At 71.8% G+C, this 57671-nt stretch carries 45 protein-coding genes and 1 tRNA gene (2 of these 46 cut by a window edge); 19 read left to right on the top strand and 27 right to left on the bottom strand.

Annotation, left to right across the window (positions count from 1 at the left end; all coding sequences use genetic code 11):
• Positions 1-2220, bottom strand: the 5' portion of a protein-coding gene (locus RAH40_RS20775) for a S41 family peptidase (protein WP_306599546.1). It extends 33 nt beyond the left edge of the window; 2220 of the gene's 2253 nt are visible here — the first part of the coding sequence; its start codon is at positions 2218-2220; the stop codon falls past the left edge of the window.
• A gap of 91 nt (positions 2221-2311) precedes the next feature.
• On the bottom strand, positions 2312-3943 hold the full coding sequence (locus RAH40_RS20770; protein ID WP_306599545.1) for a dipeptidase: 1632 nt from the start codon (positions 3941-3943) through the stop codon (positions 2312-2314).
• A gap of 122 nt (positions 3944-4065) precedes the next feature.
• Here RAH40_RS20770 and RAH40_RS20765 point away from each other — a divergent pair, with 122 nt between their 5' ends.
• Positions 4066-5001, top strand: coding sequence for a hypothetical protein (locus RAH40_RS20765; protein ID WP_306599544.1), 936 nt, complete (start codon positions 4066-4068; stop codon positions 4999-5001).
• Here RAH40_RS20765 and RAH40_RS20760 read toward each other — a convergent pair.
• Both RAH40_RS20760 and RAH40_RS20755 read right to left on the bottom strand, forming a co-directional pair.
• Positions 4985-5530 (bottom strand): DUF4136 domain-containing protein, encoded by a 546-nt coding sequence (locus RAH40_RS20760; RefSeq protein ID WP_306599543.1) that lies wholly within the window; start codon positions 5528-5530, stop codon positions 4985-4987. The two genes, RAH40_RS20765 and RAH40_RS20760, sit on opposite strands and share 17 nt — an antisense overlap.
• 57 nt (positions 5531-5587) lie before the next feature.
• Entirely contained in the window at positions 5588-6919 is a 1332-nt protein-coding gene (locus RAH40_RS20755; RefSeq protein WP_306599542.1) for a M28 family peptidase, read from the bottom strand.
• Positions 6920-7010: 91 nt separating this feature from the next.
• Here RAH40_RS20755 and fabG point away from each other — a divergent pair, with 91 nt between their 5' ends.
• The 3 genes from fabG to RAH40_RS20740 all read left to right on the top strand — a co-directional run bounded on the left by fabG (position 7011) and on the right by RAH40_RS20740 (position 12283).
• Positions 7011-7763 carry a 3-oxoacyl-[acyl-carrier-protein] reductase gene (gene fabG / locus RAH40_RS20750; RefSeq protein ID WP_306599541.1) on the top strand — a complete coding sequence of 251 codons (753 nt, stop codon included), beginning with the start codon at positions 7011-7013 and terminating at the stop codon, positions 7761-7763.
• Positions 7764-7826: 63 nt separating this feature from the next.
• Complete coding sequence (locus tag RAH40_RS20745) at positions 7827-11738, top strand: Pls/PosA family non-ribosomal peptide synthetase (RefSeq protein ID WP_306599540.1); 3912 nt, start codon at positions 7827-7829, stop codon at positions 11736-11738.
• Positions 11735-12283 (top strand): 4'-phosphopantetheinyl transferase superfamily protein, encoded by a 549-nt coding sequence (locus RAH40_RS20740; protein ID WP_306599539.1) that lies wholly within the window; start codon positions 11735-11737, stop codon positions 12281-12283. The genes RAH40_RS20745 and RAH40_RS20740 overlap by 4 nt, the downstream gene beginning before the upstream one ends.
• 44 nt (positions 12284-12327) lie before the next feature.
• Here the strand turns inward: RAH40_RS20740 and RAH40_RS20735 are convergent, their stop codons facing one another.
• The 7 genes from RAH40_RS20735 to RAH40_RS20705 form a co-directional block, all read right to left on the bottom strand.
• Positions 12328-13104 (bottom strand): GDSL-type esterase/lipase family protein, encoded by a 777-nt coding sequence (locus RAH40_RS20735; protein ID WP_306599538.1) that lies wholly within the window; start codon positions 13102-13104, stop codon positions 12328-12330.
• Positions 13105-13182: 78 nt separating this feature from the next.
• Positions 13183-14295, bottom strand: coding sequence for an ABC transporter permease (locus RAH40_RS20730; protein WP_306599537.1), 1113 nt, complete (start codon positions 14293-14295; stop codon positions 13183-13185).
• The gene (locus RAH40_RS20725; RefSeq protein WP_306599536.1) at positions 14292-15317 is read right to left on the bottom strand and encodes an ABC transporter ATP-binding protein; all 1026 of its coding nucleotides are present in this window, start codon (positions 15315-15317) and stop codon (positions 14292-14294) included. Before RAH40_RS20725 ends, RAH40_RS20730 begins: the two co-directional genes overlap by 4 nt.
• Positions 15314-16336, bottom strand: coding sequence for an HlyD family secretion protein (locus RAH40_RS20720; RefSeq protein WP_306599535.1), 1023 nt, complete (start codon positions 16334-16336; stop codon positions 15314-15316). Before RAH40_RS20720 ends, RAH40_RS20725 begins: the two co-directional genes overlap by 4 nt.
• A complete protein-coding gene (locus tag RAH40_RS20715; RefSeq protein WP_306599534.1) occupies positions 16333-17016 on the bottom strand; it encodes a TetR/AcrR family transcriptional regulator in 684 nt (227 codons plus the stop codon). Before RAH40_RS20715 ends, RAH40_RS20720 begins: the two co-directional genes overlap by 4 nt.
• A gap of 49 nt (positions 17017-17065) precedes the next feature.
• A complete protein-coding gene (gene xseA, locus RAH40_RS20710) occupies positions 17066-18376 on the bottom strand; it encodes an exodeoxyribonuclease VII large subunit (RefSeq protein ID WP_306599533.1) in 1311 nt (436 codons plus the stop codon).
• Between the two features lie 3 nt (positions 18377-18379).
• The gene (locus tag RAH40_RS20705) at positions 18380-19804 is read right to left on the bottom strand and encodes an aspartate aminotransferase family protein (protein ID WP_373432536.1); all 1425 of its coding nucleotides are present in this window, start codon (positions 19802-19804) and stop codon (positions 18380-18382) included.
• A gap of 93 nt (positions 19805-19897) precedes the next feature.
• Here RAH40_RS20705 and RAH40_RS20700 point away from each other — a divergent pair.
• Together RAH40_RS20700 and RAH40_RS20695 are read left to right on the top strand one after the other, a co-directional pair.
• A tRNA-Arg gene (locus RAH40_RS20700) sits at positions 19898-19974 on the top strand.
• An 86-nt stretch (positions 19975-20060) separates the two neighbouring features.
• Positions 20061-20468: a hypothetical protein gene (locus RAH40_RS20695; protein WP_306599531.1), complete on the top strand. Its 408-nt coding sequence runs from the start codon at positions 20061-20063 to the stop codon at positions 20466-20468.
• Here the strand turns inward: RAH40_RS20695 and RAH40_RS20690 are convergent.
• The gene (locus RAH40_RS20690; protein ID WP_306599530.1) at positions 20443-21696 is read right to left on the bottom strand and encodes a deoxyribodipyrimidine photo-lyase; all 1254 of its coding nucleotides are present in this window, start codon (positions 21694-21696) and stop codon (positions 20443-20445) included. The genes RAH40_RS20695 and RAH40_RS20690 overlap by 26 nt on opposite strands.
• Before the next feature lie 86 nt (positions 21697-21782).
• Here RAH40_RS20690 and RAH40_RS20685 point away from each other — a divergent pair, with 86 nt between their 5' ends.
• The 3 genes from RAH40_RS20685 to RAH40_RS20675 all read left to right on the top strand — a co-directional run bounded on the left by RAH40_RS20685 (position 21783) and on the right by RAH40_RS20675 (position 23935).
• On the top strand, positions 21783-22796 hold the full coding sequence (locus RAH40_RS20685; RefSeq protein ID WP_306599529.1) for a guanosine monophosphate reductase: 1014 nt from the start codon (positions 21783-21785) through the stop codon (positions 22794-22796).
• Between the two features lie 9 nt (positions 22797-22805).
• Complete coding sequence (locus RAH40_RS20680) at positions 22806-23321, top strand: phosphoribosyltransferase (RefSeq protein ID WP_306599528.1); 516 nt, start codon at positions 22806-22808, stop codon at positions 23319-23321.
• Positions 23322-23524: 203 nt separating this feature from the next.
• On the top strand, positions 23525-23935 hold the full coding sequence (locus tag RAH40_RS20675; protein ID WP_306599527.1) for a hypothetical protein: 411 nt from the start codon (positions 23525-23527) through the stop codon (positions 23933-23935).
• Here RAH40_RS20675 and RAH40_RS20670 read toward each other — a convergent pair.
• Entirely contained in the window at positions 23916-24413 is a 498-nt protein-coding gene (locus RAH40_RS20670) for a ferritin-like domain-containing protein (RefSeq protein WP_306599526.1), read from the bottom strand. The genes RAH40_RS20675 and RAH40_RS20670 overlap by 20 nt on opposite strands.
• 103 nt (positions 24414-24516) lie before the next feature.
• Here RAH40_RS20670 and buk point away from each other — a divergent pair, with 103 nt between their 5' ends.
• Both buk and RAH40_RS20660 read left to right on the top strand, forming a co-directional pair.
• The gene (gene buk, locus RAH40_RS20665) at positions 24517-26730 is read left to right on the top strand and encodes a butyrate kinase (RefSeq protein WP_306599525.1); all 2214 of its coding nucleotides are present in this window, start codon (positions 24517-24519) and stop codon (positions 26728-26730) included.
• Between the two features lie 203 nt (positions 26731-26933).
• Positions 26934-27215 (top strand): hypothetical protein, encoded by a 282-nt coding sequence (locus tag RAH40_RS20660; protein WP_306599524.1) that lies wholly within the window; start codon positions 26934-26936, stop codon positions 27213-27215.
• Positions 27216-27250: 35 nt separating this feature from the next.
• Here RAH40_RS20660 and RAH40_RS20655 read toward each other — a convergent pair whose 3' ends face one another.
• Entirely contained in the window at positions 27251-28156 is a 906-nt protein-coding gene (locus RAH40_RS20655; RefSeq protein ID WP_306599523.1) for a phosphate acyltransferase, read from the bottom strand.
• A gap of 104 nt (positions 28157-28260) precedes the next feature.
• Here RAH40_RS20655 and RAH40_RS20650 point away from each other — a divergent pair, with 104 nt between their 5' ends.
• From RAH40_RS20650 to ptsG, 6 genes are all read left to right on the top strand, one after another.
• Positions 28261-28896: an SDR family NAD(P)-dependent oxidoreductase gene (locus tag RAH40_RS20650; protein WP_306599522.1), complete on the top strand. Its 636-nt coding sequence runs from the start codon at positions 28261-28263 to the stop codon at positions 28894-28896.
• Positions 28897-28921: 25 nt separating this feature from the next.
• Positions 28922-29263 carry an ATP-dependent Clp protease adaptor ClpS gene (locus tag RAH40_RS20645; RefSeq protein WP_306599521.1) on the top strand — a complete coding sequence of 114 codons (342 nt, stop codon included), beginning with the start codon at positions 28922-28924 and terminating at the stop codon, positions 29261-29263.
• Position 29264: 1 nt separating this feature from the next.
• On the top strand, positions 29265-31517 hold the full coding sequence (gene clpA / locus RAH40_RS20640; RefSeq protein ID WP_306599520.1) for an ATP-dependent Clp protease ATP-binding subunit ClpA: 2253 nt from the start codon (positions 29265-29267) through the stop codon (positions 31515-31517).
• Between the two features lie 203 nt (positions 31518-31720).
• On the top strand, positions 31721-32656 hold the full coding sequence (locus RAH40_RS20635; protein WP_306599519.1) for a PaaI family thioesterase: 936 nt from the start codon (positions 31721-31723) through the stop codon (positions 32654-32656).
• Between the two features lie 87 nt (positions 32657-32743).
• Positions 32744-35248, top strand: coding sequence for a phosphoenolpyruvate--protein phosphotransferase (ptsP, locus tag RAH40_RS20630; RefSeq protein ID WP_306599518.1), 2505 nt, complete (start codon positions 32744-32746; stop codon positions 35246-35248).
• A gap of 12 nt (positions 35249-35260) precedes the next feature.
• Positions 35261-36934, top strand: a complete 1674-nt coding sequence (ptsG, locus tag RAH40_RS20625) for a PTS glucose transporter subunit IIBC (protein WP_306599517.1) — start codon at positions 35261-35263, stop codon at positions 36932-36934.
• Between the two features lie 43 nt (positions 36935-36977).
• Here the strand turns inward: ptsG and RAH40_RS20620 are convergent, their stop codons facing one another.
• From RAH40_RS20620 to RAH40_RS20590, 7 genes are all read right to left on the bottom strand, one after another.
• Entirely contained in the window at positions 36978-37508 is a 531-nt protein-coding gene (locus RAH40_RS20620) for an outer membrane protein (RefSeq protein WP_306599516.1), read from the bottom strand.
• 11 nt (positions 37509-37519) lie between these two features.
• On the bottom strand, positions 37520-41755 hold the full coding sequence (locus RAH40_RS20615) for an Ig-like domain repeat protein (protein WP_306599515.1): 4236 nt from the start codon (positions 41753-41755) through the stop codon (positions 37520-37522).
• A gap of 253 nt (positions 41756-42008) precedes the next feature.
• Positions 42009-43943: a hypothetical protein gene (locus RAH40_RS20610; RefSeq protein WP_306599514.1), complete on the bottom strand. Its 1935-nt coding sequence runs from the start codon at positions 43941-43943 to the stop codon at positions 42009-42011.
• Positions 43943-44938 (bottom strand): MoxR family ATPase, encoded by a 996-nt coding sequence (locus tag RAH40_RS20605; RefSeq protein ID WP_306599513.1) that lies wholly within the window; start codon positions 44936-44938, stop codon positions 43943-43945. Before RAH40_RS20605 ends, RAH40_RS20610 begins: the two co-directional genes overlap by 1 nt.
• 14 nt (positions 44939-44952) lie before the next feature.
• Positions 44953-47055, bottom strand: coding sequence for a transglutaminase-like domain-containing protein (locus RAH40_RS20600; RefSeq protein WP_306599512.1), 2103 nt, complete (start codon positions 47053-47055; stop codon positions 44953-44955).
• A complete protein-coding gene (locus RAH40_RS20595; protein ID WP_306599511.1) occupies positions 47052-48296 on the bottom strand; it encodes a DUF58 domain-containing protein in 1245 nt (414 codons plus the stop codon). The genes RAH40_RS20600 and RAH40_RS20595 overlap by 4 nt, the downstream gene beginning before the upstream one ends.
• Positions 48297-48315: 19 nt before the next feature.
• The gene (locus RAH40_RS20590) at positions 48316-48831 is read right to left on the bottom strand and encodes a rhodanese-like domain-containing protein (protein ID WP_306599510.1); all 516 of its coding nucleotides are present in this window, start codon (positions 48829-48831) and stop codon (positions 48316-48318) included.
• A 141-nt stretch (positions 48832-48972) separates the two neighbouring features.
• Here RAH40_RS20590 and RAH40_RS20585 point away from each other — a divergent pair, with 141 nt between their 5' ends.
• Positions 48973-49518, top strand: a complete 546-nt coding sequence (locus RAH40_RS20585) for a hypothetical protein (RefSeq protein WP_306599509.1) — start codon at positions 48973-48975, stop codon at positions 49516-49518.
• Positions 49519-49526: 8 nt separating this feature from the next.
• Positions 49527-50774 carry a YhjD/YihY/BrkB family envelope integrity protein gene (locus RAH40_RS20580; protein ID WP_306599508.1) on the top strand — a complete coding sequence of 416 codons (1248 nt, stop codon included), beginning with the start codon at positions 49527-49529 and terminating at the stop codon, positions 50772-50774.
• Here the strand turns inward: RAH40_RS20580 and RAH40_RS20575 are convergent.
• The 6 genes from RAH40_RS20575 to RAH40_RS20550 all read right to left on the bottom strand — a co-directional run.
• Positions 50758-52455: a cholesterol oxidase substrate-binding domain-containing protein gene (locus RAH40_RS20575; protein WP_306599507.1), complete on the bottom strand. Its 1698-nt coding sequence runs from the start codon at positions 52453-52455 to the stop codon at positions 50758-50760. The genes RAH40_RS20580 and RAH40_RS20575 overlap by 17 nt on opposite strands.
• A gap of 73 nt (positions 52456-52528) precedes the next feature.
• Positions 52529-53521 (bottom strand): RluA family pseudouridine synthase, encoded by a 993-nt coding sequence (locus RAH40_RS20570; RefSeq protein WP_306599506.1) that lies wholly within the window; start codon positions 53519-53521, stop codon positions 52529-52531.
• Positions 53518-54315, bottom strand: coding sequence for a prolipoprotein diacylglyceryl transferase (locus RAH40_RS20565; RefSeq protein ID WP_306599505.1), 798 nt, complete (start codon positions 54313-54315; stop codon positions 53518-53520). The genes RAH40_RS20570 and RAH40_RS20565 overlap by 4 nt, the downstream gene beginning before the upstream one ends.
• A 1-nt stretch (position 54316) precedes the next feature.
• Entirely contained in the window at positions 54317-54757 is a 441-nt protein-coding gene (locus RAH40_RS20560; RefSeq protein WP_306599504.1) for a hypothetical protein, read from the bottom strand.
• A gap of 46 nt (positions 54758-54803) precedes the next feature.
• Positions 54804-55550 (bottom strand): hypothetical protein, encoded by a 747-nt coding sequence (locus RAH40_RS20555; RefSeq protein WP_306599503.1) that lies wholly within the window; start codon positions 55548-55550, stop codon positions 54804-54806.
• 1250 nt (positions 55551-56800) lie between these two features.
• Positions 56801-57671, bottom strand: partial view of a chemotaxis response regulator protein-glutamate methylesterase gene (locus tag RAH40_RS20550; protein WP_306599502.1) — the 3' portion only. It continues 224 nt past the right edge of the window; only the last 871 of its 1095 coding nucleotides appear in the window; its start codon lies off the right edge, out of view — the gene reads right to left on this strand; it ends in the stop codon at positions 56801-56803.

The following is a 57671-nucleotide window of genomic DNA, read 5'->3' as shown; positions in this document are numbered from 1 at the left end:
CACCTCGTCCCGGCCCGCTGCGAGCCCTTCCGGGGTGGGCCGCACGGGAACCGTGGGCAGGATGCCCACCCCGTGGTGGCGGGTGCCGTCGTGCTTGAGGACCTTCATGCCGGTGAAGGCCAGGTGGTAGCCGCCCGGGAGGGTGAGGCCGCAGATGTTGCCGTTGGTGCCGGCGGTGGGGGCGCCCACGATCTCGCCCAGCCTGTAGGCCTCCACGATGCCCAGGCAGGACTCCGCGTAACTGATGGCCCCACCCCCGGTGAGGAAGACCACCTTGCCCTTTATGCGGGGGGTCTTGGGCTCCAGGTCCCACCGGCCGCCGGTGTCCCAGGTCCAGGCCTCGCCGTCGGGGAGGGTGACGACGGGCTTGTTCCACCGGGCGCTGGCGAGGGGCTTGTCCGTGAGGTGCTGGAGGAAGCCCGGGCGCACCTTCGGGTAGCCGCGCAGGTCGAAGATCACGCCCCTGGCCGCGGCCAGGCTGGGCAGGGCGGCCTGGAATTCCGGGTCCGTGGCCCGGTCCAGGTCCACGTACCAGATGCCGGGACGCAGCTCGCCCACCTTGGGGGGCAACGGGCCCGCGGGGAGGTTCCAGGGGCTCGCGTCACGGGGGAGCGAGGCCTCCCCGGCCACGCCTCCGGCCGTGACGTAGGTGATCCGGGCGGGCTGGCCGTGGGGCCCGGCCAGGAACTCCCGGCTCACCTGGCGGTCCAGCCAGCCGTTGGAGGCCGACGAGATCTCCTCGGCGAGGAGCTTGATGCGCCTGCCGGCGGGCTCCCCGTCCACGGTGAGGATCCGGCTCCCCGCGGGGACAGCCTTGGCGCCCTCCCCCGCGGCCTTCACCACGGGCCAGCCGTCGATCATCTCCAGCGCCAGGGCGGGGCAGGCCTGGTCCCTTCCGGGTCCCTCGACATGGATGTGTCCGTCCTGGAGGGCCGCGGTGAGCCGGCGCAGGGTGCGGGTGAAGGCCCCGGCGTCCGGATCCAGCGCCGCCGCGGACAGGGCACGCGGCAGCTCGGCGTCCCAGGAGCCTCCGGCCACGTCGAAGTAGGGGTAGAAGTGGCGGAACACGCCCCACGCCAGGGCCACGTCCCCCAGCCGCGTGCCGCGGTCGTTGCCGTCGCCCGCGCCCATCGTGGGTTCGGGCATGCGGGCCCTGGGAACGGCGGTGACCGGGCCCCGGAAGGTGGCCCCGCCGGCGTCCGCGTAGCACACCGTGGGAAGCATGAGGCGGACCCCGGCGCCCAGGGCCAGGACCCGGCCCCGCGCCGGGTCCTCCCAGCCCTGGGCCTTCGCCTGGGCCAGCGGCAGGTAGTGCCGTTCGCTGTGGTAGACGCCGTGGCCCGCGCCCTGGCCGAACCCCGTGTGGACCCACCGCACCGCCTGGGTGGCCCCGGAGGGGGCCCTCACCGGCGCGGGCGCGGCGCCGGGGGGCAGGAAGCGCGCCGTGGGGGCCCAGGGACCGAAGAACTTCTGGAGGCGCGAGGCCAGGTCCGTGGCGGACGTCGCGCCCTCCGCGGCGCGCGCTCCCAGGATGGCGATCCGCTCCCAGTCCGCGGAGGCGGCCGCGTCGGAGGGGTGGAAGAACCGGATGTAGCCGAAGGCCCGGGTGAAGGCCGCCAGGTTCGCCAGGCCCCGCTCCGTGAGGGCCCGGGCGGCCTGGGCGGGTACCACCGGCGTGTCGCCCAGGACCTCCAGGGTGAAGGGCGCCACCCGGAGGACGCCGCGGCCGCCCACGAAGAAGGCGCCGAGGTTGACGGTCTTCGCGTTCGGGGCCACGTCGCCCACGATCGTCCCCTCCGTCCACGCGGTGGCGGTCACGGCCCTGTCCTGCATGTTGTCGAAGAACCCCATGGACCCGTCCTCCCGGTCCACCCGAAGCCAGGCCTGCCCCGCGCCCCCCGTCCCCGGGTCCACCTTCATCCGGGTGCGCAGCCGGATCCGCTTGCCCCGGAAGGGCCCCGCGTCCACCACCTGCATCAGGTTGCCGAAGGCCCCGGAGCCCGTCTCCCGGCGGATCGCCACGCACCGCCCCCCGGGGAGGGCCGGGTCCTCCTCGATCCCGGCATGGAAGCCCGCGTCGGCGCCGGATTTGGGAAAGAACCAGCCCTTGGGGATCTCGCCGGGGGCGCCTTCGAGGAAGGCGGGATTGAGCAGCGCCGGCTGCGGCGCCTGGGCCAGTACGGGCACGGAAAGAGCGAGACCGAGCAGGGTCAGCTTCATGGGTTCTCCCGGTGGGATGGAACCATCCTACCCCCAAGGTGTGAAAAAGAAGGGGCCGGTTTCCCGGCCCCCTCCCTTATTTGCCTGCCGCTCAGTGTCCCGTCTTCTCCTCGGGGATCCGGATGGCGTCGCCCTTCTCCCGGACGATGGTGCGGTACCAGTCGGGGTTGTAGGCCGGGTGGGTCACTTCGCCCTTGGCGTCCCGCACGTTGCCGTCCAGGTACTTCCAGATGAGCATCTCGCCCAGCTTGCGCCAGCGGGCGGTGACCAGGTCGCCCTGGCGGCAGGAGTAGTCGGTGAGGAAGGCCTTGGCCAGTTCGGGAGACTGCTGGTAGAGGACCTTGGCGTGGGCCTCCACCTCGGGCTGGTGGGCCAGGAAGCCGCCCTCGAGCTCGCGCTGGACCTTCTGCACGTCGACGATCATCTCGTCGTAGCGGCTGTAGGCGTAGTTGGCCACGAAGTTGAAGGTCCAGAAGGCGCTGTCCCAGCTGAACTCGTTCCAGGACCCGGTGCCCTCGGCGAAGCTCCTGGGCACGGCCTTGATGGCGCAGTACATGGGCACGTAGACGGTGGAGTAGGTGTCGTCCATGCCGAACCACAGCACGCCGCCGATGGCGTCGGGCAGCCAGGACCGGGACTGGCTCACGTAGGACCAGCCGGTCTGCTGGGTGGAGATGGCGCGCTCGTGCAGGTACTGCTTGCCGTCCACCTTCCACTCCATGGGCCGCCAGCGGTAGGGGGTGTGGTAGGGGCCCGCGCCCACGTCCTTGGTCATGTCCAGCTCGGTGCCCTCGTAGTGGTCCCGCATGAGCTCCATGACGTCGCGCACGCTCAGCTTGTGGTCGGGGGTGATGCACAGGGGCATGGGCCTGGCGCCGGGGGTGCCCTTGGCGATGTCGATGGGGATCTTGAGGGAGGGGGCGGCGCGGTTGAAGACGCTCCACACCCGCGCCTCGCAGAAGCGCAGGGCGCCGAAATCGGCGGGGGCGTAGACGTCGGTGAAGCTGAAGTCCTTGTCCTCGCCCTTGAAGTAGCCCTTGTCCCGGGCGAAGGAGATGACGTCCTTGGAATAGACGCAGGTCCTGGGGTCGTTCAGGGGGAAGCGGCTGATTCGGGCGTGGTTGGCGTGGGCCGAGATCGTGCCGTCGGGAACCTTCACGGCCACCCACACGGCGCCCTTCTGGCCCTTGCCCTTGCCGATGATCTCGAAGATCCAGGCCTCGTTGGGGTCGCCCACGGAGATGGACTCGCCCTCGCTGGCGTAGCCGTACTGGGCCACCAGGTCGCCCATGACCTGCACGGCCTCCCGGGCCGTCTTCGAGCGCTCAAGGGCGATGTACATCAGGCTGCCGTAGTCCACGACGCCCGCGGGCACCTGCAGCTCCTGGCGGCCGCCGAAGGTGGTCTCGCCGATGACCACCTGGAACTCGTTCATGTTGCCCACGCGGCTGTAGGTGACGGGGGCCTCCTTGATGCGGCCCAGGAACTTGCCCGTGTCCCACTCCACGATGTCCCGCTGCTCGGTGGGGAGGTGCTGGGCGCCGGCCTTGAAGTACAGCTCGCCGTAGAGGGTGTGGCTGTCGGCGGCGTACGTGATCATGGTGGAGCCGTCCTTGCTGGCCCCCTTGGTGACCAGGATGTTGGTGCAGGCCGCCAGGGGCTGTGCGAGGCTGGAGACCAGGACCACCGAAGCGGCCGTCAGGGTTCGGAACAGGGACTTCATGGGCGTCCTTTCGGTTGGGAACAAGCCCCCATCATATCAATGCCGCATCACAAAGCGAGGCATGTCCTCCGGCTTGTTGAAACCATCACACCCCTGCTAGCACTGAAGTTCCAGGAGCGCCCATGATCCCTTTCCCCCCCGCCCAGGTCCAGGAGGCCCCCGCCCCCCGGGAGGCGGCCTTCGCCGGATTCAACGGGCTCCCCCTGAAGGGGAGCGTCCTGCCGGCCGAAGGCCCCTGGTTCGCGGTGCTGGTGGGCGATTCGGGCCCCCTGGACCGGGACTGGAGCCAGCCCCGGCTGCCCGCCCACACGGGCCGGGCCCTGGCGGAGTGGCTCCAGGGCCAGGGGGTGGGCTCCCTGCGTTTCGACAAGCGCATCGCCCTCAGCCGGGACCCCAAGCTGAACGCCTCCCTGGACGCCCAGTCCGGAGACATCGAGGCCGCCGTGGCCGCCGCCCGGGCCCTGCCCGAGGCCCGGAACCGGCGGATCCTGCTGGTGGGCCATGGGGAAGGCGCCCTCCTGAGCCTCCTGGTGGCCCGGCAAGCCGACGCCCTGCTCCTCCTGGCCATGCCGAGCCTGCCCATGGGCAAGGCCCTCGCCGAACAGATCGCCCTCCAATTGCCGGCCAGCCAGGCCGCGCCCAACCGCGCCTACCTCCAGGCCGTCTTCCAGGCCATCCGAACCGGCCGCCCCACCCCGGCTCCCGGCCCCGACGTCCTGCCCGCCCTGGCCCAGCTGGCCAAGGGCCTCATGGCCCCTGAAACCCTTTCCTTTGTCAGAGATACCCTTGACCTGGACCCCTGGACCATGGCCGCTCGTGTGGCGGTTCCCGTGGCGGTGGCCTGGGGCGGGAAGGATGTCCAGACCTGGAAGCCGGCCCAGATCCCCGCCCCCTACAAGGGGACGGTGCTCGAGGTGCCCGACGCGAACCACGCCTTCCGCCTTGAGCCCCGTCCCCGGGCCGAGCTGGACGGCGCCAGCGCCCTGGAGGGCTACCGGGACGACAGGCCACTGGCCGACCTGTCCCCCATCTCGGCCTGGATCAGGAGTTTGAAGTAGGGGGGAAGCGCTTCAGCAGCTTCTTCACGGCGTCCGTGACGGCGGCATCGGCTTCCTCGGGGGTCTCGGATCCGTCCAGGACCTCCCCGGCAGCCGCCTTCCAGACCAGCTGCTGGGTCTTGAAGTCTTTGATTTCCAATACGATGGACGTGATCTGGCCGGACGGCCGGGCCGTCAGGGGAGCTGCGAGGCCCAGCCCCAGGCCCACGGGCCCGCCCATGCCCAGGCCGATGCTGAAGGCGCCCCTGGACCGCCCGCGGGCGGTGAGGACGGGGTAGTAGGTGACCAGGAACTCGGGATCGGCCGTGGTCTCGCGCTTGAAGCCGCGCAGGGCCAGTTCGGCCTCCACGGCCCGCCGCACCCGGTTGTCCAGGAGGGGGTTCCCCGGGGCGGCCTTGGAGGCGGCGTACCAGTCGTAGGCGTGATAGGCCTGGTAGTTGGCCTTGACGTCGTAGTCGAAGTGAAGCTCGGGGCCCGCGCACCCCAGGGACAGGGCCAGGATCGCGAGGCAGGGAAGGAGGACGCGCATGGTATCCCTTTCGTTGAGCCTTTGACCAGGCGAGCGGGGCCCGGGTTGAACGTTGATTCACTGCGCCCGGGAAGGCGCGACGGGCAGGGATTCGTTGCCGTCCCGGTCCCGGGTGGCCACGGCGAAAAAGTAGTTGTCCGTGCCCACGCCGGGCAGGACCGTGCTGTTCCCGATGGGCACGGGCATGCCTTCCTGCCAGACCACGCCGTCGGCGTTGCGCCGGTAGACCACGATGGAGGCCACGCGGGGGTCGGTGACGGGGGCCCAGCTCAGCCGGGCGTCGTTCGTCGCCGCGCCGGAGAGGACGACGTCCCGCGGTGCCTCGGGAGCCAGGGCCAGCCCGTGGAAGGCGCCCACCATCTCGCGGGTGATCTTGGCGCAGTAGCCCGGGTCGAAAAAGGCCGGGGAGTCCCCGTAGGTGCGCCCGCCCTCGATGCGGGGGTTCTGGTGCTGGCGGTCGAAGTTCTCCTGGGTCTCGGTGACCCGGGCCGCGGGGAACCCTTCCCGGTTGAAGGCGAGATGGTCGCCGCCCCGGCCCACCCGGTCCCGCCTCAGCATCACCTTCATCTCCAGCTGGTCCGCGAAGCGCTCCCCGAACCGTTTGAGGTACCGCGCGAACTCCCGGCTCGGGGAGTCGTTCTCGCCGCCCAGGGACTCCCGGGCCTGCTTCTGGGCCTCGGTCTCCGCGGTGGGCACGCCCTCGGAGAAGACGCGGACGGTGGTGTTGATCTTGGCGCCACCGGGACCGGAGGTGTTGCCCACGGTGTCCGCGGCCAGCATGGCGATGACGTTGACGCCCTCGGCCTTGAGCCGTTTCGCCAGGTGGGCCGCGCCCAGCAGGCCCTGCTCCTCGCCGGCGGTGGCCACGAAGTAGATGTTGATGGCGGTGCGGTCGGCGGCCATGACGTAGGCCATCTCCAGGGTCAGCGCCACGCCGCTGGCGTTGTCCACGGCCCCGGGGGCGTCGGTCTCGGCGTCCATGACGTCCGAGGCGCGGCTGTCGTAGTGGCCGCACACCACCAGGGCGTCCTTCACCCGGGAGGGATCCAGGGCCGGCAACAGGACCCCGACGTTGACCATCTCGGTGGCCTTGGGGACCCGGGGCCCGGGCTCCTGGACGAAGCGGTCCTCGAAGGGGATGAGGCGGGAGCCCGGCAGCATGGCGAGGTTCCGGGTCTCGCCGATGAGCCAGTTCCGGGCCGCGACGATGCCATGGGCCTCGGTGGAGCTCTTCGAGAGGGAATGCCGGGTGCCGAAGGCCGCCAGCCGTTCCACGGTCCGGCGCAGGCGGGCCGACTCCACGTGGCCCGCCATGTCCTTGGCCGTGGGGGGGGTCGGGACCTGGGCGCCCAGGGCCAGGGCGAGGGGCAGATACAGGGCGAGGCGCATGGGGGCTCCGGGTGTCCCTCCCATCCTACGCCTTCTGAGCAAAGGCCGGTCCCGGGTGCTAGACTTTCCAACTATCGTTTACGGAGTCCCCATGTTCGAACTCAAAGGCAAGATCGCCCTCATCACCGGCGCCAGCCAGGGCATCGGCGAGACCATCGCCCGGAATCTGGCCCGCCAGGGCGCCTTCGCCGTGTGCGCCAGCCTGCCCTCCACCGAGGAGGACCTCAAGCAGGTCGTCGCCGGCATCCAGGCCCAGGGCGGCCAGGCCGACTACGTCCTCCTGGACATGCGGGACGGGGAGAGCATCCGCGCCGCCGTCGCCACCGTCCTCGAGCGCCACGGCGCCCTCCACATCCTGGTGAACAACGCCGGCATCACCAAGGACAAGCTGATGATCCAGATGAAGGAGGAGGAGTTCGAGCTGGTGCTCGACATCAACCTCAAGGGCTCCTGGCTGGCCACCCAGGCCGTGGCCAAGGCGATGATGAAGCAGCGCTGGGGCCGGATCATCAACATCGTCTCCGTGGTGGGCCAGATGGGCAACGCCGGCCAGAGCAACTACGTGGCCTCCAAGGCGGGCCTGATCGGCCTCACCAAGACCGTGGCCCGGGAGTTCGCGAGCCGCAACATCACCTGCAACGCCGTGGCCCCCGGCTACATCGCCACCGCCATGACCGACAAGCTCCCCGAGGACGTGAAGGCCGAGTTCAACCGCCAGATCCCCCTGGGCCGCATGGGCACCCCCGCCGACATCGCGAACGCCGTCTCCTTCCTGGCTTCCGACGAGGCGGAGTACATGACCGGCCAGGTGCTCAGCGTGAACGGCGGCATGTTGATGCCCTAGCCTAAACGCCCGGAGGGTTCGCCGGGTCACTCCAGGGACGCCCCCCAGCCCCCGAGGTCCGCTGTGCCAACCCCCCAGATGCCAGCCGCCCCGGATCTCGTGAGGGACGAGCTGCTCCCGGAACTCTTCGAAGCCACCGCGGACCGGTGGGGGGATCGCACGGCCGTGGAGTTCGAGGGCCGCAGCCTCTCCTACCGGGAGCTGGACGCCCGGGCCAACCGCCTCGCCCGCCTCCTCATGGAGCGGGGGGCGGGGCCCGGGACCTACGTGGCCCTCCTCCTGCCCCGGGGAGCCGAGGCCCTCACCGCCCTGCTGGCCGTTCTCAAGGCCGGGGCGGCCTACGTGCCCCTGGACCCGGACTATCCCCCCGACCGCGTGCGGGCCATCCTCCTGGATTCCGGGGCCCGCCTCCTGGTGACCTCCATGGGCCCCGCCGCCCAGATCGCCGAAGGGCCCTGGACGCCGGTCCTCCTGGAGGAGGAGGCCGGGGCCCTGGCGGCGCTGCCCTCCACCCGGCCCCCCCGGAGGGCGCGGCCCTCCGATCCCTGCTACGCCATCTTCACCAGCGGGTCCACGGGCCGCCCCAAGGGTGTGGCCGTGGCGCACCGCGCCGTGTGCAACCTGGTGCGCGCCGAAGGCCGGATCTTCGGGGTGACCGCCGAGGACCGGGTCTTCCAGGGCTTCTCCCTGGCCTTCGACGCCTCGGTGGAGGAGGTCTGGCTGGCCTGGCACGCGGGCGCGGCCCTGGTGGCCGCGGGCGCCGCGGTGGTCAAGAGCGGCCCCGCCCTTCCCTCCTGGCTGAGGGAGCGGGGCGTCACGGTGGTCTCCACCGTCCCCACCCTCCTGGGCACCTTCGACGAGGATGTGCCTTCCCTGCGGCTCCTCATCCTGGGCGGCGAGGCCTGCCCCCGGGACCTGGTGCGGCGCTGGGCGACCTCGCGGCGCATGGTGAACACCTACGGACCCACGGAGGCCTGCGTCATCGCCACCTGGACCGATCTGTCCCCGGACCGGCCCGTCACCATCGGCAAGGCCATCCCCAACATGCGGACCTACGTCCTGGACGGGGAGCTGGGCCCCGCGGACGAAGGGGAGCTGTGCCTCTCGGGCATCGGCCTGGCCATCGGCTACCTGGGCCTGCCGGACCTCACCGCGGAGCGCTTCCCGCCCAACCCCTATGCGGACGGCCCCGGCACGGAGCGCCTCTACCGCACCGGCGACAGGGTGCGCCTGGACGCCAACGGCGACCTGGTGTTCCTGGGGCGCTTCGACGACCAGGTCAAGCTCCGCGGCTTCCGGGTTGAGCTGGGCGAGATCGAGGCCGCCCTGCGCGCCGCGCCCGGCGTGCTGGCGGCGGCCGCGGCGGTGCTGGGCGGGGACGGGCCCGACCAGCTCGTGGGCTACGTGGTCCCGGGCCCGGCCGACGAGGACGGGCTCCGGGCCGCCCTGCGCAGGACCCTCCCCCCCTACATGATCCCGGCCCGCATCGTCGCCCTGGAGGCCCTGCCCACCCTGCCCAGCGGCAAGCTCGACCGCAAGGCCCTGCCGGCGCCCCCGCCCCGGGCCGCCGCCGCCCGGGCACCGGAGGCCCCCGGCTCGAGCCGGGAGCGGGCCCTGGCCGAAGCCTGGGGCCGGCTCTTCCAGCTGGACGCGGTGGGCCTGGACCAGGACTTCTTCACGGACCTGGGGGGCCACTCCCTGCTGGCGGCCGTCATGGTCTCCGAGCTGCGCAGGGCCGGCGACTTCCTGGGGCTCTCCGTGCCCGACGTGTACGCCTTCCCCACGGTGCGCCTCCTGGCGAGGGAAATGGACGCCCGCAGCCCCGGACCCCAGGCGCCGGCGGCCGTGACCGCCCCGAGGCCCCGCTTCGCAAGGTGGCTCTGCCAGGGGGCCCAGGCCGCCGGGCTCTTCCCCCTCCTGGGCTACTTCGGACTCCAGTGGCTGGCTCCCTACCTCACCTACAGCTGGCTCATCGACCACGACCACGACCGGGGCCCGGCCCTGGCCGCGGCCACCGGAGTCATCCTGCTCCTGAACCCCGCCATGTTCCTCCTGTCCATCGCCGCCAAGTGGCTCCTCCTGGGCCGGGTGCGGGCGGGAACCCACCCGCTCTGGGGCGCCTACCACCTGCGCTGGTGGCTGGCGACCCGCATCCAGGCCGCGACCCCCACGGGCTACCTGGTGGGCACGCCGTGGATGCGCGCCTACCTGCGCCTCATGGGGGCCCGGGTGGGCCGGCACACCCACTTCGCCACGGACTGCGTCCGGGGCTTCGACCTCCTCGAGGTGGGCTCGGACACCTGCATCGGCGTGGAGGCCCGGCTGGAAGCCTACGTCATCGAGGACGGCGCCCTGCGCCTGGGCCCCATCAAGGTCGGCTCCCGCTGCTGCGTGGGCGCCCGGGCCGTGCTGGCCCCGGGCACGGTCATGGAGGACGGCTCGGAGCTGGGCGACCTGAGCATGCTCCCCGAAGGCGGCCGCATCCCCGCCGACCGGCACTGGGTGGGCTCCCCCGCCCTGCCCCTGCCGGGGCCCGACCGCGCCGGCCTGGCCCCGTCCCGGCCGGGGCGCCCCCGCATCCTGGCCATGGCGGTGGCCCAGGGCCTGGCGGCCTTCATGGTGCCGGTGGTCTTCCTGTGCTCCATCCTTCCCGGCATGATGCTCCTGAACGAGCTGTGGGTCGACATCCCCGGGTACTTCGGCTACCTGTGGGCGGTCCCCCTGGCGGCCATCTCCTACGTGCTGCTCCTGGCCCTGATCATCATCGGCGTCAAGCGCCTGGTCATCGGCAGGGTGCGGGCCGGCACCTACGACCTCACCTCCGCCTACTACCTCCGGAAGTGGTTCGTCGACCAGCTGATGGAAGTCTCCCTGGACCTGCTGGGACCCCTCTACGCCACCCTCTACCTGAACCCCTGGTTCCGGGCCCTGGGCGCGAGGATCGGCCGGCGCGCCGAGATCTCCACCGCGGGCGCGGCCACGCCGGACCTCCTGGACATCGGGGAGGAGACCTTCATCGCCGACGCCGCCTCCCTGGGCACGCCCCGCTACGACCTGGGCCGCGTCACCCTGGCGCCGACCCGGGTGGGCCGGCGCGCCTTCGTGGGCAACAGTTCCGCCGTGCCCGGGGGCACGGCGCTGGGCGACCTCGCCCTGGTGGGCGTCCTGTCCGTTCCGCCCCTGGACCCCGCCGAGGCCGCGCGGGTCGACGCCTCCTGGCTGGGCTCCCCCGCCATCTACCTCCCCAGGCGCCACCACGCCGAGGGGTTCGGCGACGACCGGACCTTCACCCCCGGCCGGAGGCTGGTGGCCCTGCGCCTCTGCATCGAGTTCTTCCGGGTGACGCTGCCCGCCATGGCCTATGCCCTCCTCACCTGCCTGATGCTCACCACGCTGACCCTCCTGGAGGAGGGCTTCGGCATCGCGGCCGCGATCCTCCTCTTCCCGTTCCTGTACTTCGCCGCGGGCGTGGCGGCGTGCGCGTTCGCCGTGGGCATGAAATGGCTCCTCATCGGCCGCTACCGCCCCTGCGAGAAACCCCTCTGGTGCGGCTTCGTGTGGCGCACCGAGCTGGTGTCGGCGCTCCACGAGAACCTGGCCGCCTCCTGGCTGCTGAACCTCTGCCAGGGCACCGCCCTTCTGCCCCTCTATTTCCGCCTCCTGGGCGCCCGCATCGGCCGGGGCGTGCACATGGAGAGCATCTGGATGACGGAGTTCGACCTGGTGCGCATCGGCGACGGCGCCTGCCTGGGCCCGGACTGCACCATCCAGACCCACCTCTTCGAGGACCGGGTCATGAAGATGTCCACCATCGACCTGGGCGCGGGCTGTTCCGTGGGCACCGACGCCGTGGTCCTCTACGGCACCCGCATGGAGCCCGGCTCGCACCTGGGGGATCTCTCCCTTCTGATGAAGGGCGAGGTCCTGCCCGCGGGCAGCCGCTGGCACGGCAGCCCCGCGCGGAGGGTCGGGTGAGGCCCGCCTTCGCGTGCACCCCCGCCTTTTCCGAGGCCGCCGCCCTGCCCGGGCTCGCCCGGGAGCTGGGTCTGGCCGTCCCCGCGGCCTTCTCCGGCCACGACGCCCACGGCCGGCCCCGGGCCGAGGCCGGCGGGGTCCCGGTGCAGGTCAGCCTCGGCCGCTGCGGCGCGGTGGCCGCCGTGGCCCTGCGGCTCACGGGGCGGGTGGGGGTGGACCTGGTGGATCCCCGCTCCGGGATCCCCACCCGGGGCCTCCTGGATCTCGCGTCCCCCGGGGAGCGGGCCTGGCTGGAAAGCGTGCCCGAGGCGTCCAGGCGCCGGCGGCTCTTCCAGGTGTGGGCCTGCCGGGAGGCGCTCCTGAAGGCCCTGGGCATGGGCCTCTCCCTGGATCCCGGGGCGGTGGAGCTGGAGCCCGACGGGGAGGGCCTCAGGCCGTCCCGCGTCCTGGGGTGCCCATCCCCGCCGGAGGGCTGGCACGTGCACGTGTCGGACGGAGGGGGGCTGGCGGAAGGGCTGATCCTTGCCCTCGCGTGGGGAGAGTGACTTCGCCGGCGCGCGGATGCACCGGCCGCCGGCGCCCTGTCCCCTCAGCGGGCCAGGGCCCTGCGCAGGGCGGCTTCCACCAGGGGCGCCACGACGGCGTAGCCCGCGGCGTTCGGGTGGAGCCCGTCGTCGGCCAGGGCGCGCTTGAGCTGGCCGCGGCCGTCCACGGTGGCCGCATGGAGATCCGCCAGCTCCAGGTGCTTGTGCTCGCAGTGGGACCGGATCCACCGGTCCAGGGCCTGGATGCGGTCCAGGGGCCGCGTGACGAAGTAGTCCCGGGAGGCCTCGGTGTCGTTGTGGACGGGCAGGACGGTGCAAAGGACGGGGCGGATCCCGTTGGCCACGGCCAGGTCGGCCATGGAGGCGAGATTGGCCTCGATGTCCTCGAGGGCGATGGGACCCGTGTTTCCGGCGATGTCGTTGGTCCCCGCGAGGATGACGACCGCACGGGGGTGCAGGGCCACCACGTCCTGGCGAAAGCGCAGGAGCATCTGGCCCGTGGTCTGTCCGCTGATGCCGCGGTTCACGTAGGGCCGCCCTGGAAAGCTCGCCGCCAGGTCCCATATGTCCGTGATGGAGTCGCCCAGGAACACCACGCGGTCCTCCCCGGGGCGGGGCGCCTTGAGCCTGGCGTTGGCGTCCCGGTAGCGCGCCAGCTGGCCCCAGTCATCCATCAGCTCGGCCTGGATGGACCTGCGCCATTCCTGGAGGTGGCGTCTCGCCGTGGCCAGGGTGTCGGCGGGGTCCGGGGGAGGCGCCTGGCCGGAGAGGGAGGGGGCCGCGAGGGCGGCCAGGCACGTGAGGGTACGCCAGTTCGGCATGGGGACTCCGGGCAGGGGCGTTGGCGGTGTCATCGTGAGGGTGGTTCGAGGTCTTCACACTGATCCGTGAGGAACCGGCTAGAGGGTCCGCTTGAAGAGCCGGGTCGCGAGCACCAGCGCCAGCGTTCCGATGAGGCCCAGGTAGGCCAGGTCCGGCGCCAGCGCCGCGAAGCCCGCGTCCTTCAGGAGCACGGCCTTGAACCCGTGCACCGCGTAGGTGAAGGGATCCACCCTGGCGATGGCCCGCAGCCAGGCGGGGAAGGCCGCGATGGGGTAGATGGCGCCGCTGGGGAAGTAGAGGAGCGTGTTCAGGATGCCGAACATCGCCCGGGGCACCAGGGGGTCCTCCACCCGCACCATCAGGAGGAACATCAGGGCGTTGAAGGCGAAGGACGTCGCCACGATCATCAGCAGCAGCTGCAGCAGGAGCGCGGGGTGGAAGATGACGTCCATCCCCGCGATGAGGCTGCCCAGGATGGTCAGCACGAACCCCGCCAGGATCGCCTTGATCGCCCCCGAGGCCACCAGGCCCAGGACCAGTTCCAGCTTGGTGATCGGCGTGACCAGGAAGCCCTCGTGCACGCCCCGGGCCTTGTCGTCGATGTAGAGCATGCCGCCGCCGATCATGACGGAGACGAACATGGCCAGGGTGATCGAGCCCGGGAGCAGGTATTTCATGTACTCGACGAAGGGATACAGCTCCACGATGCGAAGCGCCACGGAGTTCACCACCCGCTGGTCCACCCTGGGACGGTTCAGCGATTCGGTCAGGGCCTGCATCTCCGCGGTGAGGCTCCCGCTGAGGAACTGGTCTGAGTTGTCCACCACGAACCCGATGGCGGGGTTCTCCCCGTTGAGCACCCTGCGCGAGTACTGCGGGGGGATGACCACGGCCGCGTCCAGGCGCCCGGAGCGCACGTCCTCCTGGGCCCGCTTGTCGCTGTCGTAGGGGATGGTGCGGAAGGTGCGGATGTTGGCGGCCACGGAATCGAAGGCCTCGTGGACCCGCAGGGCCTGGGGGCCGCCGTCGTAGTCCACCACGCCCACCCGGGCGTCGGTGATCTTGCCGCCGAAGGCGTTGCCGAGGATCACCAGCTGGATGAGGGGGAACACCATGGCGGTGAGCATGAGCGAGGGGGAGCGGAAGAACTTGCGCAGCTCCCGTTCGACGATTGCGAGCAGGCGCGTCATGGCTGCATCCCCGGCCTGGGCGGCAGGAAGGCCGTGTAGGTCTTGACCTGGGTGTCCCGCAGCTGGCGGCCCGTGTAGTGCACGAAGACGTCGTCCAGGGTGGTGTTCTGCACCGTGAGGGTGCGGATGGCGATGCCGTTGCGCACGGCCAGCTCCACCAGTTCGGTGGTGGTGCGGGAGCCGTTGGTGGTGAGCACCCGGAACATCCCGGCGCCCTCGGCCTGGACGCTGGTGACCTCCCCGAGGGCGCCCAGCCGGGCCTCCCAGTCCTCCGGCGGCTCCTGGAACTGGGCCTCGATCACGTTGTTCCCGGGCACGCTCTGCTTGAGCTTCGCCGGCGTGTCCAGGGCCACGAGCCTTCCGTGGTCCACGATGGCGATGCGGTCGCAGAGGCGGTCCGCCTCGTCCATGTAGTGGGTGGTGATGAGGATGGTGAGCTGCTTGCGGGCCTTGAGCTTGTTGAGCATCTCCCACACCGCCACCCGGGACACGGGGTCGAGGCCGGTGGTGGGCTCGTCGAGGAAGAAGATGCGGGGGTTGTGCACCAGGCCGCGGGCGATCTCCAGGCGCCGGCGCATGCCTCCGGAAAGCGTCTTGGTCTCGGCGTCCCGCCACTTCACCAGGTCCACCGCCTCCAGGAGCTCCTCGATGTTGGCGCGCCGCTCGGCCCGGGGCACGTTGTAGAGCTTGGCGTAGATGGAGAGGTTCTCCTCCACGGTCAGGTTGATGTCGCTGGTGAGGGCCTGGGGGATGACGCCCATGCAGTGCCGCGCGGCGTCGGCCTCCCCGGCCACGTCGTGGCCCTCGATCCAGGCGCGGCCCGAGGTGATGGGGATGAGGGTCGTCATCATGCGGATGAGGGTGCTCTTCCCGGCCCCGTTGGGGCCCAGGAGCCCGAAGGTCTCGCCGGGGCGCACGTCCAGGCTGATGCCCCTGACGGCCTCGAAGTCGCCGAAGCGCTTGACGACGTTCTCCACCCGGATGGCCGCCCCGGACAGGTCCTTGTCGGGATTCGGCTTCACCGGCGCACCAGCCTGGCCTTGGGAACCAGCACCTCGGCGGTCATGCCGGGCACGTAGCGCTCCCCGGGGTTGGGAATGAGGAGCTTGATGCGGATGGTCTTGATGTCGCGCTTGCGCCGGCTCACGTCCCGCTGGGTGGCGAAGTCGCCCTCGGCGGCCTTCAGGAGCACGGTCCCCTGCACCAGGGCCCCGCCCGGCATGCGCACCTTCAGGGCGTCCCCCAGCTGCACGGCGTCGGCCTCGGTCTCGGCCACGGCCGCGTAGACCCAGGTCTGACCCAGGTCCACGATGGTCACGATGGGCGCGCCCGCGGCGACCACTTCGCCCTGCCGGGCCGCCCAGATCCCCACCTTCCCGGACACGGGGGCCACGATGCGGGTGTAGCCCAGGCGCGCCCCGGCCAGGGAATCCTGGGCACGGGCGGAGGCCGCGTTCTCCGCGGCCGCCACCGCCTGGCGGGTGCGGGCCTGGGCGGCCCCGAGGGCGGCCTCGGCGGCCGCGGCCTGTTCGCGGGCCGCATGCTCCCGGGCCAGGGCGGCCTTGAGGGCCTGCACGGCCGAGTCCCGGTCCTGCGCGCTGAGGATCCCCTGGCCGGCCAGGGCCACGGTGCGCCGGGTCAGGTTCTCCTGGTTCTCGCGGTTGGCCGCAGCCTCGGCGAGGCTGGCGGCGGCGGCGCTGCGCGAGGCGCGGGCGCTGGCCACAGCCTGGTCCGTATCCCCCCGGGTGCTCTCGGCCGTGGCCTTCATGGCGCCGTACTGGGCCTCGGAGGCGCCCTTGGCCGCTGCCAGCTCGCCCGGGTCGAGGAGGGCGACGAGGTCGCCGGCCTTGACGTCCTGGCCCTCGGTGACGGCCAGCTTCTCGATGCGGCCCAGGATCTGGGCGCTGACCACCACCTGGTTGGCGTCCACGGTGCCCATGAGCGCCAGGTCCGGGGAGTGGTCGGTGGTGGCGTAGAAGTAGCCCAGGGCCACCAGGAGGAGCGCTCCCAGGAGCGCGAAGATGCGGTAGCGGGGATTCACGGCTGTTCACCTCGAGGTTCGGACAGGATCCGGGCGGCCGCGAGGCGGCCCTGGGAGGGTTCGGAGAAGAGGATGCTCGCGGCGAAGTCCAGCAGCGCTTCCCGCTGCCGGGCCAGCCGCGCCGGGTCCCGCGGGTCCTCCCCGGTGATCTCCCGGTAGATGGGCGCGGAAATGAAGTAGAACGTGTTCGCCCCCGTGAGGGAGACGAGGACGGGCTCCGGGTCCAGGGGCCGCAGCTCGCCGCTGCGGGCGCCCTCGTCCAGCACCGCGGCCAGGGCGGCGTGCAGGGGCCGGAAGGCGATGTCGACGATGCGCGAGATCCGGGTGGCCTGGCCCGACCGGGCCCGCATCATCTCGTGCCCCAGGAGCCGCGTGAAGGCCCCCGCCGAAGCCAGGTGGTCGAAGTGGGCCAGGAAGTGCCGCAGCAGCCGCTCCCCCGGGGTCCCCGGCCCCTGGAGGTTCCTGAGGAAGCTCTCCACCAGCCCGGTGAAGACCTCGTCCAGCACGGCGCCGTAGAGTCCTTCCTTGGTTCCAAAATAATAGTGGATCAAGGCCTTGTTCAAGCCGGCGGCCTTGGCGATGGCCTCGGTGCGGGCCCCGGCCTCCCCTTCCCGGGCGAATTCCGCCATGGCGGCCTTCAGGATGGCGCTGCGGGTGGCATCGGTACGGGGGGCGGACATGGGTTAACCAAAAAGTTAAACCATATGGTTAAACCATCCGATCAAGTTGTCAAGGGCCAGGGTCCAGTTCCGCCCCCCGCACCCCGTCCTGCCACTGCAGCTCCACCTGGGCCTTCGGCCCGGCCTGGGCGGCGCGGGTGACGACCCGCCCCCGGGCATCCTTGACCAGCACGAAGCCCCGCTCCAGGGGCCCCCGGGGATCCATGGGCCCGAGCCGGGCCCCCAGGACCTCCAGGCGGTGGGCGCGCCGGCGCAGGCCGCCGTCGGCGGCGGGGGCGAGGCGCTGGCGCAGGAGGTCCAGGCGGGCCCCGGCCTTGTCCAGGCGCCGCTGGGGATGGGCCAGGTGGAGGCGCTGGACCAGGGCCTGGAACCGGGGGAAGGCGCCGGTGCCGGCCAGCTGGAGGCGGTGGTGGAGGGCCGCGAGGCGTTCCCCGGCGCGCTGGAGGCGATCCGGAACCGCATGCATGCCCCGGCTGTCCGAGAGGAGGTTCAGGGTGCTCTCCAGGCCCCGCAGGCGCCAGGCCATGCGCGCCACCAGGGCCTCGGTGCGTCGGCGCAGCTCGCTGGCCAGCGCCGCGCGGTCGGGAGTTGCCAATTCCGCGGCCTGGCTGGGCGTGGCGGCGCGGCGGTCCGCGGCCAGGTCCACCAGGGTGGTGTCGATCTCGTGCCCCACGCCGGTGACGATGGGCAGCCGGCACGCGGCCACGGCCTTCACCAGGTCTGGGTCGTTGAAGGACCAAAGGTCCTCCAGGCTGCCGCCGCCCCGCACCATGAGGATGGCGTCGCAGCCCCAGAAGGCGTCCTGGATCTCCTGCAGGGCGAGGAGGTTCTCCGGCACCGAGCGGTCCCCCTGGGCCGCGGCGGGGGCGATGAGCAGGTCCACCCCGGGGGCCCGGCGCAGGGTCACCTCCAGGACGTCCCGCAGGGCCGCGCCGCCCAGGGCGGCCACGATGCCCAGCTTCCGGGGGGAGGCCGGCAGGGGGCGCCGGGGCCGGTCGAAGACGCCCTGGGCGCGCAGGTCGGCCTCCAGCTGGCGCAGCCGGGCCTGGAGGTCGCCCTTGCCGGCGGGCTCGCAGTGGGTGACGGCCAGGGAGAGGGTGCCCCCGGCCACGTAGAGGTTCAGGGAGCCCTTGACCACCACGCGGTCGCCGTCCCTGGGCGCGGCCTTCAGGAAGCGCTGCTGGCTGGCCCACACCGCGCAGGAGAGCGCCGCGCCCTCCTCCTTGAGGGTGAAGTACCAGTGGCGCCCCGAGGTGCGGGCGTTGGAGACCTCCCCGGCCACGCACACGGCGGCGAAGGGGGGCTCGATCCGCGTCTTGATCTGCTCAAGCAGCCGTTTGACGGAGAGCGGCGCGTCCAAGGGTCACCCCGCGGCGCGCATGGAAGCCTCGATGAGCGCCTCCCAGAGCCCCTCCACGTCGGCGAGCTCCGTGGCCGAACTGCCGATGGAGACCCGGATGATCTGGCGGCCCTTCAGGACGGAGGGCGTGAGGTAGTACTTCCCCGACTTGTTGACCGCCCCGAGAAGGGCGAGGTTGTGGGCCCGCAGCTCGGCCTCGTCCGTCATGCCCTCGGGGACGTGGCGCACGCACACGGTCTGGAGGCTCACGGGGGCCATGAGCTCCCAGCCGCCGGTGGCCTGCACCTGGGCCTTGAGCCACTGGGCGTTGGCCAGGTCCCGGCGCACCCGGGCCTGGAGGCCCTCGACGCCCTGGGAGCGCACCAGGAACCACAGCTTCAGGGCCCGGAAGCGCCGGCCCAGGGGGATGCCCCAGTCGCGCAGGTTCTTCACCTGGCCGTCCTGGTCGGTGTGCAGGTAGCTGGGGTTGGTGCTCATGACCCGGATGAGGTGCTCGGGGTCCTTGACGAAGTAGGCGGAGAGGTCGAAGCCGGTGCCCATCCACTTGTGGGGGTTCAGCACGAGGGAGTCCGCGCTCTCGATGCCCTCCCACATGACCCGGCACTCGGGGCAGATCATGGCCGTGCCGGCCATGGCCGCGTCCACGTGGAGCCAGATGCCGTGGCGGGCCGAAAGCCTGGCCATGCCCGCGAGCGGGTCCACGGCCGTGGTGGCGGTGGTGCCGATGGCCGCCACCATGGCGCAGGGCCGGCGCCCCGCGGCCAGGTCCTCGAGAATGGCCTTCTCCAGAAGGTCCAGGCGCAGGGCGTGATTGGCGTCCGTGGGAATCAGCCGCAGGTTGTCCCGGCCGAAGCCCGCCAGAAGCGCGGCCTTCTCGATGGAGCTGTGGGCCTGGTCGGAGGCGTACACCACCAGGGGCGCCTCCTCGGCCTGGAACCCGCCCCGGCTCTGGCCGAAGGCGCAGGACCATTCCCGGGCGCACAGCAGCGCGCAGAAGGTGGCCGTCGAGGCCGTGTCCTGGATGACCCCGGTGAACTCGGGCCCGAGCCCCAGCATCTGCCGGAGCCAGTCCATGACCACTTCCTCCACCTCCGTGGCGGCGGGGCTGGTCTGCCAGCTCATGCCCTGGGCCCCCAGGCCCGCGCAGGCCATGTCGGCCAGCACCGAGGCCAGGTCGGAATTGGAGGGGAAGTAGGCGAAGAATCCCGGGTGGTTCCAGTGGGTGATGCCCGGCAGGACGATGCGGTCCAGGTCCCCCGTGACGGCGTCGAGCCCTCCGCCCTTCTGGGGAGGCGTGGCGGGAAGGAGGCGCTTGACGTCTCCGGGACCCAGGGGGCTCATCACGGGAAGCTCCGGCATCCGCTCCCGGTAGGCCGCAATCCACTCGACCATCTCATGGCCTAAGCGTCGAAACTCTTGGGTATCCATACACCCCAATTCACCATAAATCCCCCGGCAAGGCTATCCCAAATTGCCCGGCCCTTGCGCCAGGCCCCGGGGGGCGTCATGATGGACGTTCTGGCAGCCGTAGCTCAGTTGGATAGAGTATTGGCCTCCGAAGCCAAGGGTCGCGCGTTCGAGTCGCGCCGGCTGCACCAAAAGCAACCCCCATCCGCCCTGGATGGGGGTTGTATATTTTCTGCCCATCCGTGACATCATGGGCCTTTCACCACGGGAGCCGCCCATGGTCGTGACCGTTTCGAACCTCGACGAGCTGATCAGCCTCCGGAAGCGGGAGCGGGACGAAGAGCAGCGCGCCTACACGCTGGCCATGGCCGGCAAGGCCGACGCCGCCCTGGGCCCCCGGGTGGTGGAGGCCATCGACCCCGGCGGCACGGCGGGCTGGGAGGTGAACCACACCTCGGCCGTGCGCCGTTTCGCCTACCGCGGCGGGGACTACCACCTCGTCCTCACCGCCATCCAGGGGGTGAACCGGGTGGAGGTGGAACTGCGCCACGTGGATCTGCGGTTCGCCCCCCTGGCCAAGAAGGCCGCCGCCGCCGACGTGTCCGAGGACTGGTTCCTGGGGGCGCTGGAAGGCCTTTCTTCCCAGGTCCTGGACCGGCTCACGAGCCCGAGGAACTTCGCCTGAGGTGGGCCTTGGCCAGGCTCAGGAACCGCTCCCGGGCCTGGGCGTGGTCCACGATGGGCGGCGGGTAGCCCGCCGGCAGGCTCCCCTCCCAGGGGCTGTGGATGGTCCTCGCGGGCACCGCCGCCAGCTCGGGGACCCAGGCGCGCACGTAGGCGCCGTCCGGGTCGAAGCGCCGGCCCTGGAGCACCGGGTTGAACACCCGGAACCAGGGCTGGGCGTCGCAGCCGCAGCCGGCGCTCCACTGCCAGCCCATGGAGTTGTTGGCCAGGTCCGCGTCCTGGAGGCGGGCCAGGTAGTGGGCCTCGCCCAGGCGGTAGTCCAGGAGCAGGTGCTTGGCCAGGAAGCTGGCGGCCACCATGCGGGCGCGGTTGTGCACATAGCCCGTGGCCATCAGCTGCCGGGCGGCGGCGTCCACGAGGGGGTAGCCCGTGCGGCCCTCCACCCAGGCCTCGAGCAGGGCCGGGTCGCTGCGCCAGGGGAAGTCCCGGAAGCCGGCCTGGAAGGGGCCCTCCAGGACGGCGGGCCACTCCCGCAGGAGGTGATGGGCGAAGTCCCGCCAGACCAGCTGCCGCTGCCAGGCTTCGGCACCGGGGCGGCCGGACGCCGCGGCCCAGCAGGAGGCGGCGCTCACCCGGCCGAAGTGGAGGTCCGCGGAAAGCAGGGAGGTGCCGTCCCGGTCCATGCGGTCCCGGCCCTGGGCATAATCCGCCAGGCGGTTCTCCAGGAAGGGCGCCAGCAGGTCCGGAAGCAGGGGCCCGGCGGGCCAGCGGGGCAGTTCGGGCAGGGCGGGCAGACGTTGCGGCGTCGCCGAGGGGGCCTCCAGGCGGGCTTCCTGCTGAAAGGAGCGGTAGAAGGCCGAGAAGACCCGGTGGCGGCCCAGGGGGCCGGCGAGGGTTTCCCCGGAAAAGAGCCGCAGGGGGCACGGGAGCGCCCCGGCCATGCGGGTTTCCAACAGCCGGGCGGCGGGTTCCGTGAAGCCGTGGGCCAGCACGGCCTCCGCGCCCAGCATTGCGGCCAGGCGCGGCAGCTCCTCCAGGGGGTCCCCGGGCACCCACGCGAGGCCGGACCCCAGGGCCTCCAGCCGGGCGGCAAGATCCCCCAGGCGGGGGGCGAGCCGCTCCGAAACCGGGCCCAGGAAGACCGGAACGGCCCCGCCGCCCGCCTCCGCCAGGGGCCCGTGGTCCGCCACGCGCAGGTCCTTCTCCCTGAACCAGACCAGGTTGGTCAACCGTTTCTCCTTGATTTTGCTAACGATCCCGCTGCCGGGTGAGGTCCGTCCTTTTCGGATAATCTGGAGATGAAACGGAGAGGCCCATGCCCGAAACCGCCATTACGTTCGACGACGTCCTGATGATACCGGCGTACAACCACCACGAGTCCCGCAGGATCGTGGACATCAGCATGACCGACAAGAGCGGCAAGCTGACGCTGGAACTCCCCATCATGACGGCCAATATGGACACCATCACCGAGGACGCCATGGCCGACTTCATCGGCGGGCGGGGCGGCATCGGCACCCTCCACCGGTTCTGCACGGTCGAGGAGAACGTGGCCATGTTCCTGCGCTGCAAGACCAAGGTGTTCTGCTCGGTGGGCACCTCGGAAAAGGAGATGGAGCGGGTGGAGGCCCTCAAGGACGCGGGGGCCCAGTACTTCTGCGTGGACGTGGCCCACGGGCACGCCAAGTACGTGGGCAAGATGATCAAGCGCATGCGCCAGATGCTTCCGAATGAGTGCATCATGGCGGGCAACGTGGCCACCTACGCCGGCGCCGACTACCTGGCCTCGGTGAAGGCCGACATCATCAAGGTGGGCATCGGGCCGGGCAGCGTCTGCACCACCCGCATCAAGACCGGCTTCGGCGTCCCCCAGGTCACCGCCATCCAGGAGTGCGCCCGGGCCGACCGGTCCATCGTGGCCGACGGCGGCATCCGCTACCCCGGCGACATCGTCAAGGCCCTGGCCTTCGGCGCCGACTTCGTCATGGTGGGCGGCATGCTGGCCGGCACCCGGCCCACCCCCGGCGACCCCATCCTCAACGACAAGGGCGAGCCCACCCACAAGAGCTACCGGGGCATGGCCAGCAAGGAAGCGGCCGATGACCACCTGGGCGGCCTGACCGGCTGGAAGACCGCCGAAGGGGTGGCCACCAAGGTCCCCTACCGGGAGGACGAGGAGGAGATCATCGCCGACATCGTCGGCGGCCTCCGCTCCGGCCTCACCTACGCCGGCGCCAACACCATCCGGGAACTGCAGCGCAAGCTCAACTACATGGTCGTCTCCCCCGCCTCGCGCGTGGAGAGCCTTCCCCACAAACTGCTCCAGTAGGGGACGGACATGGCCGAGAAGCGCTATTTCAGCTACAACGAGATCCACCGCACCGTGGCCGACCTGTCCAGGGAGATCCTGGCCAGCGGCTTCGACCCCGACGTCACCGTGGCCATCGGCACCGGCGGCTTCATTCCCGCCCGCATCCTCAAGACCTATCTGAAGAAGCCCATCCTCACGGTGGGCGTGAAGCTCTACGGGGACGACAACACCATCGAGGGCGGCCCCTCCAAGGTCCAGTGGATCGACGAGGTGGAGCGCAAGCTGAAGGGCCGCAGGGTCCTGCTCATCGACGAGGTGGACGACACGCGCACCACCCTGGCCTACTGCCTGCGCGAGCTCCTCTCCCACCAGCCCGCGGAGATCGCCGTGGCCGTGCTGCACTGCAAGGACAAGGCGAAGCTGGACCAGATCCCGCCCCAGGTGACCCGCTACTGGGCCGGACAGCACCTGGAGGACATCTGGGTGGTCTACCCCTGGGACGCCGAGGACATCGACGACCATTCCCGCCGGGCGGGAGCCTGAGCGCCTTGGAAATTCACCTTGGCATTAAAAATTGAAATACTGAATTGATTGAATTTTAGTCTTGAACCCAAAGGAGTTATATAAGCTTGTATTATTTTAACCCCCTGAAATAAGTGCTTCCAAAATCCATATATAGGCTTATCTTTCCCATGAGGTCCACTATTCTGCCCGACCGGACGGACAGTGGGGATCAGGAGGAAGAAATGAACCAAGTCGTCGCCCGGTACCTGGATGGCCACCTCCTCAAGGGCCACACGGTCGATTTCCTCCCCACCAGCGACCGCTTCCACCTCTTCCCGGCCGGATCGTACCCCGGTTCCCGGCCTCTCGAGATCGACGTGCACGATCTCAAGGGCATCTTCTTCGTCAAGAACCTGCAGGGCAATCCCGCCCATGTGAAGCGCAACATCTTCGAGCCCACCAACCTGACGCCAGGCAAGAAGATCCGGGTGGTGTTCAAGGACGGGGAAGTTCTCCTGGGGCATGCCCAGGGCTACCACCCCGAGCGCAAGGGCTTCTTCATCCTGCCGGCGGACCAGCGCAGCAACAACGAACGGTGCTACGTGGTCTCCTCCGCCACCCGGGAGGTATCGGTCATCGCGTCCGGAACATGAGGTCCAGGTCCTCCTTGAGACCCTGGAGATCCTCCTCGTGCTCGACCTCCTGGGTGAGGATGGTCAGGGCGATGTTGTAGGTGACGGGGTCGGCCTCGCGGGTGATGTCCATCAGGTTCTTGTAGACCGAGATGGCGCACTGCTCCCCGGCGATGTTCTGGTCCAGCAGCGTGCCCACGTAGGGGTCCGCCGGGGCGTCGTAGGCGCAGGGGCTGAACTCGGCCCACTGGGAGGGGGCCAGGACCGGCGTGCCGCCCAGCTGGATGATGCGGTTGCTCAGCAGCAGGGCGTGGCCCAGCTCCTCGGTGGCGTGGAGGTTCAGCTCGGCGGCCACCGCGTCCTTCATGGGGCCCTTGATGAGCTTGGCGCCCAGCCAGTACTGGTAGTAGGCCAGCCACTCGCTGGCGTAGGCGGCATTGAGGAGCTTCAGAAGTTCGTTGACGTCCATGCCGACGATCGAGGTTCCGCGCGTTCCCATGGGAGTCTCCTTTGCCGCCCAGGATACCCCAGTTGTGATCGACTTGCATGGCCCCCTCGCTACAATCCACTGTCCTGAATGGTTGGAATCGCCGGAGGCTCGCATGTTCGACATCGAAGGGTCCATGGACCAGCAGATCCTCGCCGAGGGCCGGACGCGGCCGGCCGTGATCTTCCCCGAGGCCCTGGATCCGCGGATCATCGAGGCGGCCTGCAACCTCACCCGCTTCGCCCGGCCCGTTTTCCTGGCCACCGAGGGCGAGGTGCGGGAGGTCATCGCGAAGGACCTGGCGCACCTGGATCCCACCCGGGTGGCGTTCGCCCTCTCCGAGAGCGCCTTCGTGGACATCGGCAAGCGCCCCGACCTGGTCGGGGAGTTCGCGCGGCTCCACCAGGAGGAGCAGCGCGCCGAGGGCCGGGAGGTGAACCTCTTCGACGCCATGTGCTGGGCCTCGGTGCCCGTGAACTTCGGCATCTGCGCCGTGGCCCAGGGCCACGCGGACACCGTGGTGGGAGGCGTGGCCACCGGGGAGAAGCAGTTCTTCCGGCCCATGCTCAAGGCGCTCCGGGCCCAGGAGCACTGCTGCGAGGCGGGGATCTTCGTCCTTCCCGACGAGCATCCCAGGGACATCATGAACGAGAATATCGTCGTGTTCGGGGACGTGGGCGTCAACGCCGTCATGACCCCCGAGGCCCTGGCGGCCGCGGCCGTGGGCACCTGCGCCATCGCCCGCGACCTCATCCCCGAGTCCGTGCTCCCCGTGATCCACGGCGCCATCGTCTCCTACTCCAACCGCGGCTCCGACGAGGGCCCCGGCCCCGACCTGGTGCGCCAGGCCACCGCCCTGGTGCCGGCCCTGCTGGAACAGCGCGTCCAGCGCGGCGAGCGCTACCGGTCCATCCGGATCGAGGGCGAGGTGAAGGTGAGCGTGGCCCTCTCCCAGCGTTCGGCCACCTACTACCAGGGCGGCAAGGACGTGAAATGGCCGGGCTCGGCCAACGTGATCATCTGCCCCAACCTCGACATGGGCAACCTGCTCTACCACCTCTACGCCACCCGCTTTCCCGACGCCAAGAAGTTCCCCGTCCTCTTCGGCCTGCGCTTCAAGGGCGTGGACCTGGCCATGGACTGCACGCCCGAGGACATCCGCCTCGCGGTCAAGGCCTCCGTGCTGCGCATGCTCAAGTACGGCGTCTGGGACGAGACGCCGAAGGACACCTTCTTCCGCCGCTACCGGGTGCTGGCCATCAACCCCGGCTCCACCTCCACCAAGATCGCCTTCTTCGAGGGGGACACGGAGCGCTTCACCCAGGAGCTGCAGCATACCGCCGAGGAGCTGGCGCCCTTCGACGGCATGAGCATCACGGCCCAGTTCGCCTTCCGCAAGGAGGCCATCCTGAAGTTCCTGGCCGACAGCGGCCTGACGGTGGACGGCCTGGACGCCGTGGCGGGCCGGGGCGGGCTCCTGTGGCCCATGTCCCACGGCACCTTCACCGTCAACGAGGCCATGGCCCGGGACCTCCTGGACGGCGTCCAGGGCGACCACGCCTCCAACCTCGGCGGCCTCATCGCCCGGGAGCTGGTGGCCGGCTCCGCCCGGCCCGCCTTCATCGTGGACCCCGTGGTGGTGGACGAAGTGGACGAGGTCGCCCGGATCACCGGCGTCAAGCGCATCCGCCGGGTCGTCATCAGCCACGCCCTGAACCAGATCGCCACGGCCCGCCGCTATGCGGAGGAGCAGGAGACCTTCTACGAGCGCATCAACGTCGTCGTGGCCCACCTGGGCGGCGGCATTTCCGTGGGCGCCCACTGCAAGGGCCGCTATGTGGACGTGAACAACGCCCTGGACGGGGAGGGCCCCTTCACCCCCCAGCGCTCGGGGTCCCTGCCCGTGGGCCAGCTCATCGACCTGTGCTTCTCGGGAGAGCTCACCCGGGACGAGCTCAAGCGCCTCAACAAGGGCCGGGGCGGCCTCATCGACCTCCTGGGCACCGCCGACCTGAGGGCCCTGGAGGCCCGCTACCTGGCCGGGGAGGCCGAGGTGGTGCTGGTGATGGACGCCATGGCCTACCAGATCGCCAAGTGGATCACCTCCCTCCTGCCGGCGTTCAAGGGCCAGCCGGTGGACCGGGTGCTCCTCACCGGCGGCATGGCCCGCTGCCGGCCCACCGTGGACTACATCCGCAAGGCCATCGCGGCCCTGGGCTGCGGTGTCACCGTCTACCCCGGAGAAAATGAAATGGCCGCCCTTGCCAAGGGGGCCCTCCGGGTCCTGGCCGGGAAGGAAACCGCGAAAACTTATACCGGGCGAGCCTAAAATCCCCCATCGGCATGCATGCGCCGCCTCCAATTCAATGAATTAATATTTGCCCAAAAAATAGGCATATCTTGTTCGGCTCAAATTAAATATTGATAGTTCTTGCCCCGGGATTAAGCTTCCGCCAGCAGGTTGCTAATTCCGGGGATCACCCTATCTTGATATCCCCGGTCGAGACGGGACCCGCGTGGCGGGAGGTGGCCGTGTCCGATGGAACCACGATGAACGTGCTGGGCCTGGAGACGTTGCTCCAGGGCATCGCTCCTCCGTTCCAGCAGGACTTCCTGACCGTTCTCATGAAGGAGGGGTTCGAAATCACCCGTGGCATTCCCAACCTGCAACTGCCCCAGGAGATCGATGATTCGATCGGCTGGCTGGCGGATGCCCGGTTCGGGGATACCTGGGTCCGGCTCCATCGCCTGCTGGTTCATGCGGCGGTGGACGGGACCCTGGTGGATCTGAGTTTCGGGGCCGGCGGCTCCTGAGGGGGGATTGTGCTGCCGGCCCCGCGGGGGAAGGGTCACTTGGCGGTGAGCGCCGCCAGGGTGATGGAGTAGAGCTTGGTCAGGACGCTGTCGCCCCGGGAGCTGAGGATGCAGGGCGCCTGGGCCCCCGCCACCATGGCCGCCAGTTCGCACCCGGCGAGCTTGCTGCTGGTCTTGTAGAACACGTTGCCGGCGTCGATGTTGGGGAACACCAGGCAGTCCGCGTCCCCGGCCACGTCCCCGGCGATGCCCTTGGTGGCGGCGGACTCCGCGTCCACGGCCACGTCCAGGGCCATGGGGCCGTCCACGAAGGCGCCCTTGATCTGCCCCCGCTCCGCCATCTTGGCGATGACCGCCGCGTCCATGGTGGCCTGCACCTTGGGCAGCACCTGCTCGGAGGCGGCGATGAGGGCCACCTTGGGCCTGGCGATGCCCAGGGCCTGGGCCACGCCGATGACGTAGTTCGTGATGGCCACCTTCTCCCGGAGGTCCGGATAGGGCAGAACGGCCACGTCGCCGCAGACGATGAGCTTGGGGTAGCTCGCGTACTCGATCACCGAGACGTGGGAGAGGATGGCGCCGGAATCCATGAGGCCCGTCTCCTTGTTGAGGATCGCGCGCATGTACTTGTCCGTGCTCACCAGGCCCTTCATGAGGATCTGGCCGCCGGCGCTCTTCACCAGGGCCACGGCCTTGGCGGCGGCCCGGGTGTCCACGGGCTCGTGCACGAAGGTGAACCGGGCGGGGTCGAAGCCGTGGTCGGCGCACACCTGGCGCATCACGGCCTCGTCGCCCACCAGCGTGGCCTCGACGATGCCGCGCTCCACCGCGTCGTGCACCGCCTCGATGGTGTGGGCGTCGTTGGCGTAGGCGGCCACCAGGCGCCTGCGGGGCCTGGACTTGACGGCTTCGAGCATCTGTTCGAGACGGGTGATGGGCATCGGGACCTCCGGTGTCGTTGCGTTCATGGCTTCGCGGCAAGTGTACAACGGCCCTCCGGCGGCCCCGGGGCGTTGTGACCCCCATCATCCGGTAGGATGGAGCCATGGCGAATCCACTTGCAGTGATCCTTGGGGCCGGGCCGGGCATCGGCCTCGCCGCCGCCCTCCGCTTCCGGCGGGAGGGCTTCCGGGTGGCCATGGTGGCCCGGCCCGGCGACGACCTGGAGGGTTTCGGGAAGGCCCTGGACGGGGGCCTCGTCCTGGGCGCGGACCTGGCCGGAGGCGTCCCCACGGCCGCCATCGAGGCCTGGGGGGGCTTCCCCCGGGTGCTGCTGTACAACGCCTCCGCGGGCGCCGCGGGACCTGCGGCGGAACTGACGCCCGAACAGGCCCTGGCCGACCTCCGGGTGAACGTGGCCGCGGCCCTGGCCGGGGCACGGTGGGCCCTGCCCTCCATGCGGGCCGAGGGGAAAGGCACCCTGCTCTTCACCGGCGGCGGCATCGGCCTCAAGCCCCAGCGGGGCCTTGCCTCGGGGTCCCTGGGCAAGGCCGCCCTGCGCAGCCTGGCCCTCAGCTTCGCCGAGGAGCTGGAGCCCGAGGGCGTCCACGCGGCCATCGTGACGGTTCGCGGCTTCGTGCGGGCGGGGACGGAGCTGAGCCCTGAGGCCGTCGCCGCGTGCTTCTGGGAGCTCCACGCCCAGCCGCGGGGTTCCTGGGACAGCGAGCGGGTTATGCCCTAGAATGGTCCTGGGAAACCTCCGCGACATGGCCAAACCTTTCTCAGACGATTCCAGGGACAGCCAAGGCGGTGCGGGCACCCGCACCGCCCCCCGCACGCGCCTCAAGCTCACCCCCCCGGTGCTGTGGAAGGTCATCCTCCACAACGACGACTTCACCACCCGGGAATTCGTGGTGATGATCCTGGAGACGGTCTTCCGCAAGCCGGAGGCCGAGGCCGTGCGCATCATGCTGGACGTCCACCGCCGGGGCACGGGCGTGGCGGGCGTGTATCCCTTCGACGTGGCCGACACGAAGGTGGCCCAGGTGCGCGCCCTGGCCGAGGAGAAGGAGTTCCCGCTGCTGTGCACCCTCGAACCGGAGGCCTGACATGGCCGTGCCCACCCCGACGATCGCCCCCGCGTTGAACCGCTGCATCCAGGCGGCCTTTGCCTCCGCCCGAGAGGCCCGGCACGAGTACCTGACCCTGGAGCACCTGCTCCTGGCCCTCCAGGCGGACCCCCAGGTGGCGGCCGCCGTGGCCGCCTGCGGCGGGGACGCCTCGAAGCTGGGGACGGAGCTGCGCGTTTGGCTGGAGGCGAACCTCGAGGTCCTCCCGCCGGGGGCCGCCTTCAACCCGATCCCCACCATGGGCTTCAACCGCGTCATGGAACAGGCCATCCTCCACACCATCTCGTCGGAGCGCTCCACCGTGGACAGCGGGGCGGTGCTGGTGGCCCTCCTGGCCGAGAAGGAGTCCCAGGCCGCCTACCTCCTGAAGCGCCAGGGCATCAACCGCCTGCCCCTCCTGAAGCACCTCTCCCACGGCGGCGCCAAGGCCGGCTCCGGCACCGCCCCGGCGGAAAGTCCCGAGGCCGAGGAGGAGGCCCCGGCCAAGGATCCCCTCAAGGCCTATGCCACCGACCTGGTGGCGCGCGCGGCGGAGGGACGGATCGATCCCCTCATCGGACGCGACGAGGAGATGGACCGCATCATCCACGTGCTGAGCCGCCGCAGGAAGAACAACCCGCTGCTCGTGGGCGAGGCCGGCGTGGGCAAGACGGCCGTGGCCGAGGGACTGGCCCTGCGCATCCACGAGGGCAAGGTGCCCGACGCCCTCAAGGGCGCGCGGTTCTTCTCGCTGGACATGGGCTCGCTCCTGGCCGGCACCCGCTACCGGGGCGACTTCGAGGAGCGCGTGAAGGCCGTGCTGGCGGCCCTGGCGGCCCATCCCGGGAGCCTGCTCTTCATCGACGAGATCCACACCCTGGTGGGCGCGGGCGCGGTGAGCGGCGGCGCCATGGACGCCTCCAACCTCCTCAAGCCGGTGCTGGCCAGCGGCGAGCTGCGCTGCATCGGCGCCACCACCTTCCAGGAGGCCAAGAGTTCCCTGGACCGGGACCGCCCCCTGTCGCGGCGCTTCCAGAAGGTTGAGATCAACGAGCCCACGGAGGCCGACAGCGTGGCCATCCTCAAGGGACTGCGCCCGAAGTACGAAGAGCACCACGGCGTGAAGTACGCCGACGCCGCGCTGGAGGCCGCCGTGCGCCTCTCCAGCCGCTACCTGCGGGACCTGGCCCTGCCCGACAAGGCCATCGACGTGCTGGACGAGGCCGGCGCGGCCCTGAAGCTCCTCCCCGGCCGCAGGCGCCGCAAGACCGTCACCGAGGCCGACGTGGAGACCGTCGTGGCCCGCATGGCGCGCATGCCCCTGCAGGCGGTGAACGCCGACGACCGGGAGAAGCTCGCCGGCCTCGAGGACGGCCTCAAGGCCGTGCTCTTCGGCCAGGACGAGGCCATCGCCAAGGTGTGCGGCGCCATCCGCCTCTCCCGTTCCGGCCTGCGCGGCTTCGAGCGTCCCGTGGGCTCGTTCCTCTTCGCGGGCCCCACCGGCGTGGGCAAGACCGAGCTGGCCCGGCAGCTGGCGAAGATCCTGGACGTGGAGTTCATCCGCTTCGACATGTCCGAGTACATGGAGAAGCACGCCGTGAGCCGCCTCATCGGCGCCCCTCCCGGCTACGTGGGCTTCGAGGACGGCGGCCTCCTGGTGGACGCCGTGCGCAGGAACCCCCACGCGGTGGTCCTCCTGGACGAGATCGAGAAGGCCCACCCCGACATCTACGCCATCCTCCTCCAGGTCATGGACCACGCCACCCTCACCGACAACCACGGCCGCAAGGCCGACTTCCGCCACGCCGCCCTGATCATGACCACCAACGCCGGCGCGAGGAACCTCAGCCAGCGCAAGGTGGGCTTCGCCGACGCCGGCACCGGCGGCAGCGCCCGGGGGGCGCTGGAAAAGGCCTTCAGCCCCGAGTTCCGCAACCGCCTGGACGCCATCGTCACCTTCGGCCCCCTGGGCAGGCCCGAGATCCTCAAGGTGGTGGACAAGAACCTGAAGGAGCTGCAGGGGCTCCTGGACGAGAAGAACGTGGTGCTGGAGGTCGCGAAGCCCGCCAGGGAGTGGCTGGCCGAGAAGGGCTACGACCCCGCCTTCGGCGCCCGCCCCATGGCGCGGGTGGTGGAGGAGCACCTGAAGAAGCCGCTGGCCAACGAGATCCTGTTCGGGGCGCTGAAGGACGGCGGGACGGCCATGGTGACGCGCGACGGCGACGGCCTGGCCATCACCGCGGCTTCGAGGTAGGGCGCCGGGCCGGAGGCCATCACGAACCGTTGGAATCTTCAGGATTCCCGCCACTCCTGCATGGAGAGCACTTGGGTCAATGCACTTTTTGCGGATCAGCATTTTCGGATGGATGGGGGTGGCTGAGGGGATACGCCCGGTCATGGGCGTTCCTGCGATGAAGAAATCAGTCCTGCCGCGGAAGCCAGCCTAGAATGTTTCTGATGACGAAGCCCCCAAGCCCCGCCCCCGACCTCCGCCAGCGGTTCGACCAGCGCATGGCCATCATCCCCTACTCCCGCATGGCGGGCATGACCATCGCCGGCGTGGACGCGGACGGCGTGACCCTCCACCAGCCGGTCCGGCCCGAATGGAGCGGAGACGTGACGCGCAACCGCATCCACACGGGGTGCATCTGCGCGCTGGCGGACACGGCGTGCGGGTTCGCGGTGGGGGCGGCCATCGGCGAGGCCGGGAACTTCGCGACGCTGGACCTGCGCATGGACTACCTGCGCTCCGCGGACGCGGGCGGGGACCTCACGGCCCACGCGCACTGCCACCGGGTGTCCCGCAGCGTGGCCTTCGTGACCGGGGAGGTCCGGCAGCCGGGCAGCGGCGAGGTGATCGCGCTGGTGAACGCCACCTTCATGCGCACGGCGGGAACCTCCGGGAGCGGGCCGCGCAAGGCGCTCATCCCGGACCCCGCCCTGCACCAGGTGTCGCCCGAGGCCCACGAGGCCGCGTCCCAGGCCACCCACCCCGCCATCCCCGAAGGCCGGTCGCCCTACGTGGACTTCCTGGGGGTGGTGATGCACCCCCAGGTGGAGGCCGGCCCCATCCTCCGCCTGCCCTACCGCGGCGAGCTCATCGGCAACCCCCGGCTGCCGGCCATCCACGGCGGCGTGCTCGCGGGCTTCGCGGAGACGGTGATGTTCATGCACCTGGTCGCCACCAACGCGCCCATGACCCCGGCCATTCCCAAGGCGGTGGACTTCTCCATCGACTACCTGCGGCCGGCCCGTCCGGTGGACACCTACGGGCAGGGCATCACGATCCGCCTGGGCAACCGCGTCTCCCTGGTCCAGGCCAACCTCTGGCAGGAGGACCCCCAGCGGCCCGTGGCGGCCACGCGGGGACACTGGCTGATGCCGCAGGCCTGAGTCGGCCGATCGCCCACTATTAATTGTTTTTTCCTATTCCCGGGCCGAGGTGCCACACTGACGGCACAATCCCCGGAAGGAGTCCCCATGGTCGTATCCACGCCCGCGGCCGTCCAACTGGAGCTGCGCGCTCCCCTTTCTGGCATCCTGGTCCCCCTGGACGAGGTGCCCGATCCCGTCTTCGCCGGGAGGCTGGTGGGGGACGGGATCGCCATCGACCCCACCTCCTCCGTCCTGGTGGCCCCGCTGGCGGGCACCGTCACCCAGCTGCACGCCGCCCACCACGCCCTGGCCATCACCTCCGCCTCGGGGGTGGAGGTGCTCCTGCACATCGGGCTCGACACGGTGGAACTCAAGGGCGAGGGCTTCCAGGCCAAGGTGCGCATGGGGGACCGGGTGGCCGCGGGCCAGCCCCTCGTCGCCTTCGACGCGGCCCTGGTGGGCCGCAGGGCCCGGAGCCTCCTCACCCTGATGGTCATCCCGGACGGCGCCCGGGTGGCCTCCCTGCGTCCGGCCTCGGGCCTGGTGGTGGCCGGGCGGGACCTGGCCTTCGCGCTCACCCTGCGGGAGCAGCAGGACGGCGCCGCGGGGAACGCGGGGGTCACGGTGGAATCGGATGCGGTCGTCCTGCCCAACCCCGCGGGGCTGCACGCCCGCCCCGCAGCGCTCCTCGCGGCCGAGGCCAAGCGCTTCGGGGCCGCCGTCCGGCTCGTGAAGGGCGGCACGGAGGTGAACGCCAAGTCCGTGGTGGCCATCCTGGGCCTGGGCGCCAAGGGCGGGGACGCCCTGCGCGTGCGCGCCACCGGGGCAGGCGCCGCCGAAGCCGCGGCGGCCCTGGCCGCGCTCCTGGCCGCGGGCTGCGGCGACGCTTCCGTGGAGAGCCCCGCGGCGGCGCCGCGGGCCTCGGCGGGCTCGGGAGAACTGGCAGGGGTGCCGGCCTCGCCGGGCTTCGCGGTGGGGCGCATCTTCCAATACCGGCCGGAGCCGCCTCCGGTGGCCGAGGAGGGCCGGGGCCCAGCCCTGGAGCGCTCCCGCCTGGAGGCCGCCCTGGGGGAGGCGGGACTCGCGCTGGACGCCATCGTCGCCGGCGCGGCCCCGGGCTCGCCCCGCCGGGAGATCCTGTCGGCCCACCGGGAGCTCCTGGCGGACCCCGACCTGGCGGACCTTGCCCTCGAGGGCATCGCCGCCGGCCGGAGCGCGGCCTACGCATGGCGCGCCGCCTTCACCCGCCACGCGACGCTCCTGGCGGGCCTGGACTCGCCCCTGCTGAGGGAGCGGGCCGGCGACATCCGGGACGTGGGTCGCCGGGTGCTGGCCCTGCTCGCCGGCGCCGGCCCGGGCCGGCTGGAGGCGCCGGAGGACACCATCCTCGTGGCGGAGGAGCTCTCGCCCTCCGAGGCGGCCCAGCTGGACCGCACGAGGGTGCTGGGCCTGTGCACCACCACCGGCGGGCCCACGGGCCACGTGGCGATCCTGGCGCGGTCCCTGGGGATCCCGGCCGTCTGCGGCATCGACGAGGCCGTCCTGGACCTGGCCGGCGGCACCCTGGCGGTGCTGGACGGCACCCTGGGGGTCCTGCGCCCGGACCTGGGCGAGGCCGACCTGGTGCAGGCCCTGGCCCGCATCGACCGCCAGGCCTCCCAGCGGGCCCTGGAGCGCGAGGCGGCGCAGAAACCGGCCGTCACCGCCGACGGCTTCCCGGTGGAGGTCGCCGCCAACATCCGCAACGCCGCCGACGCCCGGGAGGCCGTGGCCGCGGGGGCCCAGGCGGTGGGCCTCCTGCGCAGCGAGTTCCTCTTCCACGACCGGCCCGAAGCTCCGACCGAGGACGCCCAGGCCGAGGAGTACGGCGCCTGCGCGGCGGCCCTGGGCCCGGGCCGCAGGCTCGTGGTGCGCACCCTGGACGTGGGCGGGGACAAGCCCCTGGCCTACCAGCCCCTGCCCCGGGAGGACAACCCCTTCCTGGGCCTGCGCGGCATCCGCGTGAGCCTGGACCGGCCCGGGCTCTTCCGCGCCCAGCTGCGGTCCCTGCTGCGGGCGGCGCACCTGGGCGACCTCCACATCATGTTCCCCATGGTGGCCACCCTGGAGGAGCTGCGGGCCGCCAAGGCCATCCTCGCGGAGGAGGCGGGGACCCAGTACCCCGCCGTGAAGGTGGGCGTGATGATCGAGGTTCCCTCCGCCGCGCTCATCGCCGACGCCCTGGCCCGGGAGGTGGACTTCTTCTCCATCGGCACCAACGACCTCACCCAGTACTGCCTGGCCATGGACCGCGGCCACCCCAGGCTGGCGCGGCAGGCCGACGCCCTGCACCCCGCGGTGCTCCGGCTCATCGCCCTCACCGTGGAGGCCGCGCACCGCCACGGCAAGTGGGTGGGCGTCTGCGGCGGACTCGCCTCCGACCTGCTCGCCCTGCCCGCCCTCCTGGGTCTGGGGGTCGACGAGCTGAGCGTGGACGTCCCCTCCATCGGGGCCGTCAAGTGCCGGCTCTCGCGGCTGGCCCGCACCGAGTGCGAGGCCCTGGCACGGGAGATGCTCACCCTTCCCACCGCGATGGAGGTCCGGGCGCGCCTGGCCTCCATGGCCGACTGACCGGAGTCCGCCATGAACCTCAATCCGTTCGGTTTCCTCCAGAAGGTCGGCAAGGCCCTGATGCTCCCCGTTGCCGTGCTGCCCGTGGCGGGGCTGCTCCTGGGCATCGGCGCGGCCCACTTCTCCTTCATCCCCGCCCCGGCCTCCATCATCATGAAGGAGTCGGGCGACGTCATCTTCGGCAGCCTGCCGCTCATCTTCGCCATCGGCGTGGCGCTGGGCTTCACGGACAACGACGGCGTCTCCGCCGTCGCCGCGGCCATCGGCTTCCTGGTGATGACGGCCACCCTGGGCGTCATGGCCGGCCTCTTCCACGTGCCCCCGAAGACCGTCATGGGCATCCCCTCCATGCAGACCGGCGTCTTCGGCGGCATCCTTGCGGGGGGCCTCGCGGCCTTCATGTTCAACCGCTTCTATCGCATCTCGCTGCCGGACTACCTGGGGTTCTTCGGCGGCAAGCGCTTCGTGCCCATCATCACCGCCCTGGGGGCGATCCTCCTGGGCGTCCTGCTCTCCGTCATCTGGCCGCCGGTGCAGGGCGGGATCAACGGCCTCTCCCACTGGGCCGCCGTGGGCAGCCCCCGCACCGCCGCCACCCTCTATGGCCTCGTGGAGCGGCTGCTGCTGCCCTTCGGCCTCCACCACATCTGGAACGTGCCCTTCTTCTTCGAGATGGGATCCTACACCGACGCCGCGGGCAAGGCCGTGAGCGGGGACATCAACCGCTTCTTCGCGGGCGACCCCACCGCCGGGATCCTTTCCGGCGCCTTCCTCTTCAAGATGTTCGGCCTGCCCGGGGCGGCCATCGCCATCTGGCACACGGCCCGGCCCGAGAACCGCGTGAAGGTGGGCGGCATCATGGTGTCGGCCGCGCTCACCTCGTTCCTCACGGGCATCACCGAACCCATCGAGTTCGCCTTCATGTTCGTGGCGCCGGCGCTGTACCTGGTCCACGCCGTGCTGGCGGCCTCCACCCAGTTCGTGGCCAACACCCTGGGCATGCACATGGGCTTCACCTTCTCCCAGGGCGGCATCGACTTCCTCATGTTCAACGCGCTGGGCCGTTTCGCCCAGAACTGGTGGCTGGTGCTCCTGCTCGGCCCCGCGTACGGCCTGGCCTACTACGGGATCTTCCGCTGGGTGATCCTGCGCTTCGACCTCCGGACGCCGGGCCGGGAGGACGAGGCGGCCCCTGCCCGGGCCGGCCTCGGCGCCGGCGGGCGCGCCGGGGACCTGGTGGCGGCCTTCGGGGGGCGGGAGAACATCGCCAGCCTCGACGCCTGCATCACCCGCCTGCGGGTGGCGGTGCGCGACGCGGCCCGGGTGGACGACGCCGCCCTCAAGGCCCTGGGCGCCTCGGGCGTGGTGCACGTGGGCAAGAGCGTCCAGGCCATCTTCGGGCCCCTGTCGGAGAACCTGAAGACCGACATGGAGCTGCACCTCAGGGGCGGCGCCCGCCCCGAAGGCCGGGCCCTGCGGCTCCTGGAGGCCCTCAAGGGCCCCGGGAACATCCTCGCCCTGGACCCGGTGGCGGCAACGCGCCTGCGGGTGCGCCTGGCTGACCCGGACCTGGACCCCAAAGCCCTGGAGGCCGCAGGCGTGAGGGCCGTCATGGACCTGCCCGGCGGCGAGCGGGACCTCATCGTGGGCATGGAGGCCGGGGCGCTCGCCGAGGCCCTGAAATAGGCAAGGCCCCCCGGGCGGGGGGCCTTGCCCGGTTGACGTTCAGCTATTTCCGGAGGACCACGCCCAGGTAGAAGGCCACGTTGTTCTGCCCCTTGCCCGCGAACCGCGTGAACACGAACTCCTCCTGGGCCCGCAGCGAGACGTTGCGGTTGAGGGCGAAGTCCACCCCCGCGCCCGGCGCGAGGGCCAGGGAGTTCTTCTTGTCGGAGGCGGCGCCCTCCCAGGCCGACAGTTGCTGGAAGCCGGCCAGGACGTGGGCGAAGGCCTGCCAACGGGGGGCGAGGGTGCGGGAGTAGCGCGGCCCGGCCATGAGGCCCAGCTGGCGCATGCTCACGGAGCCGCCTTCGGTGCCGGTCTGGCGGTTGAAGGCCGCCTCCAGGCTCCAGGTGCGGTCGAAGCTGTGCCGGAAGCCCAGGGAGAAACCGTTGAGCCGCTGGTCGAGGCCCGAGGAAGGACGCTCGTGGAAGGCGGAGTAGCCGAGCGTCGCTTCCGGCGCGGGGGCCTGGGCCAGGGCCGGCAGGGCGCAGAGCAGGGCGGCCGCGGTGAAGAGTCGGTGCAGGAATTCCCGATGCATGCGTGCCTCGCTCAGTTGACGGTCAGGGTGAAGGTGGACGTCGCCTGGACCGCGCCCTGGGAGCTGGCGGTGATCGTGACGGCGTAGGAGCCCGCGGGGGTGCCGGACGTGCCGGTGGTGATGCCCTTGGCGGAGCTGGTGCCGCCGCCGCAGGCCGTCAGGCCGCCCACGAGGAGCAGCGCCAGGGTCGACAGGACGAGCCCCGCCCGCTTGCGGCGCCGGGAAGGCACCGCGAAGAGGCCGCCCAGGAGCAGGGCGCCCGCGCCCACGCCGCCCAGGGGCAGGTGGTCCCGGACGCTGCCGATGATCTGGAGCCTGGGGGTGGTCGTGAAGGTGGCGGTGACGACCACGGGGGTGCCGGTGACGGCGAAGCTGGGATGGTCGAAGGTGCAGGCGGCGCCCGCGGGCAGGCCGGTGACGGCCAGGGTGACCGGCGCGCCGAGTGCGCCCATGCTGGCCAGGGTGAGCTGGGTGGTGGCGGTGCCGCCGTCGGCGACGGTGACGGGCGCCGGCGGCGTGGGGATGACGACCGAGGGGGTGGTGGTGGTTTCGGTCACCGCGGAGGAGACGCCGGCCGTGTTCGCGCCGTCGCCGGCGTAGGAGGCCGTGATGCTGTGGGTGCCCAGGGCCAGGGCGGACGTGGCGTAGGAGGCCGTCCCGCCCGAGAGGGCCACCGTGGCCAGGGCCGTGGTGCCGTCCAGGAACGTGACCGTGCCGGTGGGGGTGATGCCGCCGGCGTTGGCGACGGCGGCGGTGAAGGTCACGGAGACGCCGAAGGGATCCGAGCCCGTGGTGCTGGAGCGGGTCAGGGTCACGGTGGAGGCGAGCTGCTGGACCACCTGGGACAGGGCGGCGCTGGTGATGGCGGCGAAGTTCCCGTCGCCGGCGTAGACGGCGGTGACGGCATGGGTGCCGGGCGCCAGGGCCGAGGTGGTGTAGGAGGCGGTGCCGGAAGCGAGGGTGGCCGTGCCCAGGAGGGTCGCGCCGTCATAGAAGCCGACGCTGCCGGTGGGCGTGCCGCCCGTGCCGGTGGCGGTGGCCGTGAAGGTGACCGGCGCCAGGCCGAGGGAGGGAGTGGCGGAGGAGGCCAGGGCCACCGCGGGGGCCGCCTTGGCGATCACCAGCGGGTAGGTGGCGGCGGTGGCGACGGGCAGGTAGTTGGCGTCGCCGCCGTAGGTGAAGCTGACGGTGTAGGTGCCCACGCCCAGGGTCGCGGCGGAGACGCTCCAGGCGGCGGAGCTCGAGGTGGAGCCGGCCGTCAGGGCCGCGGTCCCGGAGGCCACGCTGGTGCTGGAGGCGTTCAGGATGGACCAGGCGAGGGTGCCCGTGGGACGGGCGATGGTCGTGTAGGGGCCGGTGGCCGTCGCGGTGAGGGCGGCGGTGTCGAACAGCGTGGCGGTGGGGGTGGTCGCGGGTCCGAGCAGGGCCACGGGGGCCTTGGCCAGGGCCACGGTCGAGGTGCCCGAGCTGGCGAGGAAGGCGCCCGTGACGCCGGCGTAGGAGGCGGTGATGGTGTGCGAACCGATCCCCGTGAGGACGACGCCGGAGAGGACGGCCTTGCCGGCGCTGACGGTGACGGAGGCGCCGTTGTTGAGGCTGGTGGTGGTGCCGCCCACGGTGTCCGTGAAGGTCACCGTGCCGGTGGGAAGGGTGGCGGTGTGGCCGGCGGTGGTGTCGGCCAGGGTGGCGGTGAGGGTCACGGCCTGGCCGTTGGTGAGGGAGGAGGGCGCGAGGGTGACGGTGGTGCTGGTGGTGTCGCCCGGGTTGGTGCCGGTGCCGGTGGCGGCGAACGCCTGGGTGGTGCCTGCCACGTTGAGGGAGTTGTCGGTGAGGGTGATGGCGGCGCTGAGGCTGCCCACGGACTGGGGCGTGAACATCACCGAGACGTTGGCGCTGGTGCCCGGAGCCAGGACCGTGGCGGAGGTGACGGGGTTCGTGCCGGCGGGGTTGCCGCTGAAGTCGCCCGTGAAGGTGGGGTCGGCGCTGAAGGCCAGGTCCTGGTTGCCCAGGTTCGCCACCGTGGCCGTCTTCGGGCTGTCGGTGGAGGTGAAGCCCTGCTTGGTCGCGGCGAAGGACAGCGCCCCGCCGGAGACGTTGGCGTAGACGATGCGGCCGTTGGTCCAGTCGGGGATGTAGAGGTTGCCGGCGGGATCCGCGGTGACGCCGAAGAGCAGGGAGCCCAGGGTCGCCGGCGCGGGCAGGCCGGAGAGGGCCACGGCCGAAGCGAGGCCGGCGGTGGTGACCTTGACGATCCGGCTGTTGCCTGTGTCCACCACGTAGATGTTGCCGAAGGCGTCGGAGGACACGCCCTGGGGATTGCTGATGGTGATGCCGGGCAGGGCCAGCGCGGACGCGGCCCCCGCGGCCGTGACCTTGACGATGGAGCTGCTGTTCTGGGTGCGGGCGGCGATGTAGCAGGATCCGAACGGGTCCACGGTCATGCCGGTGACGGTGCTGCCGGCGAACGTGAAGGCGCCGGTGCCGAGCACCGCGCCCAGGCCCGAGGCGGTGCTGCCGGTGACCTTCAGGCTGGACACCCGGAGGATCCGCCCGTTGGTGAAGTCCGCGATCAGGAGGTTGCCGGCGCCGTCGAAGGCGAGGGCGGTGGGGAAGCCCAGGGCGGTGGGAAGGCCGCTGATGGCCAGCACCGAGACCACGCCGTCGGGCGTGACCACGAGGATGCGGCTGCGCTGGTGGTCGCCGACGAAGAGGTTGCCGGCCCCGTCCAGGGCCACGCCGGTGATGTTCAGGTTGGCGAGGCCGCCGGGGGTGCCCAGGGGCACCGCCGCGGCGCTGCCGCCGCCCGCGGGGATGCGGACGACGCTGCTGCTGTAGACGCCGCAGTAGAGGTTGCCCGCGCCGTCCAGGGCCACCTGGTAGGGGTTGGCCATGGGCAGGCCGCCGGTGGCGACGACCGTGCCCACGTTGGGGGACACGGCGGCCACAGGGGCGTCGGCGAAGCCCACGAGGGGGATGGTCATGATGATGTTGGCGGGGGTCGCGTCGTCGTAGAGCACGACGGCGCCGGTGCGCTGGCCGGAGGCCGTGGGGAGGAACTTGACCTCGATGACCGCGGACCCGGGGACGCCGGCGGCGATGGTGGTGCCGGCGCCGAGCGTGAAGTCGAGGTTCTGGACGCCGGCGGTGAGGACCTTGAGTGATCCGTAAGCGGGGCTGGCCATGGTCTGGACCGGGAGGGTCAGGGTGACCGGCGCAGCGGCGCCCAGGGTCGCGTGGCCGAAATTGACGGCGGTGCGGTTGAAGGAGCTGCTGTAGGTGGAGTCGGCGGAATTGGCGGTCAGGGGCAGCGTCGCCTCCACCACCTGGCTGTTCCCGGTGTCGGCGATGTGGACGGTTCCGAAGATGTCCACCGCCACGCCGGCGGGCGCGGCCGAGGGCAGGCCCCAGTTGCCGGTGTTCAGGTTCTGCGCGTTGAGGGCGGTATCCATCACGACGATCCGGTTGTTGCCCGTGTCGGCGACGAACAGGTTGCCCACCCGGTCGAAGGCGACGGCGCTGGGGCCGGAGAAGGAGGCGGGACTCCCGGCCCAGGTCGGGGCGACCACCCCACCCGTGGTGGAGCCGGCGGCCACGGCGACGATGCGGTTGTTGCCCGCGTCGGCGATGTGGAGCTTCCCGGCGGCGTCGAAGGCGAGGCCCTTGGGCGAAGCCAGGTTCGGCGCCCCTGGAGAGACGTTGATGGCGAGGCCGGCGGCCGATCCGCCCGTGGTCACTTCGACGATGGCGTTGGCGCCCGCGTCGGCGATGAAGAGGTTGCCGGAGGCGTCCACCGCCACGCCCTGGGGCGAAGCGAGGGTCACGGACCCCGTGCCGACGACGGTGGCGGTCCCGTTCGTGGCGACCTTCACCACCCGTGCGTTGCCGGTGTCGGCGATGTAGAGGTTGCCCGGGACGTCCAGGGCCAGGGCGGTGGGACCTGCCAGGGCGGTGCCCAGGCCGCTGACGCCCAGGACGGAGGCGGCCCCCGTGGGATCGACCTTGATGATCCGCCCGTTGGCGGTGTCGGCGATGAAGGTCGTGCCGTTGGGCGCCACGGCCAGGCCCGCCGGGCCGTTGAGGGTGAGGGAACCGGTGGGGGTCGCCTGGGCCATCCCCTTGAACTTCAAGGTGGGGGCCGGCCCCGCCAGAACGGGCGAGGCGCCCGCCAGGGTCAGGCAGAGGAGGAGCAGCCACCGGAAGGGAGGCCGGCCCGGGGAGGCGGAGGCGATTCTGGCGAGGTTGGGCATGTGGCTCCTTTCAGAACGCAGCAGAGGACAGGCCTGCGGCCAGCGGGCCCAGGTCCAGGAAAGGCGGGTTGCAGACCATCCATCGGGTGGCGGTCTATTGAGCATTACAAGATTCGGAGGGGACTTGAAAAGCTCAATTAACAACTCATTTACTACAACCAGATCATCTTAGGTGTTCCCGAAGAAACCCTTGCATCCAAGACTAGGCCATCGGCCGGTAGCTGTCCGTACGCTGGATTACCTAGTCTCAAAGTCAATTGCCCAGGATTCCCTTGAGCTGCTCCTCCGCGCTCTGGGAGGAGAGGGTGCTGCCTTCGAGGGACCGGATCTGCTGCTGGGACAGATCGATGCGGGGCCCGAAGGCCTTGCGGTGGAACTGCCGGCAGAACTCCCGCACGGTGGCGTCCCGGTCGGCGCCCGGCGCCACCTGGAACCGGCACAGGACGGTGCCCTGGGGGCCGTCCAGGCCCCCCTGGAGCCCCCCGGCCCCGGTCTGCTCCACCACCACCCGGAACCCGCGGGGGTCCGGTTCCAGGCGCGGGGACGAGGCCAGGAGGCCGGCGGCTTCGGCGGCCATGGGGCCGGACGTCTGGATGCGGCAGGGGATTCGCAGGCCCGCCCGCCGGAGTTCTCCGCCGTCCCGCTGCAGGACGGCGGCCAGGGAGGCCAGGGCCCCCGCCCGGTCCCCCCGGGCGGCCTGGGCCTTGGCCCGCAGGGCCAGGAGCTGGGTGTGGAGCACGGCGAACTCGGCGGGCAGGACGGGCTCGGCCGCGGCCAGGGCCTCGAGGGCGCTCCCCGCGTCGCCCCGCTCCAGGCGCGCGGCCCCCAGGCCCAGGAGGAGGAAGCCACGTTCCCGGTCCGCGGCGGGGCCGGTGCGGGCCAGGAGCCGCAGGGCCTCGGCCTCGGCGACGCCGGCTCCGGCGATGCGCGGCAGGAGCACCTCGGAGCCGGGCAGCTCGGCAACGGCCTGGGGGGCCAGCACGCGAAGGGACTGCCCCAGGCGCTCCCGGTTCCCCATCAGGAGGGTCCCGGCCCGCCGGCGGGCCAGGGCGGCCTCCACCTGGTGGCGGGCCATGCGCAGGAGGATGGCGGGGCGGCGCTTCCAGGGGGCGAAGCTGAGCTCCTCCCCGTCCCGCGCAAGGGCGTCGAGGAGGGCCTGGTAGAGGAACACCTGGGTGCCCGCCTCCCGCTGGCCGTCCCGGGCCGAACCCGTGGCGTGGCGGTCGGGGCGTTCCCGCACGCGCCGCGCGATGGCCAGGGCCTCGTCGGTGGCCCCGCAGGAGAGCAGGAGGCCGCCGGTGAGGGTCTGGCGGGTGTTCCAGTGGGTCTCGGCGGGCAGCGGCAGGGTGCGGAAGGCCCACTGGTGCATGCGCTTGACGGCGTCCATGGCCTCGGGGAGCCGCTGCTCCTGAAGGTAGAGGAAGGCCAGGTCGCCCCAGGGGTTGGTGACGCTCCCGGGCTGGAAGTGCTCCGCGGCCTCCAGGAGGAGCTGCTCGGCCCGGGCCAGGAGGCCCAGGTGCCAGGCCCCGTCGGCCGCGTTGCGGATGAGGGTGCAGTCCCGGTCCTTCCCCCGGAGGAGATCCAGCGCGTACACGCGCATCTGGGTGGCGAAGGCCTCCTCGGGGCGGTCCGACTCGGCCTCCATGGCCGCGAGCGTGTTGAGCGCCGTGGCGGCGTCGCGCGGATCGCCCCCGGCCACGGCCTCGTCGATCTTGCGGCGGGCCTCCCGGAAGCGGCCCAGCTTCATGAGGGGCCAGGCGTGGTCCACCGGGCGCTGCTTGAGGAAGAGCCGGTCGTGGGCGTCGAGGGTGCGCAGGGCGTCCTCGTAGCGCTCCATGCGGTACTGGGCGGAGGCCTGGAAGCCCAGCACGGAGCTGTAGTAGCCCGTGGGCGCCTCGGGCCCCCAGGCGCCTCCGTAGCGGGCTTCCAGGAGCTTGCGGGCCCGGGTGAACCAGTACAGCGCCCGGGGCAGGTCCCCGTCGGTGTTGAGGCTGACCATGCCGATGACCTCGCAGGCCAGCCAGGAATCCGGATGCGCGGCCAGGTAGGCCTTGGCGGCCTCCCGGGCCTCCAGGGGGTGGCGCTCCCTGTCCAGCATCTCCGCGAAGCGCGCCTCCCCGGGGGCGGGCCGGTACGGCGCGGCGAAGGCCGCGCACGCCACCAGGACCGCCGCCAGGGAGCGGAGCATCAGGCCCTCCCCCGCAGCGTCGCGCGGCTCAGCGCCTCCATGGGTTCAGCCAGGCAGGCCCGCACCACCTCGGCGGCGGCGGGAGCTCCCGGGCCCAGCTCCATGCGGTGCCCGAAGACCAGGGGCGCCAGCCACGCCACGTCCTCGCCGGAGACGAAGTCCCTTCCGCGCAGCGCCGCGGCGGCCTTGAGCGCGGGCACCAGCAGCACCAGGCTGCGGGTGGAGACGCCCTGCACCACCTGGGGATGGCTCCGCAGCGCCCGGGCCAGGTCCACCAGGCAGTGGTTCACCGGATCCGCCACGAAGACGCCGGCCTCCACCTGCTCCCGCGCGTCCAGGAGCTCGGCGCGGGTGACGGGGGGGCTCGCGGGTTCGGCCCTGCGGGCCAGGCGCGTGGCGAGTACCGCCAGCTCGGCGTCCCGCGAGATGTGGTCCATGCGGATCTTGAAGAGGAAGCGGTCCAGCTGGGGCAGCGGCAGGGGGTAGGTGCCGGCCACGTCCCGGGGGTTCTGGGTGGCGATGACGAAGAACAGCGTGTCCAGGGGCCGCGTGACGTTGTCCACGGTCACCTGCTTTTCGGCCATGGCCTCCAGCATCGCCGCCTGCACCTTGGGGGAGGTGCGGTTGATCTCGTCGGCCAGCACGACGTGGGCGAAGAGGGGCCCCGGGCGGAAGGCGAAGTCCCCGGTCTGCGGCTCGAACACCGAGACGCCGGTGATGTCCGAGGGCAGCAGGTCGGGGGTGAACTGGATGCGCCGGAAGGGCGGCAGGTCCCGGCCGTCGCCGTCCTCCAGGGCCTCGCCCAGGGCCTTGGCGAGCGTGGTCTTGCCCGAGCCCGGGTAGTCCTCCAGGAGCACGTGGCCGTCGGCCAGGAGCGCCACCATGACCAGGTCCACAACCTCGTCCCGGCCCAGCACCTGGAAGCGGATCCGCTCCCCCAGGCGGGCCAGGACGGACCGGGCGCGTTCGAGGCCTGCGGGATCGGGTGGGAGCATGGCGGCACCTTTCATCAGTGGACCCGGGCCCAGGCCAGGGGGTTCAGGAACGCGAGGACGCGAAGCGCGGGATGGGCGGCGGCGCGGAACTGGCCCCGGGCCTCCCGGGCCAGGCGGAGGCACTCCGCCGCGGGCGGTGCGCCCGGAGGCCCCAGGGCCCAGCGCAGGTGGAGCGCCGTGAGGGCCGAGAAGGCGGGGCTGGCGGCCCGGGCCGCGAAGGCCTCCCGGCTCTCTCCACGGGCCCGGGCGAGGCCCGAGGCGCTCGCGGCGTCCAGGGCGGCCCGGTAGGCCAGGCGTGGCACGTTCCCGGGGCCGCAGAAGGCCGGCGCGAAGCGGCGCCAGAGCTTGACGGCGTAGGCCGCCGGGAGCGCCAGGGCCGCGGCGGCCAGCAGGGCCAGACCCAGGATCCTTGCCAGGGCGGCGGGTTCGAAGGGGGGCCGCTCCAGGCCGGGGGGAGGCGGCGGCGGGGGCTTCTCGGACATGGCCATCTCGCCCAGCATCTGCTGGAGGTCCTTGTCCGGGGCCTGCTGGGGCATCACCTCGCTCCTGGCCGGGGTGATGTCCAGGGGCGTCCAGCCGTAACCCTGGAGGCGCACCTCGGGCCAGGCGTGGGCATTGGAGGCCCGCAGCATGAGCGAGGCGCCGCCGAACCGGAACGAGGGATCCGCCGCATAGCCCGCGGCCACCCGGGCCGGGACGCCCGCGGCGCGGTACAGCAGGCAGGCCGCGTGGGCGAGGTACACGCAGTGCCCGCGCAGGTCCCCGAAGAGGAAGTCGGCCAGCGGGTCGGGGCTGGCGCCGTGGGTGGTGTCCAGGCTGTAGGTGGTGTTGGCGTCCAGCCACAGCTTGACGGCCAGGGCCTGGGCGAAGCGGTCCTCCCGGAGGTCGTCGCGCAGGGTCTCCAGGATCCGGTCCGCCAGCTGCCGGTAGCGGGGATCCGCCGGACCCTCGAGGTAGTGGGCGAGGGTTTCGGGGGTCCAGGCGGGGTCCCCCACGGGCGTCCCCACCAGATCCTTCGGGTGGAGGGTGCAGACCTTCGAGACGACGTCGTAGGCCTGGAAGAACCGCTTGGGGTCGGGGTTCCCCGTCTCCCGGAAGGACACCGGGCCCACCAGGCCGAAGGGCCTGGCGTGGGCGGCCATGACGGCGACGGTGGTGCGCACCTCCCGGCCCCGCAAGGCGGGATCGGCCTTGGCGCCCAGGGCGGGCAGATCCGTGTCGAAGCGCCCGCCGGCGTCCTGCACCACCCGGAGGCCGTTGAAGGCGCTGAAGGCGGTCTCCCGGAAGTAGCAGGCGCCCATGGGGGGCGTGTAGTCGTTGTGGAAGACGACGACCGCCAGGGGCGCGTCGGAGGGCTGGTCGGACTGGTTCTCGAAGCTGTCGGGCGGGGTCTGGCCTTCGCCCCCGGTGGAGGCTCCGCCACCGCCCTCCTGGGGTTTCCCGTCCCCCAGCACCCGGTGGAGCTCGGTGACCTGCTTGAGGTGGCGCTGGGGCAGGACCAGGAAGACCGCGGCCAGGGCCGCCACCAGCATCGCCGTGCCCGCCAGGGACCTGCGCGTGGCGTCGGCGCCCGCCAGCACCAGGGCCAGCAGCGCCGCCAGGGCCAGGCCCAGCAGGAGGAACCACGGCAGGGGATCCAGCCCGTGGCCCCAGAGGGGGTCCACCAGGAAGTAGGGCCGGTTGAGGAAACCCTCCCGGTGGGCCGCGAACAGCGACGCGAAGAGCGCTCCCAGCAGCGTGAGCCCCGCGATCCTCCAGGCGGCGTGGCGCCGCGCCAGGGCCTCCTGCGCGCCCACCAGGGCCAGCGGCAGGGCCAGGGCGGGAAGGCACTCGGCCAGCGCGTAGAGCGCCCGGGGGCCCAGGAGACGGGCCGGGCCCGGCCACCGGGAAAGGAGGGCGGAGAGGAGCAGCGCGGCGGCGGCCAAGGCCAGGGGCGGCAGGGGCACGGCCCAGGTGCGAAGGCGGCTCGCGGCCAGCCGGGGCCCGGCGAGGACCCCCAGGAGCGCCCCCAGCGCCGCCGCGGCGACGCCCGCCGTCAAGGCATAGCTGGCCGCGGCCAGGGCCACCACCGCCATCCAGAGGGCGGCGTGGAGGCAGGTCCACAGCCGCGGCCTCACGCGGGCCTCCCGGCGAGCTTGCGGAGGTAGGCCTGGGGCTGGACCAGCACGTCGCCGCTGCGGGTGTCCACAAGGGTCGCCTCCATGTGGGGAAGGACGAGCCGCCCCAGCAGGTCCAGCACTTCGTCCGGGGCGGCCCCTCCGGACGGCGCCGGCCGCAGGAAGGCGCGGCGCCACCGGGACGGCGCGGGCTCGCGCCACCCGTCCAGGGCGAAGACGGCGTGGATGCGCAGGGGCGCCGCGGCCAGGGCGGCCTGCGCCGCGGCCACCCAGGGACCGTCCCTGCCGGGAAGGAGGAGGATGCAGGCGCCGAACCCGTCCCGGCGGGCCCGCTCCAGGAAGGCCGGGAAGCCCCCTGCCCCGCCCGCGGAACCGGACTTCGCCAGGGCTTCCAGGGCCCGGTCCAGGTCCTCGGCGTCCTCGGCCCCGTCGGCCCCGAAGCGCCATCCCGGGCCCAGGAGGCCCCGCTCCAGGAGCGTGCGCGCAAGCCGCGCCGGGGGCTCGTCCCAGGGGCTGGCGGGAAGGTAGGCGCAGACCCGGGGCGCGGGCTCCAGAGCCCTCTCGGGGACGCGCACGAAGGCCTTGCGGGTGCGGGCGTAGACCTTCCAGAGGATCATGCGCAGCGGGTCGCCGTGGCCGTACTTGCGGATGTCCACCCGGTCGCCCTGGGGGCCGCCCCGGGGATCGGGCTGATCCTCACCTTGCACCAGGCCGCTCAACACCGCGCCGGGGTCCAGGAGGGCGCGCTCGGGGAGGATGCGGGCGGCCGAGGCCTCCGCAGCGCGCCAGCCGGTCTCCGTAAGGCCGAGGATGTCGCCCACGCGCACCGTTCGCGTGACGGAGGGGGCCAGGGCCCGCCGGCGGGGCAGCACGTGCTCCAGGCCCGAGGGCAGGCGCAGGTCGGCCTGGATGTCCCCGGGGGCCTCCCAGGCCACGCGCACCCGCAGGAAGGGCAGCCACCGCGAAAGGGGCACCCGGAAGCCCGTGGCATTCCAGGCTCCGCATTCGAGGCTCATGCGCCCCTGGCCGCCCCCGGCGCGCCTGCGCAGCACGAGCGCCGCGGCCACGGTGGCCACGCAGAGGCCCGCCACGAGAAGCGCCGCCAGGACGCTGGCGGCGAGCAGGACCAGGTCCAGCCTGCCCACGCCCTGGAACCAGAAGGCCGCCCCGGCCAGCGCGAGGAGGCTCCACCCCGCGAAGGTGACGGGGAAACCCTCCCTCAGCCCGGCAAGCGGCTTCATCCCGCGGTCCCCTCCTTCGTCAGCGGGGCCCGCTCACGGACACCGGCAGGTTCGCTTTCAGCCAGGCCCGCATGCCGCCCCGGAGGACCCGCACCCAACTGTAGCCGTTGGCCTGGAGGTCGGCTGCCGCCACGTGGGAGACCCGGTCGTCGTAGTCCACCAGGACCACCAGCTGGCGCTTGTCCTTGGCGATGTCCGCCAGACCCCACACCAGGTGGTTGACGGGGAGGTTGTAGGCGCCCCGGATGTGCCCCCGGGGCCCGTTGAAATCGTCGGGCCTCCGCAGGTCCACCACGACGGGCGGCTGGCCGTGCAGCACCTGTTCCAGATCGATGGGCCGGAAGACCTCCTTGTGGCGGGCCCGCTTCCAACTAGTGAAATCAGACCACTTAAGAACGACAACCACCAGCAGCGCCAGGAACGCGCCTGCCAGGGGATAGATGGCCTCCGGGCGGGAAAGCCAGTCTCCCGCGGCCCCCGGCCCGGCCAGGAGCGCTGGCTTCAGTGCCGGGAGCAGGGCTTGGGGATCAAACATGGTTCGCCTCCGGTGCTGGTTTCTGCCTACCCTGGAGGTACCGTGATCTCGAAGAGCCATCCAAGGGCGGGATCCAGGCCATTATAAACCTGTGGGATGATCGAACCGATGCAAGAAGCCGCAACGTCAGTGGGAAAAGGAGTGCTTATCGCCGCCGTGGCCCTGCTGGCCGCCTGCGGGGGAGGCCGGGATCCCAGGCAGCTGGTGGTCGAACCCGAGGCCCCCGCCGTGATGGTGGGCGAGACCCTCGTGCTCTCCGCCCGCACCCCGGGCGACGCTGCGGCGGACCCGGAGTGGGAGGTGCAGGAGATGTACGGGGGCGGCCTTCTCAACAGCCAGGGTCCGCGCGTCACCTATGTTCCGCCCGAGGCGGCCGGGACCTACCACCTGGTGCTGCGCACCCCCGGCCACAAGCAGACCCTCGAGGTGCGGGTGCTGCCCAGCCCCGTCCTGGAACCCCATTCGCCGCGCATCCCGCCGGGCTCCTCCATCGCCTTCCGGGTCCGCATGCGCGGCCTGCCCCGGGACGCCGCGGTGTGGACCGTGGACGAGGCCGAAGGCGGCGAGATCACCGCGGACGGCCGGTACACGGCCCCGCGCAGGCCCGGGGTCTACCACGTCACCGCCACCTCCGCGGCGGACCCGTCGGCCTCGGCGCGGGCCACGGTCACCGTGGGAACGGATTGAGGCCACCCATGGGGGAGCGCCGGCCCCGACCCGCGGACCTGGCCCACCACGCCTGGGAGACGGCGCTGGAAGCCCTGGCGGGGTTCCAGGCCAACGGGGGCCTCCGGCAGGCCTCCAGCCTCGCCTTCTACACGCTGCTGGCCCTCATCCCCGCCCTGCTCCTGCTCACCTACATCCTGGGCCTGATCACCGGCAGTTCGGCAGCCGCCCACCAGCGGCTCACGGACTACCTGGCCCGCATGCTGCCGGGCCAGGCCGACCGGGTGCTGGAGGACGTGGCCGCCCTCACGCGCCACCCCGGCACGGCCGGTCTCCTCAACCTCCTGGTGCTGGCCTGGTCCGTGTCGCCCCTGGTCTCGGCCCTGCGCGAAATCGTCCGGGGCATCTTCAAGGAGCGGGAGACGCGCTCGCTGTGGCTGGTCAAGCTGCTGGACCTGGCCGGGGGCGTCGCGTCCCTCACGGCCCTGGCCGCCCTGGCGGGGGCGGGCGTCTTCCTGCACTTCCTCAACGCCTCCCTCCTGGGCTCCCGGGGCGTGTCCCTGGGCCTCGCCCTGCCCTTCACGGTGAGCACGGCCCTGGTGACGGGCCTGATGGCGGTGTACGCCCCGCGGGACGCCAGCCGGGGCCACCTGCTGGCGGGGGCCCTGACCACCACGGTCCTGTGGTTCCTGCTGCGCCCCGCCTTCACCTGGTTCCTCACCCTCGACCAGAGCTACGGCGTGGCCTTCGGCTCGTTCAAGTCCCTGTTCCTCATCGTGATCTGGATCTACGTGTCCATGGCGATGCTCCTCCTGGGGGTGGAGGTGGCCGCGGCCTGCCACCGCGGCGACGCGGTGGCCATCAAGCGCCTGATGGAGGGCAAGGCCCGCCGCGGCTACCCCGGCCATCGGCACCTGCTCCTGGAGGCCCCGGACGGCCACGTCTTCTTCCGGGAGGGCGAGCCCGGCGTGGAGATGTTCTACCTGCTCGCGGGCACCGTGCGGATCCTCAAGGGGGACCGGGAGATCGCCCGCATCGGCCCCGGCAGCTTCCTGGGCGAGATGACCTTCCTGCTGGGCCTGGACCGCTCCGCCACCGCCGTGGCGGAAGGCCCCTGCCAGTGCGTGGTGATCCACGCCCGCAACTTCGCCCAGCTCCTGCGGGAGTTCCCGGACACGGTGCGGGTGATGCTGGTGGGCATGGCCTCGCGTCTTCGCGCGACCAGCGAGAAGTCCGCGGAGGCCCCGACCCCCATGGACGTCATCGCGCTTTCGTGAGCCGGTCCAGGAAGGGGCTGCCGAAGATCCCCGCCGGGTCCAGGGCTCGCAGGCCCTCCAGGGCCTCGCGCCAGCCCCTCCCGTAGCCCTCCGTGAACCCCCGCGGGATGTGCCCCTCCAGCATCCCGGGCCCGGTCCAGGGGCCCGCGGGGGAATAGGCCCAGCCCTTGGCCCACTCCACCCGCACCGCGGCGTAGTCCCCCGTGTAGTTGCCCAGCATCCACGCCTCCAGGTCCGTGTAGAACGGCATGGCTCCGGGCGTGCCGGGCAGGGTCAGCACCTCCGCCCACACCGCGCAGTCCCACTCCGGATGGTCCGGGCGGGGGCGGATGGGGGACAGCAGGGCCTCGGCCTGGCCCGGAGCCGCGTGGTCCAGGCCCGTGGCGCGCAGGTCCACGGGGCCGTTCACCGGGAAGGCGCCGCGGGCCCGGGCGGCCTCCAGCAGATCCTCCACGGCCCGGTGGAACTCGCTGGCCACCCGCTGGAGGTCCGCCCTGCGGCACAGGATGGCGTGGCCGCTCACGTGGTAGCGCAGCGTGGAGGGCTTGACGTGCAGCGTGGTGAACCGGGAGGGACCCCACACGTCCCGGGTGCCGGTGAGGTCCAGCCCGGCATGGGCGAGGGCGCGCTCCAGGCCCAGGAAGGCCGGGGTGCGGGAAGGCGACTCCCGGAGCCACGCGGCGGCGGCGTCCGAGTCGTCCCGGCCGACCCAATTGGCGAAGGTGTAGGGATAGGGCCCGTCATGGGCCACCGAACCCGCGGGCCGCTCCGGTTCGGCGGACCACACCCGCACCCAGGGACACTCCGTGAAGGGGAACCAGGTGGCCTCCACCCGCCCCGAGCCCATGGCCAGGGCCTGGAAGCTCCGGGGCCCCGCCAGGGCCGGGGGGGCGTAGAGCTCGGAGGCGGGGACGTCCGTGGTGCTCAGGCACCGCAGGTTCACGTCCGCGCCCAGCTGGAGCGTGGCGGAGGTGACCAGGGCCCGGCCCATGTGCACCAGGAGGGGGCCTATTTCCGAATCCGCCCGCCCGAAGGTCCGCACCACGTGCCGCCCCGTCCCCGGATCCCAGACCACCGCCTCCAGGGCGAGCACCGCGTTGCTGAGCGAGCCCCAGGTCCAGCCCTGCACCGGCGGCCCCGGTAGCACGGAGCCGTGGGCCCCGATGGCCAGGGCGCCCCCCAGGGTCAGGTTCCCCGGCGCGGGCGTGGAGGCCACGGCGAGCCCCGCCGCGCCGGCCGCCTCCCACAGGCGGTCCAGGCTCGCGCCGGCCTGGGCCGTGAGGGTGGACCCCTCCACCCGCACCTGGTCCAGGTGGGCCGTGAGGTCCACCAGCAGGGCCGGAGGCAGGGGCCGCCCCGAGGACGCCAGGAGCGGGGACCAGCCGTGGCCCATGCCCCGGGCCCGCAGGCGCCACCCGCGGTCCAGGGCCCAGTCCGCGAGCCCGGCCACCTCCTGGGGCGTGCGGGGCGCGGCGGTCCAGGCGTCGGGCACCCGGATCTCTCCGCTCCAGTTGAGGAAGGACTCGCGGCGCGCGGACACGGGCAGCGCCGCGGGAACGGGACCGCCATCCCGGCCGTGCAGGAGGGCGGGCCCGAAGGCCAGGGCGCCGGCGGCGCCGAGGAAGCGGCGGCGGGTCAGGCCGGGGGCACAGACTCCGGGGAGGGGACGTCCCTTGCTCATCTTCAATATCCGATAAGTTACATATAAATATTAAAAATAATAATCTTAAACAACCTGACCCAGTGTGGGTCCCCTACGCGGGCGTGGCAATCCCCAAAAGCTTCAGGATCGATGTGAACCCCTCGGGCACGGGCGCCTTCAGGTCCAGCCGCCTCCCGTCCGCCGGGTGGTCCAGGGAGAGCTTCCACGCGTGGAGCATGGGGTGGGGGCAGGCGAAGTGGCGCTTGTCGGCATCGAGCCAGGCGCTGGCGCCGCCGTACACGGGGTCCCCAAGGATGGGCGCGCCCAGGTGGGAGAGGTGCAGGCGGATCTGGTGGGTCCGCCCCGTGAGGAGCTCGCACTCCACCAGGGCCAGCCCGCAGGCCTTGGCCAGCACCCGCACGCGGGTCTGGCTGGGGCGGCCGGACGCGTTGACGGTCATCTTGAGGCGGTCCACGCGGTGGCGGGCGATGGGCTCGTCCACGAGGATGCTGCCCACCTCCGGAAGCTTGCGGCTCATGCGCACCACGGCCAGGTAGCGCTTCTCCACCGTCCGCTCCTTGAACTGGGCCTGCAGGGCGGCCTGGGTGGGCTGGTCCTTGGCCATGGCCAGGCACCCGGTGGTGTAGCGGTCCAGTCGGTGCACGAGGCCGGGCCAGAGCGGCGCGGGGATCTCGTCCTCGCCCTCCTCGGGCAGTTCCTCGACCGGGGCGATGGCCGCGCGCAGGCGCCCCAGGAGGGCGTTCAGGACCGTGCCTCCGGCGTGGCCGGGGCCGGGATGCACCACCATGCCCGCGGGCTTGTCGATGATCCAGAGGTGCTCGTCCTCGAACAGGGTGGGCAGGTCGATGAGTTCGGGCTCCAGGAGGAGCGCGGGGGGCACGAGATCCGGCAGGACGGTCTCCACCGTCGCGCCGCTGCGCACGCGGGTGCCGCCCTTGGTGACCACGACGCCGTTGATCGTGACGTTGCCGCCCCGCACCCAGGCGTCCCAGCGGGAGCGGGCGATCTCGGGGTGGATCTCGGTGAGGAACCGGTCCAGGCGCGGGGCGCCGGTCGGAAGGAAGTGGGAGATGGAACCGCTCATGATGCAACCTCGGGCCGCGGGGCCCTCGAATACCAGAACCAAAGGAAGGCGCCGAAGGCCACGAAGGCCAGCGCCGTAAGCCTGCCGGTGGAGAGCCAGGGGATCCCCAGCAGGAAGCCCCGGTCCAGGTCGGCGCGCCAGATCTCGGTCACGATGCGCCCTACCCCTTCCAGGACGAAATACAGGGCCCCCACCTGCCCCGCGAAGCGGCGGCGGCGGCCCGTGAGGAGGAGCGTCCCCAGGACGAGGGCGTTGGCCGCCAGGGTGTACAGCTGCACCGGATGCACCGGCACGTTGAGGGGCGTCCCCGAAAGCCAGTGCGCGTCGGGACTGGTGAAGGTCACGGCCCAGGGGAGGTGGCACTCGGTGCCGTAGCAGCACCCCGCGGAGAAGCATCCCAGGCGCCCGATGGCCTGGCCCAGGGCCACGGCGGGCGTGAGGGCGTCCAGGGTCCCGGCCAGGGGCAGCTTGAGCTTGCGCATGCGCCAGAAGAAGACGGCGAGGCCGCCGATGACGCCGCCGTGGATGGCGCCGCCGGCCCGGAGGTAGCCTAGGTCCAAGATCTGCGAAGGGGGCACGCCGCTGGCCAGGTCGACGACGATCATCAGGACCTTGGCGCCGACGATCCCGCCCAGGAGGAGCGAGATGGCCAGGTCCGAGATCCCCTCGGCGGGGATGCCGTCCCCGCGCCCCAGGCGCTGGGCCAGGGCGAGCGCCAGGAAGAACCCGACGGTCAGGATGAGCCCGTAGGTCCCCACGGGGAAGCTGCCGATCTTGAAGAGGATTGGGTGCATCTTAGTCCTTGGGCAGGGGGCGCAGCCGGGCCGGGGGGAGGTCCAGGGCCGCGATGTCGAAGCTGATGATCTCACCGTAGGGCCGCAGGAGCGGCATGAGCCGGTCCGTGATGGCCGGCCGGAAGCCCGCGTAGAACTCCTGGGCCAGCGGGGCCCGGGAGCGGCCCCGGATGTGGAACTCCCGCACTGGCCCCTGGCGCACCTCCTCCAGGACCGCGCCTTCCAGGTGCCGGTCCAGGATCGCCATGGCCCGGGATCTCACCGCCTCCGGCAGGGGCCCGTGGTCCACCGGCCCCTGGGGCAGGGCCGCGAGCCTGCGGAGGTGGAGCACCGCCGGAACGGAAGCGGCCAGGACCAGGACCCCCAGGACGGCGGCGGACCGGCCCCATCGCCTTTCGCGGCGACGCTCGGGGTCCGGTGGTGGGTTTTCCAGGGAGGGCATGGGTTTCCTAAGATCGAACTACCAGCATGCCATCATTCGGCCCCGTTCACCCCAGGACCTGGAAGCCGGCGCCCCCCGTGAGGCTCCGGATGCTGGGCACGGGCCCCGGCTCCAGCCCCTGGATCCGCAGGTCCACCGGCACGCCCAGGGCCTTGAGCTCGTCCTCCATTCCGGCCTGGGCGGCCAGGAGCGCCTCGGGGTGCTGTGCCCAGACCCGGACCTGGAGCCCTCCGGCCCCCTTGGCGATGCCCAGCCGGGTCTCCCCGAGCCGGGTGAAGTTCAGGCCCAGGAGCACCCGGGTGGTGGCGCCTTCCGGATTCCCGCGGCCCTTGCCCCCGGCGTCCGACTCCACCCACATCTGCAGCGGGGCCTGGGGCGCCCACGGCAGCGGCAGCTCGTAGAAGGCGGTCCCCTCCTTGGCCTGGGCCGCGTGGAACGGCGCCTCCCGGGGCGAGACGCCCGGGTCGGAAAGGGCCTTCACTCCCGCCTTGATCCAGGATTCCCAGGTCTCCGGCGCCCCGGGCAGGGCGGCCGTGGACGCCTGGGCCCGCACCAGCCCGCGCAGCAGCTGGGAGACCGCGTCGGCCTGCCCCTGGGGCGCATCCGCCCTGCGCGCCAGGGCCGTCTGCACCCGGACCGAGGCCTCCTGGACCACCGCGGGATCCGGGGCGCCGCCCCGCAGCAGGGCCCGCAGGGCCAGGGCCTGCGGTTCGGGCAGGTCCCTGAGGACCGCCCGGAGCGCCTCCTGGGAGCCGGGCAGCCTGGCCTGCACCAGGGCGATGAGATCCTCCACCGCCTGGGACGGCGGCGCGGGGCTTCCGGAATGGGCCAGGCCTTCAGCCGGCCGGGTCAGCCCCAGGGATCCGGAGCCCTGGGATGCCTGTTCGAGGGAAGGGAGGCCGGAAGGCTGGTCAGCCGTCTGCGTAGGTGAAAGGAAGGGTTGGGCTTCTGTGGATCCAGCAGGCTGACCTGGGGTCTGGGTCCCGGGTGGGAGGTCGGTTGGGTTGGCCGGTTGAGATACCGGTGGGTTGGTCGGGAGTGAACCGGTCGCTTGTGTGGTTGCTTGAGTGGTTGTTTGAGTGGTCCCTTGGGTGGTTGCTTGGGTGGTTCCTGGGGTGGTCCCTTGGGTGGTTGCTTGGGTGGTCCCTTGGGTGGTTGCTTGGGTGGTTGCTTGGGTGGTCCCTTGGGTGGTCCCTTGGGTGGTTCCTTGGGTGGTTGCTTGGGTGGCTGGCTGAGGAGCTGGCTGATTGGGTGCCAGGGTCGTCGAAGGTGCGATCGGTTGCTCGATTGCTTGCTTTGTTGGTTGTCCTGCAGGTTGTCCTTCCCCCTGCCCTGCCGGTTGCCCCGCAAGCTGTCCTGGCGGTTGCGCTCCCGGCTGAACCCCCAGTGGCCCCGGTGGCTGGGTCCCCAGCTGGGTGCCTGAGGGTCCCGCCGGTTGGGCTCCAGGCTGTCCCCCCGGCTGCGCTCCGGACGGCAATTCCGATGCGGTTCCTGGGGTCGGCGCAGGTTGGCCGCTTGTTTGCTGAGCGGATTGCCCTGTTCCTTGCGCGGTCGCCTGGTTTGGAGCCTGCCCTGACGCGTTTGCGGAAGGCTGCGGGCCCGTCTCGGCGGGCAGGGCGCCGCCCAGGAGGCGGAAGAGCTGCACCAGGGGCTCCAGCTCCGGGGGCGGGGCGGGCTGGGTGAGGCGGTTCTGGAGGAGCTGGGCCTCGCCCTGGAGCAGGGGGGCCAGGATGGCGGGGGGGGAGGGGGGCAGGGCCTGGAGGGTCTGGAGCCGGATGGTGCCGCCGTCGGAGGCCGCGACCCGCACCAGGAGCTGAGTGCCCTCGGGGTAGGGGAAGTCGCCCTGGGCGGTGAGGATCTGGCCGGACGGCAGCGTGAACTGGAGGCCTGCGGCGGTCTGTCCCTGGAACCGCAGGTTCACGTCCTGGCCCAGGAGGGCGTTGAGGACCGCCTGCGGGGCCGCCGGGAGCTCCGGCAGGGGCTGTGCCGCCTGGACGGCGTTCAGGAAGGCGGTGACGGCGGTCTGGACGGGGTCCATGGTCGCTAGATCTGGAAATGCCTGCGCAGGATCCCGGCCATGTCCTGGAGGGGAGCCACCTGGTCCACGCAGCCCTTCTCGAAGGCGGCCCGGGGCATGCCGTAGACCACGCAGGACTCCTCGGCCTCGGCCAGGGTGTGGGCGCCCTTGGCCTTGAGGGACACCATGCCCCGGGCGCCGTCGCTGCCCATGCCGGTGAGGATCATGGCGAGCACCTGGCGGGAGCACTGGTCGGCGATGCTCTGGAAGAGGACGTCCACGCTGGGGCGGTGGAGGCTGGAGGCGGGCTCGGCGCTCAGCTCGATGGAGCCGCCCAGGCCGCGCTGGCGGTAGAGCATGTGGTGGCCGCCGGGGGCGATGTACACCACGCCGGGGCGCGCCGTCTCGCCGTGCTCGGCCTCCTTGACCTCCACCTGGCACAGGCCGTTGAGGCGCTCGGCGAAGGCCTTGGTGAAGGTGCCGGGCATGTGCTGGACGATGAGGCAGGGGACGGGGAGCGTCCTGGGGATGCCGGGCAGCAGGTCCTGGAGGGCTTTGGGCCCTCCGGTGGAGCACCCGATGGCCAGGAGCTCCGCCATCGGGCCGCCGAGCGCGCCCACCCGGCCCACATGGGCGGGAGGGGCCGCGGGGGCGGGAGGGGCCTGGAGCGCGGGGAAGCCGGGGCGCGGGGCGGGGGCGGCGGGCCGGGCCTTCTGGAAGCGGGGGCTCCGGGCGAGCTTGCGCACCTTCTCCTGCAGGTCCTGCTGGATCTGGAGGATGCTGGAGCTGGCGAGGCTGCTCTCCTTGGGGATGAAGTCCAGGGCGCCGAAGGCCAGGGCGTCCAGGGTGGCGGCGGCGCCCTCCTGGGTGAGGCTGGAGACCATGAGCACGGCCCGC

It is taken from the genome of Geothrix sp. 21YS21S-2, from assembly GCF_030846775.1.
Taxonomy (GTDB): Bacteria; Acidobacteriota; Holophagae; order Holophagales; family Holophagaceae; genus Mesoterricola.
Note: the sequence above shows the minus strand (reverse complement) of the source record. Positions and strands in the feature narration are given on the sequence as shown.

Coding starts and splice junctions, on each gene's coding strand:
- RAH40_RS20770 (WP_306599545.1), bottom strand. CDS start 3,943: ATGAAGTCCCTGTTCCGAACCCTGACGGCCGCTTCGGTGGTCCTGGTC.
- RAH40_RS20765 (WP_306599544.1), top strand. CDS start 4,066: ATGATCCCTTTCCCCCCCGCCCAGGTCCAGGAGGCCCCCGCCCCCCGG.
- RAH40_RS20760 (WP_306599543.1), bottom strand. CDS start 5,530: ATGCGCGTCCTCCTTCCCTGCCTCGCGATCCTGGCCCTGTCCCTGGGG.
- RAH40_RS20755 (WP_306599542.1), bottom strand. CDS start 6,919: ATGCGCCTCGCCCTGTATCTGCCCCTCGCCCTGGCCCTGGGCGCCCAG.
- fabG (WP_306599541.1), top strand. CDS start 7,011: ATGTTCGAACTCAAAGGCAAGATCGCCCTCATCACCGGCGCCAGCCAG.
- RAH40_RS20735 (WP_306599538.1), bottom strand. CDS start 13,104: ATGCCGAACTGGCGTACCCTCACGTGCCTGGCCGCCCTCGCGGCCCCC.
- RAH40_RS20730 (WP_306599537.1), bottom strand. CDS start 14,295: ATGACGCGCCTGCTCGCAATCGTCGAACGGGAGCTGCGCAAGTTCTTC.
- RAH40_RS20715 (WP_306599534.1), bottom strand. CDS start 17,016: ATGTCCGCCCCCCGTACCGATGCCACCCGCAGCGCCATCCTGAAGGCC.
- RAH40_RS20705 (WP_373432536.1), bottom strand. CDS start 19,804: ATGGATACCCAAGAGTTTCGACGCTTAGGCCATGAGATGGTCGAGTGG.
- RAH40_RS20695 (WP_306599531.1), top strand. CDS start 20,061: ATGGTCGTGACCGTTTCGAACCTCGACGAGCTGATCAGCCTCCGGAAG.
- RAH40_RS20685 (WP_306599529.1), top strand. CDS start 21,783: ATGCCCGAAACCGCCATTACGTTCGACGACGTCCTGATGATACCGGCG.
- RAH40_RS20680 (WP_306599528.1), top strand. CDS start 22,806: ATGGCCGAGAAGCGCTATTTCAGCTACAACGAGATCCACCGCACCGTG.
- RAH40_RS20675 (WP_306599527.1), top strand. CDS start 23,525: ATGAACCAAGTCGTCGCCCGGTACCTGGATGGCCACCTCCTCAAGGGC.
- RAH40_RS20670 (WP_306599526.1), bottom strand. CDS start 24,413: ATGGGAACGCGCGGAACCTCGATCGTCGGCATGGACGTCAACGAACTT.
- buk (WP_306599525.1), top strand. CDS start 24,517: ATGTTCGACATCGAAGGGTCCATGGACCAGCAGATCCTCGCCGAGGGC.
- RAH40_RS20655 (WP_306599523.1), bottom strand. CDS start 28,156: ATGCCCATCACCCGTCTCGAACAGATGCTCGAAGCCGTCAAGTCCAGG.
- RAH40_RS20650 (WP_306599522.1), top strand. CDS start 28,261: ATGGCGAATCCACTTGCAGTGATCCTTGGGGCCGGGCCGGGCATCGGC.
- RAH40_RS20645 (WP_306599521.1), top strand. CDS start 28,922: ATGGCCAAACCTTTCTCAGACGATTCCAGGGACAGCCAAGGCGGTGCG.
- clpA (WP_306599520.1), top strand. CDS start 29,265: ATGGCCGTGCCCACCCCGACGATCGCCCCCGCGTTGAACCGCTGCATC.
- RAH40_RS20635 (WP_306599519.1), top strand. CDS start 31,721: ATGACGAAGCCCCCAAGCCCCGCCCCCGACCTCCGCCAGCGGTTCGAC.
- ptsP (WP_306599518.1), top strand. CDS start 32,744: ATGGTCGTATCCACGCCCGCGGCCGTCCAACTGGAGCTGCGCGCTCCC.
- ptsG (WP_306599517.1), top strand. CDS start 35,261: ATGAACCTCAATCCGTTCGGTTTCCTCCAGAAGGTCGGCAAGGCCCTG.
- RAH40_RS20620 (WP_306599516.1), bottom strand. CDS start 37,508: ATGCATCGGGAATTCCTGCACCGACTCTTCACCGCGGCCGCCCTGCTC.
- RAH40_RS20615 (WP_306599515.1), bottom strand. CDS start 41,755: ATGCCCAACCTCGCCAGAATCGCCTCCGCCTCCCCGGGCCGGCCTCCC.
- RAH40_RS20610 (WP_306599514.1), bottom strand. CDS start 43,943: ATGCTCCGCTCCCTGGCGGCGGTCCTGGTGGCGTGCGCGGCCTTCGCC.
- RAH40_RS20605 (WP_306599513.1), bottom strand. CDS start 44,938: ATGCTCCCACCCGATCCCGCAGGCCTCGAACGCGCCCGGTCCGTCCTG.
- RAH40_RS20595 (WP_306599511.1), bottom strand. CDS start 48,296: ATGAAGCCGCTTGCCGGGCTGAGGGAGGGTTTCCCCGTCACCTTCGCG.
- RAH40_RS20590 (WP_306599510.1), bottom strand. CDS start 48,831: ATGTTTGATCCCCAAGCCCTGCTCCCGGCACTGAAGCCAGCGCTCCTG.
- RAH40_RS20580 (WP_306599508.1), top strand. CDS start 49,527: ATGGGGGAGCGCCGGCCCCGACCCGCGGACCTGGCCCACCACGCCTGG.
- RAH40_RS20575 (WP_306599507.1), bottom strand. CDS start 52,455: ATGAGCAAGGGACGTCCCCTCCCCGGAGTCTGTGCCCCCGGCCTGACC.
- RAH40_RS20570 (WP_306599506.1), bottom strand. CDS start 53,521: ATGAGCGGTTCCATCTCCCACTTCCTTCCGACCGGCGCCCCGCGCCTG.
- RAH40_RS20565 (WP_306599505.1), bottom strand. CDS start 54,315: ATGCACCCAATCCTCTTCAAGATCGGCAGCTTCCCCGTGGGGACCTAC.
- RAH40_RS20560 (WP_306599504.1), bottom strand. CDS start 54,757: ATGCCCTCCCTGGAAAACCCACCACCGGACCCCGAGCGTCGCCGCGAA.